This is a genomic window from uncultured Paracoccus sp., assembly GCF_945915435.1.
Lineage (GTDB): Bacteria > Pseudomonadota > Alphaproteobacteria > Rhodobacterales > Rhodobacteraceae > Paracoccus.
In genome coordinates this window covers 1-44,138 of sequence record NZ_CAMEFG010000030.1, presented here as the reverse complement: position 1 = coordinate 44,138, position 44,138 = coordinate 1, and the positions used below count along the sequence as shown (strand labels likewise).

The window sequence follows — 44,138 nt, the reverse complement described above, 5'->3', positions numbered from 1 at the left end:
TGGTCAGGTCGCTCTGCGGCGGCAGGCCCGCGACGGGACCGGCGTAGGGGCGGGGGGTGGTGTCAGGCATTCGCGGGCTCCGGGTTGAGGGCGGTTTGCAGGCGCAATTCGCCGATGCGGCTGACCTGGCGTTCGGCCTCGGTCCGCTCGGTCGGGGTGTCGTTGTCGATCCGGTCGCGCATCGCGGCCATGATGCCCGCCTTGTCGTGGTCGCGCACGGCGATGATGAAGGGGAAACCGTGCTTTTCGACATAGGCGGTGTTGAGGCGGTCGAACTCGGCCCGTTCCTCGTCGGTCAGCGCGTCGAGGCCCGCGCTGGCCTGTTCGGCGGTGCTGTCGGCCGTCAGGCGCCTGGCGGCGGCCAGCTTGCCCGCAAGGTCGGGGTGGGCCAGCAGCACGCCAAGCCGTTCCTGGTCGCTGGCGGCGCGGAAGACCTGCGCCATGCGCGCGGCCAGCCCGCCGGGGGTGTCGTGAATCGCTCCCATCTCGCCGTCCCAGACCCGTTCGGCGATCCAGGGGGAGTGCTCGTAGATGCTGCCGAATGCCTCGACAAAGGCGTCGCGCGTCATTTCCGAGGGGCGCAGGCGCGGCTGCCAGGGATGCACCCGCGCCCAATGCCGCGCGATATCCAGGCGGGTCGCGAACCAGACGCCTTCATGGCTGCGCGCATGTTCCAGGAATTTCTGCAACGCGATGGCGCGGCCCGGACGGCCCATCAGGCGGCAATGCAGCCCGATGGACATCATCTTGGGCGCGCCCGCCTGACCTTCGGCATAAAGCACGTCGAAGCTGTCGCGCAGATAGTCGAAGAACTCGACCCCCGTGCCGAAGCCCTGGCCGCTGGAAAAGCGCATGTCGTTGGCGTCCATCGTATAGGGCACCATCAGTTGGGGCTTGCCGTCGTGGACGTGCCAATAAGGCAGGTCGTCGGCGATGGTGTCGGCAAGATATTCAAACCCGCCTTCCTCGCAGCCAAGCGCGACCGTGTTCATCGAGGTGCGCCCCTGGTAGAAGCCGCGCGGACGTTCGCCGGTGACATGGGTGTGCAGCTCGATCGCCTTGCGGATGTGGTCCTCCTCGACCTCGCGCGGGATGTCCTTGTAATCGATCCATTTCAGCCCGTGGGTGGCGATTTCCCAGCCCGCGCGCTGCATGGCGGCGACCTGTTCGGGGGCGCGTTCCAGCGCGGTGGCGACGCCGTAGACGGTGACCGGCACGTCCTTCAGCATCCGGTGCAGCCGCCAGAAGCCCGCGCGCGCGCCGTAATCGTAGATCGATTCCATGTTCCAGTGGCGCTTGCCCGGCCAGGGCTGGCAGCCGATGATCTCGGACAGGAAGGCCTCGGACGCCGCATCGCCGTGTTCGATGCTGTTCTCGCCGCCTTCCTCGTAGTTCATCACGATCTGGACGGCGATCTTCGCGCCTCCGGGCCATTGGGGATCGGGGGTGTTTTCTCCGTATCCGATCATGTCGCGGCTGTAGCGCATGGCGGTTCCTTTTCTCTGGTCCAGGGGCGTCTTGATTCATGGACCACGTTGGCCGCAAGCGGGCAAGATATGAAAGCGAAATTCTGTCTATAGAAAAAATTGATAATTTCGATTGCGGGGCTTTGCGCGCGGGCAGGGCTGGAAGCGCCGCCGCCGCCGGGTTATCAAGACGCCAAAATGCCGGGCCAGGGTCCCGGCCACCGGAAACGAGGCAGGCGGCATGACGGGCAAGCTGAGGAAATCGCGGCGGGGCGAGGTCGATCCCTTCATCGTCATGGACGTCATGGAGGCCGCGCGCAAGGCCGAGGCCGCGGGCCGCCGCGTCATCCATATGGAGGTCGGCCAACCCTCGACCCCCGCGCCCGCCGGTGCGCGCGCCGCGCTGGCCGATGCCCTGGCCGAGCCGCTTGGCTATACTGTCGCGCTTGGCCTGCCCGAGTTGCGGCAGGGCATCGCCGGTCTTTACCGCCGCTGGTATGGGGTCGATTTGGACCCGGCGCGGGTGGTGGTGACATCGGGGTCCAGCGGCGCCTTCCTGCTGGCCTTCGCGGCGCTGTTCGACGCGGGCGACCGGGTTGCGCTGCCCGAGCCGGGCTATCCCAGCTACCGCCAGATCCTGCGCGCCATGTCGCTGACGCCGGTGGGCATTCCCACGCTGGCGCAGGACCGCTATCAACCGCGCCCCGACCAGGTGCCGGGGGATGTGGCGGGGCTGATCCTCGCCTCGCCCGGCAACCCTTCGGGGACGGTGCTGCAACGGGGCGAACTGGCCGCACTGACCGCGCGGGCGGCGGAACTGGGGATCGGCGTGATCTCGGATGAGATCTATCACGGGCTGAGCTATGAAGGGCGCTGCACCAGCGCGCTTGAAGTGACCGATGATGTTGTCGTCATCAACTCGTTCTCCAAGTATTTCAGCATGACGGGCTGGCGGATCGGCTGGATGGTGGTGCCCGAGAGCCATATCCGCACCATCGAGCGGCTGGCCCAGAACATGTTCATCTGCCCGCCCCATGCCAGCCAGATCGCCGCCCTTGCCGCGCTGGATTGCGAGGCCGAGGCGGATCGCAACCTTGCCGTCTATGCCGAGAACCGCCGCATGATGCTGGAACGGCTGCCGCGCATGGGCTTTGGCCGGATCGCGCCGCCGGAAGGGGCCTTCTACATCTATGCCGATGTGTCGGACCTGACCGCAGACAGCCTGAAGTTCTGCGCAGAAATCCTTGAAAAGGCAGGGGTTGCCGTCACGCCCGGGCTGGATTTCGACCCCCTGCGCGGGGCGCGGACGCTGCGTTTCAGCTATGCGCGCGGGGCGGCAGACATTGCCGAGGGGCTTGACCGGCTGGAGGCCTTCATGGCCGCGCGCGGGGCCGTGCCGCGGTGAGGGCGCTTGTGCTTGCGCTGATGCTGGCCCTGCTGCTGCCTCTGGACGGGGCCGCGCAGCAGGGGGGTGCGCGTTTCGATATCGAAGCCTCGTCCGTCAAGGCCGAGGGGCGCGAGCGCAGGAACCGGCCCCGCCCGCTGGAGCTGGTGCTGGCCGCCGATTCCGCCGTGCCCTACCGCGTCTATTTCGTCCGCGATCCGCTGCGGCTGGTGGTCGATTTCCGGGGCCTGGACTTTGCGCAGGACCAGCCCGAGGCGCTGGCGGGCGCGCAGCATTTCCAGGGGATCCGCTGGGGTGTCTTTCGACCCGGCTGGTCGCGGATGGTCGCCGAATTGCCCGCCCCCTACTTGCTGACCGAGGCGATACAGGACACCGCCGCCGACGGCTCGGCCCGCATCCGGCTGCGCATGAAGCCGGTCGCGGAAAAGGACTTCGTGGTGCGGCAGGATACGCTGACCGCGCTGTGGGACCTGCCCGAAAGCAGCGTTCCGCGCTATGAATCGCGCCCACCGCCCGGACAAGACCGCCCGCTGCGCGTGGTGATCGACCCCGGCCACGGCGGGATCGATCCCGGCGCACAGGTCGGCGCGATCACCGAGGCTGCGCTGATGCTGATCTTTTCGCGCGAACTGCGCGCCGCGCTGGAGGCGCGGGGGATCGAGGTCGTGGCCACCCGCGACAGCGACACCTTCGTGCCGCTGGAACGGCGCATCACCATCGCGCGGGCGGCGGATGCGGATATGTTCATCTCGCTTCACGCCGACGCGCTGCCGGTGGGGCAGGCCGCGGGGGCCGCGGTCTTCATCTGGGACCGCGCCGCCAACGACCGCGCCGCGGCCGAGCTTGCGACGCGCCATGACCGCGACGACCTGATCTCGCGCACGGACCTGACGGGAACCGAGGATGAGATCGTCCAGACCCTGATCGCCCTTGCGCTGGTCGATACGCAGCCGCGTTCGCGCAACCTGGCGGGGATGCTGTCGTCGGAAATGACGCGGGGCGGCATCGTCATGCATCGCCAGCCCATCCGGGGGGCGGCGTTTTCGGTGCTGAAATCGCCCGACATCCCCTCGGTCCTGATCGAGCTTGGCTTTCTGACCGACGAAGGCGACCGCGCCAACCTGCTGGACCCGGCGTGGCGGGCGCGCATGGCCGGCGCGATCACCCGCGCCGTCGAGGCATGGGCCACCGACGAGGCGCAGCGCGCCCCCTTGCTGCGCAAATAGCGCAAGGTTGTTTTGACAGCCGCCGCGCGCGGCCCTTATACAGGCCCAGAAAAACCGGAAGGCCCCCAGTTGCTGCGTTTCGTCCTGTCCTTTATCGGCGCTTTTTTTTCATGGTTCGCGCTGGCGGCGCTTTTCGGCATGGCGACCGTGGGCGGCGTGCTGTGGATCTATTCGCAAGACCTGCCCAGCCATGACCAGCTTGCCCAATACGCGCCCAAGACGATCAGCCGCATCTATTCGGGCGAGGGCAACCTGATCGACGAATTCGCCGAAGAGCGGCGCATCTTCGTGCCCATCGACGAAATTCCCGACCTGGTGAAACACGCCTTCATCAGCGCCGAGGACAAGCATTTCTACAGCCACCCCGGTTTCGATGTCCGCGCCATCGGGGCCGCGGTGCGCGATGCGGTGATCGGCGGGGCGCCGCTGCGCGGGGCCTCGACCATCTCGCAGCAGGTGATGAAGAACTTCCTGCTGTCGGCGGATCGCAGCGCCGAACGCAAGATCAAGGAACTGATCCTGTCCACCCGCGTCGAGGCGGCGCTGTCCAAGGACCAGATCCTGGAACTTTACCTGAACGAGATCTTCCTGGGTCAGAACAGCTTCGGCGTGGCCGCCGCCGCGCAGGTCTATTTCAACAAGGGCCTGACCGAACTTGCCCCGCACGAGGCCGCGACGCTGGCAGCGATGCCGCAGGCGCCGGGCCGCTACCATCCCGTTCGCGAAAAGGAGCGGGTCACGCAACGCCGCAACTGGATCCTGGGAGAGATGTTCCAGAACGGCCATATCGACCGCGAGACGATGGAGGCCGAACAGGCAAGGCCCCTGCGCTCGGTCCAGAACGGCGACTTTCCGTCCTTTGCCCAAAGCCTGCCCCCGCGCGACTATTTCACCGACGAAATCCGCCGTCAGCTTTCGCGCGAATTCGGGAACGAGGAATTCTTCGGTGGCGGCCTGTCCATCCGCGCCACGGTCGATGCCGATTTGCAGGTGATCGCGGCCAAAGCCTTGCAGACGGCGCTGGAACGCTACGACCGCAGCCAGGGCGTCTGGCGCGGCACCCGCCAGACCATCGCGCCCGATGAACTGGCCAGCGAAGGTCAATGGCGCGCCGCCCTGCGCGAGGCCACCGTGCCGCGCGACATTCCTGGCTGGCATGCCGCCGTCGTGCTGTCGCTTGGCGAAAACGACGCCCGCATCGGGATCGAGGGCGTGGATGAGGACGAGGACGGCCACTGGATCCCCGCCCGGGACGTGCAATGGGCGCGCAAGCGGCAGGCGAACGGGCGGCTTGGGCCGCAAGCGCGCGTCGCCTCGGACCTGCTCGAGGCCGGCGACGTGGTGCTGGTGCGCCGGATGACCAGCGACAGCGACGGCAGCTTTATCCGCTGGACCCTGCGGCAGGTGCCCGAGGTGCAGGGCGGCTTTACCGCGATGGATGTCAACACGGGCCGCGTCCTGGCGATGCAGGGGGGCTTTTCCTACCAGTCCTCGGTCTTCAACCGGGCGACGCAGGCGATGCGGCAGCCGGGATCCAGCTTCAAGCCCTTCGTCTATGCCGCCGCGCTGGACAACGGCTATTCCCCCGCCACCATCGTCGTGGACGAACCGATCATCGTGAACACGCCGCAAGGGCTGTGGACGCCCAAGAACGCCAGCGGCCGCTTCTACGGCCCGACGCCGCTGCGCACCGGGATCGAGCAGTCGCGCAACCTGATGACCATCCGCATCGCGCAGGATATCGGGATGGAGCGTGTGGGTGAATATGCCGAGAAATTCGGGGTTTACGATGACCTGGGCAACTTCCTTGCCAACAGCCTGGGCGCGCAGGAAACCACGTTGCTGAAGATGGTCGCCGCCTATGCGATGTTCGCCAATGGCGGCGAACGGGTCGAGCCGACGCTGGTCGATCGCGTCCAGGACCGCCGGGGCCGCACCGTCTACCGCCACGACCAGCGCGCTTGCGCGACCTGCGGCCAGGCCAACTGGCCCGCGGGCGCCGGTCCCGTCATCAACTCGGACCGCGAAAGGGTGATGGATGCGATCACCGCCTATCAGATCACCTCGATGATGGAGGGGGTGGTCCGGCGCGGCTCGGGCCGGGGAGTCGATCTGCCGGTGCCGGTGGCAGGCAAGACCGGCACGACGAACGATGCCAAGGACGTGTGGTTCATCGGCTATACCAGCAATATCGTCGCCGGCTGCTACCTGGGCCACGACCAGCCGCGCAGCCTTGGACCCGGCGCCTTCGGCGGCACCCTTTGCGTGCCGGTGTTCCAGGAGTTCATGCAGCAGGCCGTCCGCGAATACGGCGGCACGCCCTTCAAGGTCCCGCCGGGCGGCCATTTCGCCAATATCGACCGCTTCACCGGCCAGCGCCTTGGTCCCGACGCCAAGGGGCCGAACGTGATCGCCGAATTCTTCCGCGACGGCTGGGACCCGACGCGCGACTATATCGACGGCGGCTGGGACCGGCTGGACCCCGATACGCTGCCGCTTTATTCGCGCGGCGACGGGGGCGGGCAGGCGGTGACGACCTCGACCGGGCAGCAGCGGGTCATTCCGCGCCAGGCCGATTTCGGCACGCTGTCCTCGGGCGGGCTTTACTAGGGGCGCGGCAGGGTTCTTGCCCCCGCGCCGCGCAGCCGTTATCTCTGCACCCCTGATTACGAAGGACGACGATCATGCGCGCGGAAACCCAGGCGACCATCGAAAACATCCGCAAATCGCTGCGGCTGCTGGCGCAGCGCATGGATTGGGACACCGCGCCGCACCGCCTGGAAGAAATGAACGCCATGATCGAGGACGGCGACCTGTGGTCCGATCCGGCCCGCGCGCAAAAGCTGATGCGCGACCGCCAGATGCTGTCCGACGCGGTCGAGACCTATCGCCGGATCGAGACGGAACTGGGCGACAATATCGACCTGATCGAGATGGCCGAGGCCGAGGGCGACATCGAAGTGGTGGCCGAGGCCGAGACCACGCTGAAAACCCTTGCCGCCCTTGCCGCGCAAAAGGAACTGGAGGCCCTGCTGAACGGCGAGGCCGACGGCAACGACACCTTCCTTGAAATCCACGCGGGCGCGGGCGGCACGGAAAGCGCCGACTGGGCCAGCATGCTCGCGCGGATGTATACCCGCTGGGCCGAGAAGAAGGGCTATACGGTCGAGCTGCAATCCGAAACGCCGGGCGAAGAGGCGGGCATCCGTTCCGCCGCCTACAAGATCAGCGGTCCCAACGCCTATGGCTGGCTGAAATCGGAATCGGGCGTGCATCGTCTGGTGCGCATCAGCCCCTATGACAGCGCCGCGCGGCGCCACACGTCCTTCAGTTCGGTGTGGGTCTATCCGGTGGTGGACGACAGTATCGAGATCAGCATTCCCGACAATGAAATCCGCATCGACACCTATCGGTCGTCCGGGGCGGGGGGCCAGCACGTCAACACCACCGATTCGGCGGTCAGGATCACCCACCTGCCGACCGGGATCGTCGTCACCAGTTCGGAAAAGTCGCAGCACCAGAACCGCGCCAATGCGATGGCCGCGCTGAAATCGCGTCTGTATCAGATGGAGCTGGAGCGCCGCCACGCCGAAATCAACGCCCAGCATGAGGCCAAGGGCGAAGCCGGTTGGGGCAACCAGATCCGTTCCTACGTCCTGCAACCCTATCAGATGGTCAAGGACCTGCGCACGGCGCATGAGACCTCGGACACGCAGGGGGTTCTGGACGGCGACCTGGACGCCTTCATGGCCGCGACGCTTGCGATGGACGTATCCGGCAAGTCGCGGGCCGAGGCCAACGCCGAGGACTGATCCCGCCCGCCGCGGTTTCGCCCCTTGCGCGTCCGGTCCGAATCGCGCCTGATCGGGGGGCGGAATCCGGAACGGGACATGGTCAAGCGAATCAATCTGGCATTGCAGGGCGGGGGCGCGCATGGCGCCTTTTCATGGGGCGTGATCGACCGCTTGCTGCAAGAGGACGAAATCGAGATCGCCGCCATCAGCGGCACCTCGGCCGGGGCGCTGAACGGGGCGGCGCTGAAGGCGGGGCTGGCCTCGGCGCCGGGACCCGAGGGCAGGGCGGCGGCCAGGCGGAACCTCGACCATGTCTGGTCGCGGATCGGAAAGGTCAGCAACAGCCTGATGTCGCGCTGGCTGAGCAGCATGATCCCCGCGCCCCATTTCATGCAGCGCCTGACCCATGCCATGTCGCCACTGACCTGGTTCGAGACGATGGGCCGTTTCGTCAGCCCCTACGACTTCGGGGTGCTTTACAGGAACCCGCTGGCCTCGATCATCGCGGGGATGCCCCATGCGGCACTGAACGGCGCCGGGGGACCGCAGCTTTTCGTCTCGGCCACCAATGTGCGCACCGGGCGCATCCGCATCTTCGCCAATGGCGAGGTGACGCCCGAGACGATCATGGCCTCGGCCTGCCTGCCCACGGTCTTCAAGGCGGTCGAGATCACCGACCCGCGCACCGGCCGGACCGAAGCCTATTGGGATGGCGGCTACAGCGGCAACCCGGCGCTGTTTCCGCTTTACGACCCCGCCCTGCCGCGCGACATCGTGATCGTGAACATCAACCCGATGATCAAGGACGGCGTTCCGCGCCTGCCCGTCGAGATCGAGGACCGCATCAACGAAATCAGCTTCAACGCCGCCCTTTTGGGCGAGTTGCGCGCGATCCGTTTTGTCAAGCGCCTGTTCGACGAGGATCGCCTGTCGGGCCGCGCGATGAAGAACGTGCTGGTCCACATGATCCGCAACGACGACCTGATGGCCGGGCTGGCGGGATCCAGCAAGATTGTGCCGGGACCTGGGCTGGTCGCGGAACTGCATGCCGCCGGCCGCGAGGCCGCGCAGGAATTCATCGACCGCGACCTGGAAAACGTCGGCCACCGCGACAGTTGCGACGTGGCGGGAATGCTGGCCTGGGACGCGGAATGATCGGGGCAGGCGGCCCCTTCCCCCCGCAGGTCCGAACGGTTAAACCCTTGGCGACAGGAGTCCGCCATGCTGAAAACCCGTATCATCCCCTGCCTTGACGTCGCCGATGGCCGCGTGGTCAAGGGCGTCAACTTCGTCGATCTGATCGACGCGGGCGACCCGGTCGAGGCCGCGCGCGCCTATGACGCCGCGGGCGCGGACGAGCTGTGCTTCCTGGACATCCACGCCACCCATGAAAACCGCGGCACCATGTATGATCTGGTCACGCGCACGGCGGAACAATGCTTCATCCCCCTGACCGTGGGCGGGGGCGTGCGAACCTCGGCGGATGTGCGCGACCTGCTGCTGGCGGGGGCGGACAAGGTCAGCTTCAACTCGGCCGCCGTCGCCAACCCCGATGTGATCACTGAGGCCGCCGACCGCTTTGGCAGCCAATGCATCGTCTGCGCCATCGACGCCAAGACCGTCGCCCCCGGCAAGTGGGAGATCTTCACCCACGGCGGGCGCAGGCCGACCGGCATCGACGCGGTGGAATTCGCCCGCACCGTCGCCGCGAAAGGCGCGGGCGAGATCCTGCTCACCAGCATGGACCGCGACGGCACCAAGGCGGGCTTCAACATCCCCCTGACCCGCGCCGTTGCCGATGCGGTGGCGGTGCCGGTCATCGCCTCGGGCGGGGTCGGCACGCTGGACCATCTGGTCGAGGGCGTGACCCAGGGCCATGCCAGCGCGGTGCTGGCGGCCAGCATCTTCCATTTCGGCACCCATACCATCGCCGAGGCCAAGGCCCATATGGCCGCCGCCGGCATCCCCGTGAGGCTGACATGAACGCGCTGACCCGTCTGGACGCCACCATCGCCGCCCGCAAGGGCGCGGACCCCTCTGATAGCTGGACCGCCCAGCTTCTGGCGAAAGGCCCCGAGAAATGCGCCGAGAAATTCGGCGAGGAAGCCGTCGAGGCGATCATCGAGGCCGTGAAGGGCGACCGCGCCCGTCTGGCCGACGAAGCGGCTGACGTGCTGTATCACCTGCTGGTCATGCTGGCCGCGCGCGATCTGTCGCTGGCCGATGTGCTGGCGGAACTGGAACGGCGCGAAGGGCAGTCCGGCATCGCCGAAAAGGCGTCGCGCGGCTGACGGCCTTGCTCAGAATCGCCGCGCGTAGCGATGCCCCGGCCCGCTGCGCACGGATGTGGCCAGCATCAGCCATTCGTCTTCCAGCACGAATCCGATCTTCTTCAGCAGGCCGCCGACAGGCTCTGCATCGGCAAAGATCTCGGCATGGACCGCATCGACGGCGTATCGGTCGCACAGCTCTTGCAGAAAGGCGCCAAGCGCCTCGGAGGCGATACCCAGACCCTGCACGGTCGAATCGAGGAAACCGCCCAGCAACAGCGCCTTGCCGCCACCCGGCGCCGCGCCCGTCAAGGGGCGCAGGTCCAGCCCGACCGCCCCGACGATCCGGTCCTGCAAACGGATCTTGCACCAGAAGGGCGGCACGCCGGTGAACTGGGGCAGCGATCCGTGAAATTCCTCGACGCTCATCCCCGGACGGAAGTTAGGCAGATCGGGTGCGACCCCGCGCCGTGCCGCGATATCGTAGACGAAATTCCAGTCGGCCCGGCGAATCGGGCTGATCCGCAACCGCTCGGTCTGCACCTGGAAGGGCTGAGCCTTGGCGAAATCCGCGCGGGTCAGCCGCAGCAGGCCCATGTCCGGGCGGGTCAGCGAACTGGAAACGTCGCTGATCGTATCGGGCCGGAAGCCAAGCCGGTCCAGGATCGCCTTCATCGCATAGTTTTCGGGCAGGTAGCGCGCATGGGCCTGTTGCGCACCGGCGGCGAACAACCGCGACAGGGCCAGGATCGCGGCGCGCGTGGCGATCCCGCTGCCCTGGAATCGCGGATGCACCCAACAACCCAGTTCCGGCGTGGCCAGCACCATGCCCGCGAATTGCCCATCGACGCGCACGGCCCAGTTGTTGGTGACGGCATTGATGGCCCCGTCCTGCCCCTTCGCCGCCCCGTCATAGGGATAGGGAAAGCGATGCAGCCAGCCTGAAACCTGCGGGTCCATCATCGCGACCGAGATCGCCAGCGTATCTTCGGCGGTCGGGGGGCCAAGGGTCACATGCATGATCAGCCAACTTCCACGATCTTGACGTTGCCGCTATCCGCCGACAGCGCGATCTCGCCCCTTGCCAGGCGCAGCGCGTCCTTGCCGAAGACCTCGGCCCGCCAGCCCGACAGCGCGGGCAGATCGCGTGCGCCCGAGGCAATGGCATCCAGATCGGACGAGGACGCGATCAGCTTGGCCGCGACATTGGCCTGATCGGACTTCGCCTTCAGCAGCACCCGCAGCAGCTCCGACAGCGCGGGGTTGCCGACCCGGCCCGGCTCGTCCTGCGCGGGCTTGGGCAGGTCCGACGTCTCCATCCCCTGCTTCACGGCGGCAAGGATGCCGGTGGCGATATCGCCCTTGCGCGCTTCGCGCAGCAGCAGGCGCGACTTGCCCAGATCCGCCTCGCTCTGCGGACGGGTCGAGGCCAGTTCGATCAGCGCATCGTCCTTGAAGACGCGCGAACGCGGCACGTCGCGGGTCTGGGCATAGTTTTCGCGAAACCGCGCCAGTTCCCGCACCACCGCCAGGAAGCGGGGCGAGCCGGAGCGCGTCCGCACCCGCTGCCATGCGTCTTCGGGCCGCGTCACATAGGTCGAAGGCGTCAGCAGCACGTCCACCTCTTCCTCGACCCAAGGCGCCCGGCCGGTCTTTTCAAGCCGGCCCGACAGGTGTTCGTAGATCTGGCGCAACCAGGTCACATCCGCCAGCGCATATTGCGCCTGATCCGAAGACAGCGGCCTGCGCGACCAGTCGGTAAAGCGCGAGGACTTGTCCAGCGGCGCCCGCGCGATCCGCTTGACCAGCGTCTCGTAGCTGACCTGCTCGCCGAAACCGCAGACCATCGCGGCGATCTGCGTGTCGAACAGCGGCTGGGGCAGGACCCCGGCATCGTGATAAAAAATCTCCAGGTCCTGCCGCGCGGCGTGAAAGACCTTCACCGTCGGGCGGTGACGAAACAGGTCGTAAAGCGGTTCAAGCGACAGATCGCCCGCGATCGGGTCGATCAGCACCGCCTCGCCCGGCTGGTCCCGTCCGGGGGCGGGCAGCGCGGCCTGGATCAGGCACAGGCGCGAATAATAACTGCGCTCCCGCAGGAACTCCGTGTCCAGCGTAACATAGGGGCGCGTCTTGGCGATGTCGCAGAACTCTGCCAGTTCCGGCGTCGTCTTGATCGTTTTCACTTCTTTCGCGGGCATCCGCAACTGACCTTAACCTGGCGTCTCATCTTCGCTAGTGCCTACCCAGCCGAGCGCGCCTTTGCAAACCTGCTGTTCCAAAAGATTCGTTACAATTCGAACCATCTCCGCCAAAGCCTGCCGGGCGGCAGCAACCGAATTCTTGCCATATTTCGCGCCGGGCACAAACGGACAAATACCCCGCGACGTTACGGAAATCGGAAAATCCCCGTCGATCCCCGGCCCGCACCCGGTCACATGGGTGCAATATCGCCCTCATCGCGCAGGGCGTGGAATTCGGCCACGAACCGCTCCAGCCGCCCCGCTGCGATGGCGTCGCGCAGCCCGGCCATCAACTCCTGGAAATAATGCAGGTTGTGCCAGGTCAGCAGCATCCCGGAAATCATCTCGCCCGCGCGAAAGACGTGATGCAGATAGGCCCGGCTGTAGCCCCGGCAGGCGGGACAGGTGCAATCCTCGTCCAGGGGGCGCGGATCGTCGGCATGGCGCGCGTTCTTGATGTTGACCTGCCCGCGCCGGGTCCAGGCCTGCCCCGTCCGCCCCGAACGCGAGGGCAGGACGCAATCCATCATGTCCACCCCGCGCTGCACGGCGCCCACGATATCGTCGGGCTTGCCCACGCCCATCAGGTAACGCGGCCTGTCCGCAGGCAGGAAACCGGGCGCATAGTCCAGGACGCCGAACATCGCCTCCTGCCCCTCGCCGACGGCAAGGCCGCCGATGGCATAGCCCTCGAAACCGATGGCCTTCAGCGCCCCGGCGCTTTCCTCGCGCAATTCGCGGGTGACGCCGCCCTGCATGATGCCGAACAGCGCATGACCGGGCCGGTCGCCGAAGGCGTCCCGCGACCGCTGTGCCCAACGCATCGACATGCGCATCGAACGCGCGACCTCTTCCTCGCCCGCGGGCAGGGCGGGGCATTCGTCAAAGGCCATGACGATATCCGAACCCAGCAGCCGCTGGATCTCCATGCTGCGCTCGGGCGTCAGCACATGGCGCGAGCCGTCGATATGGCTGGAAAACGTCACCCCCTCTTCGGTCAGCTTGCGCAGGCCGGCCAGGCTCATCACCTGGAACCCGCCCGAATCGGTCAGGATGGGCCGTTCCCAGTTCATGAAACGGTGCAACCCCCCAAGCCGCGCGATCCGCTCGGCCCCCGGCCGCAGCATCAGGTGATAGGTATTGCCCAGCAAGATATCCGCCCCCGTGGCGCGCACGGATTCGGGCAGCATGGCCTTGACCGTGGCGGCGGTGCCCACGGGCATGAAGGCGGGGGTGCGGATCTCGCCGCGCGGGGTGGCGATGGTGCCGGTGCGGGCCGGGCCGTCGGTGGCCGCGACCGAAAAGGAAAACGCTTTGCTCATGACCGGGGCTGATACCCCCGGGCGCGAAAGGATGCAAAGCCCAAGGCGCAGGGCACGGGGCGCGGCCCCGGCATCTTCTTCATCATCCAAATACCCAAAACGCCCACCTCTCCACCTGGCCCGGCATCGACTGCCTCTCGCAGCGGCAAACCATCTTTTTCTTGTCCAGTTTTTGCTCTATCAGCGCAGCAGATTGCACATTTGTGATGCAAGGCCAACCTGATTGGAGACACATCTTGACCATTCTCGATGACAAACTCGAACCCATCTTCGACGAGGTCGTCCGCCGCAACGCCGGCGAGTCCGAGTTCCACCAGGCGGTCCGCGAAGTTCTCGAAAGCCTTGGCAGGGTGGTCGCAAAACGTCCCGACTATATCGAGGATGCGCTGATCGAACGCATCTGCGAACCCGAGCGCCAGATCATCTTCCGCGTCCCCTGGACCGACGACACGGGCCGCGTCCAGATCAACCGCGGCTTCCGCGTCCAGTTCAATTCGGCCATGGGCCCCTACAAGGGGGGCTTGCGCTTCCACCCTTCGGTGAATGTCGGCATCATCAAGTTCCTGGGTTTCGAGCAGACCTTCAAGAACGCGCTGACCGGCCTGCCCATCGGCGGCGGCAAGGGCGGATCGGACTTCGACCCCAAGGGCCGCTCGGACGGCGAGGTGATGCGTTTCTGCCAAAGCTTCATGACCGAGCTTTACCGCCACCTTGGCGAATATACCGACGTGCCCGCCGGTGACATGGGCGTCGGCGCGCGCGAGATCGGCTATCTCTTCGGACAGTACAAACGCCTGACCAACCGTTACGAGGCGGGCGTGCTGACCGGCAAGGGGCTGTTTTACGGCGGCTCGCTGGCGCGCAAGGAGGCGACCGGCTACGGCAACACCTATTTCACCCGCTCGATGCTGCAAACCACGGGCGACGATTTCGACGGCAAGACCGTGGTGGTTTCCGGTTCGGGCAATGTCGCGATCTACACTATTGAAAAGGTGCAGGAATTCGGCGGAAAAGTCATCGCCTGCTCGGACAGTTCGGGCTATATCGTGGACGAAAACGGCCTCGACCTTGCGCTGATCCAGGAAATCAAGGAGGTGCGCCGCGGCCGGGTCTCGCAATATGTGCGCATCAAGGGCGAAGGCAACGGCGTCTATTTCGTCAAGTCCGGCGACGGCTCGATCTGGGATGTGCCCTGCCAGGTCGCGATGCCGTCGGCCACGCAGAACGAACTGACCGGCAAGGATGCCAAGAAGCTGATCCAGAACGGCGTGCTGGCCGTCGGCGAAGGCGCCAACATGCCCTGCACCCCCGAGGCGATCCGCACCTTCCGCGAAGCCGGGATAAAGTTCGGCCCCGGCAAGGCGGCGAATGCGGGCGGCGTCGCGACCTCGGCGCTGGAGATGCAGCAAAACGCCTCGCGCGATCGCTGGAGCTTCGAGAAGACCGAAAGCAAGCTGGCCGACATCATGCGCGACATCCACGACAGTTGCTTCGAGACCGCCGATGAATTCGGCGCGCCGGGCGATTACATCATCGGCGCCAATATCTCGGGCTTCATCCGCGTGGCCGAACCGATGCGCGCCTTCGGCGTGATCTGACCGGCGGCCTGATCCGACAGGCAGGGGGCCGCGTCTGCGGCCCCTTTGCGTTACGGTGCGAAGCTTTCGACCCATTCGATCAGCCGGGGCAGCGACCGGGTTCGGAAGTCGTAATCCGCGACGATCCGCTGCCGCGCGTTTTCGCGAATCGCGGCGGCATCGGGGTCCTGTTGCGCCAGCCCGCGAATCAACGCGCGCTCTAGCCCCGGCTGATCGAAGAAATCGACCAGACGCCCGGTTTCGCCATCCGTGACGAGTTCGCGCACCGGTGCGGTGTCCGAGGCGACGATATAGCAGCCCGCCGCCATCGCCTCGGTCAGCGACCACGACAGCACAAAGGGATAGGTCAGGTAGCAATGGACCCGTGCCACCCGTAGCAGCGACAGGTAATCGGCATAGCTGACCCGGCCCAGGAAATGGATGCGCCCAAGGTCCAGTTTCCCGTCCAGTTCGGCCAGCATCCGGGCCTTCCAGCTTTCGGCGCCCTTCGGACGCTGCCCATAGCTGACCCCGTCGCCCCCGACCAGCACGACCTGCGCATCGGGGCGGGCGCGCATGACCTCGGGCAGGGCACGCATGAAGCGATGAAACCCCCGGTAAGGCTCCAGCGAGCGCGAGACGAAGCTCAGCACCTCATCGCCCGCGCGCAGCACGCGCCCGCCCGGCAGCGTCAGGCGGGCGTCGGGGTCGGGCCGCACCTTTTCGGTGTCGATCCCGTCGTGGATCACCGTGATCTTGCCACGCAATTCGGGCGGGAAGGTTCCGGCCTGGTAATGGGTCGGCGACAGCGCCGCGTCGGCCTGCACCAGCCCTTGCAGCAGATGGGCCGAGCGCGCGACGGTCGAGACGCGGGCCTCCAGCGAATCGCTGCCCGTCTCGGGGTCGAATCCGACGTCCTGACCTTGGGTATTATACATCAGTTCTGCATAGATCAGCAGCCGGGCATCGGGCCAGACCTCGCGCAGAAACAGCGTCTCGCCCCAGCCGGAATGGCCGAAGATCACGTCGGGGACATAGCCGTGCCGGTCGCGCAGCGCCCGGCAGCCACGCGCCGCCATCCAGCCGCGTTCGGCATATTCGCTATAGGTCTTGCCAAGGTTCCGGGCCAGATGTTCCTTGCCGGGCGCCTTGTAGCGCACGACCTCGACCCCCGCCGGGCGCTGGTTTTCCTCGTCCGTCAGGGCCAGGACCCGATGCCCGCGCGCCGCCAGCGCCGGGGCGAGGTGCAGGAACTGGCCCGGAAAGTTCTGGTGGACGAACAGGATCTTCATGGGCCGCTTTCGCCATGCTTCCCAAGCGCCGCCTGCAAGAGCTGGCGGGTATATTCGTGCTGCGGATCGGTAAAGACCGCCTCGCTGCTGCCCTGTTCGACGATATCGCCCGCGCGCATGACGATGATCTGGTGCGACATGGCCCGGACCACGCGCAGGTCGTGGCTGATGAACAGGAAGGCCAGCCCGTGCCTTTTCTGCAAGCCGCGCAGCAATTCGACGATCTGGACCTGAACCGTCATGTCCAGCGCGCTGGTGGGTTCGTCCAGCACGACCACCCTGGGCCGCAGGATCATGGCGCGGGCGATGGCGATGCGCTGGCGCTGGCCGCCGGAAAATTCATGCGGATAGCGGTGCATGGCGGCGGGGTCCAATCCGACCTCGGCCATGATTTCGCCCACCATCTCGCGCCGGTCGCGGCCCGGTTCAAGACCGTGGACGCCCAGGCCCTCGGCGATGATCTGCTCGACCGTCATGCGCGGCGACAGGCTGCCATAGGGGTCCTGAAAGACGATCTGCATGTCCCGCCGCAACCGCCGCAACCGGCCCGAGGACCATTTGGAAATATCCTGTCCCAGATAGAGGATCGGCCCCTCACTTTCGATCAGCCGCATGATCGCCAGCGCCAGCGTCGTCTTGCCCGACCCCGATTCGCCCACGATGCCAAGCGTTTCGCCCGTCCTGACCGACAGCGAGGCCGCGTTCACCGCCTTGACGTGGCCGACGGTGCGGCGCAGGAAGCCGCGCTTGATCGGGAACCAGACGCGCAGATCGCGGGTCTGGACGATGGTTTCGGCGCCCTGCGCGATGGGATCGGCAAAGCCGGTCGGTTCGGCCGCCAGCAGCTTGCGGGTGTATTCGTGCTGCGGATCGGCGAAAAGCCGGGCCGCCGGGCCTTGCTCGACGATCTCGCCGTCCTTCATCACGCAAACGCGGTCGGCGATGCGGCGCACAAGGCCAAGGTCGTGGCTGATGAACAGCATCGACAGCCCCTCGGCCCGCTTCAACTCGGCCAGCAGTTCCATGATCTGGGCCTGGATGGTGACGTCCAGCGCGGTGGTGGGTTCGTCGGCGATCAGCAGTTCGGGACCGTTGGCCAGCGCCATCGCGATCATGATGCGCTGGCGCTGGCCGCCGGAAAACTGATGCGGGAAATCGTCCAGCCGGGTTTCGGGATCGCGGATGCCGACGCGGGTCAGCAGTTCGATGATCCGCGCCCTTGCCGCGCGTCCGCGCAGGCCCTGATGCAGCCCAAGGCTTTCGGCCAGTTGCCGCTCCAGCGTGTGCAGCGGGTTGAGCGAGGTCATCGGTTCCTGGAAGATAAAGCTGATGTCATTGCCGCGAACGGCCCGCAACTGCGCCTCGGGCGCGTCGATCAGCTCGCGCCCCTCGTATCTGACGGACCCTTCCAGATGGGCCGAGGCGGGCAGCAGCCGCACGGTGCTGAGCGCGGTGACCGACTTGCCCGACCCCGATTCGCCGACCAGCGCCACGGTCTCGCCCCGCCCGACGGTGAAGCTGACGCCCTTGACCGCCAGCACCTGCCGGCCATCCTGCGTAAAGCCGACGCGCAGGTTTTCGACGCTCAGGACCGGGCTCATGCGAAGGTCTTTCTGGGGTCAAAAGCATCGCGCACGCCTTCGAAGATGAAGACCAGCAGCGACAGCATGATCGCGAAGGTGAAAAAGGCGGTGAAGCCCAGCCAGGGCGCTTGCAGGTTCTGCTTGGCCTGCAAGGCCAGCTCACCCAGCGAGGGCGCCGAATTGGGCAGCCCGTAGCCAAGATAGTCCAGCGCCGCCAGCCCCGAGATCGCACCCGTCACCACGAAGGGCAGCATCGTCAGGGTCGCCACCATCGCATTGGGCAGGATATGGCGGAACATGATGACCCGGTCGCTGACCCCAAGCGCGCGGGCGGCGCGGACATATTCGAAATTGCGCGCGCGCAGGAACTCGGCCCGGACGACGCCGACCAGCGCAGGCCAGCCGAACAGGATGGTAATGAAGACCAAGAGCCAGAAACTTCGCCCCAGTATCGCAAACAGGATGATGATGACGTAAAGCGACGGGGTCGAGGACCAGATTTCCAGCAAACGCTGGAAGAACAGGTCCGTGCGCCCGCCGAAATAGCCCTGCACCGCCCCCGCCGCGATCCCCAGGACAGAGGCGCAGGTGGTCACGATCAGCGTGAACAGGATCGACAGGCGGAAGCCGTAGATCACGCGGGCCAGCACGTCGCGCGCGGTATCGTCGGTGCCCAGCCAATGCCGCGCATCGGGCGCGCTTGGGGCGGTGCCGACGTTGTTGATGGTGCGGTAGTGATAGGGGATCGGCGGCCAGACCATCCAGCCCTGCTCGACCGCCTCGCCCGCGACGGTGCCGCTGGCGGCGGCCTCGGCCTCGACGCCCTCGGGGTCGTCCCAGCATTCTTCCCGCCCGCCGGTGCGGATCAGGCATTGAACGCCGGGGTCGGTATAGATCGCCTCGGTCCCGAAATCGCCGCCGAAGGTGCGTTCAGAATAGAAGTTGTAGACGGGGAAATACAGCTCTCCGCGATAGCTGACGACGATGGGCTTGTCGTTGGCGATCAGTTCGGCGAACAGCGACAGCACGAACAGCACCGAAAAGATCACCAGCGACCAGAAGGCCCGGCCATTGCGGCGGAAGTTGCGCAACCGGCGACGGTTGAGTTCGGATAGCGCCATCAGCCCGCCCTCTTTTCAAAGTCGATGCGCGGGTCGATCAGCACATACATCACATCCGACAGGATGCCCACCAGCAGCCCCATCAGCCCGAAGGCGTAAAGCGTGCCGAAGATCACCGGATAGTCGCGCTGCACCGCCGCCTCGAAGGCCAGCCGCCCAAGGCCGTCCAGCGAGAATATCAGCTCGATCAGGATGGACGAGCCGAAGAACACGCCCAGAAACAGCGCCGGAAAGCCCGCGATCACGATCAGCATGGCGTTGCGAAAGACATGGCCGTAAAGCACGCGCCTTTCCGTCAGGCCCTTGGCGCGGGCGGTCATGACATATTGCTTGTTGATCTCATCGAGGAAACTGTTCTTGGTCAAGAGCGTCAGCGTGGCAAAGCTGGAGATCGTCGTGGCCACCACAGGCAGCGTGATGTGCCACAGATAGTCCTTGACCTTGCCCCACAGGCTGAGGTCCGCGAAATTGTCGCTGGTCAGGCCCCGCAGCGGGAATATCTGCCAGTAGGATCCGCCCGCGAACAACACCATCAGCAGCACCGCGAACAGGAAGGACGGGATCGCATAGCCCACGATGATGATGCCGCTGGTCCATGTGTCGAAGGCCGTTCCCGCCCTGACCGCCTTGCGGATGCCAAGCGGGATCGAGATGACATAGGCCAGCAGCGTGGACCACAGGCCAAGCGTGATCGACACCGGCATCTTTTCCACCACCAGATCGACCACGGAGATCGAGCGGAAGAAGCTGACCCCGAAATCGAACCGCAGGTAGTTGCCCATCATGATGAGGAAGCGGCGCGGCGCGCTGATCTGTTGCTTTTCGCATTCCGGCGCGCGCAGGTCGGGGGTGCCCTGATAGCCCGGCTGGCAGGTGATCTCGGCAAAGCCCATCTGGACCTCGAGCCGGTCCAGCATCTCGGGCGGCAGGCCGCGCGCGCCGGCATAGGCTTCGTTCACCGCCCCCGCATCGCCGCCGCCGGAAATGTTGCGGAACACGTCGCCCTCGCCCTGCACGCGGGCGATGATCTGCTCGATCGGGCCGCCCGGCACGAATTGCGTCAGGGTGAAGTTGACCAGCATGATGCCGATCAGCGTCGGTATGATCAGCAGCAATCGCCGCGACAGATAGGCCAGCATGTTCTTGCGTTATCCTGCTATTTTCGCTGCCTGTCCGGGTCTAGCGGATCGCGCCCGCCGCCCTCAGCCGTTCCGCCTTATCCGCATCGTGCCACCAGAAATCAAGCACGCCCAGGTCATAGGGCGGGATCGTCTCGGGGTGGCCATACATGTCGTAATAGGCCAGCGTGTAATCGGCCTTGAACCATTGCGGGACCCAGAAATGCAGCGCGCGCAGGGCGCGGTCGGTGGCGCTGATGATCGTGCGCATCTCGTCCTCCGAAGTGGCGTTGATGCCCATACGGATCAGCGCGTCGATGGCCGGATTGGCCAGCCCCATCGGGTTGAACACGTCGTCCACCGCGTCCGAGCCGAAGACCTGCTCGGCCCCGCCGCCGATCATGAAGCTTTGCCCCAGATGCGCCGTCACGATGTCGAAATCCTTGGACCGGGTGCGGTTCGTCATCTCGGCGTCGTCCACCCGCGCATTGACGGCGTCGATGCCAAGCGCGCGCAGGTTCTGCACGAAGGGGTTGATGATGCGGTCGAAGCTCTGGTTGTCGTTGAGAAATTCGACCCGCAGCACCTCGCCCTGCGCATTGCGGCGCATCCCGTCATTGCCGGTTTCCCATCCGGCTTCATCCAAGAGCGCGGCGGCCCGGCGCAGGTTGCGGCGGTCAAGCTGGCTGGCCGAGGACACGGGCTGGACCACGGCATCCTCGGTCAGCACGCCATCCGGCAGGTCGGCGGCCAGCGGTTCCAGCAGCGCCAGTTCCTGGGGCGATGGGGGGCCTTCGGCGGCCAGTTCGCTGTTGTCCCAGAAGGAATTGACCCGCGTGTTCAGCCCGTAGAACAACGTCTCGTTCGACCATTCGAAGTTGAACATGACCGAGATCGCCTCGCGCACGCGGATATCCTGGAATTTCTCGCGCCGCAGGTTGAAGACCCATGCCTGGCCGTTGGCGATCCGCCCGTCGGGCAGGGTTTCCTGCACCACCGCCCCGCTGTTCAGCGCCGGAAAATCATAGCGCGTCGCCCAGTGGATCGAGGAAACCTCGTTGCGGAAGGTATAGACGCCCGCCTTGAACGCCTCGAATGCGCTGTCGTAATCGGCGAAGAATTCATAGCGGATGCGGTCGAAATTGTGCCGCCCGGCATTGATCGGCAGGTCCTTGCCCCAATAGTCGGGATTGCGGCGCATCACGATCCGGCGGCCCATGTCGGCGCTGTCGAAGACGTAAGGCCCCGATCCCAGGAAGGGGGTCGCGCTGGATTGTTCGATGTCGCGGTCGTTTTCCTGAAAATCGGCGCGGGAAAAGACGATATGCCCGCCGACCTGGTGGATGACGTCGCGGCGCGGATAGTCGGGGGTAAAGGTGAACTTGATGCGGTGGTCGTCCAGAACCTCGGCCCCCTCGACCATCTGGGCGATGCCGGTGCGATAGGATGACAGCCCGTGGTTGCGCAGAAGGTCGAAGGAAAACAGCACGTCATGCGCGGTCAGGGGCGAGCCGTCCGAGAATCTCGCCTCGGGGCGCAGGTTGAAGATCACCCAGTCGCGGCTTTCGGGATATTCGATCGTCTCGCACAGCAGGCAATAGGCCGCGCCCTGTTCGTCGGCCACGCTTTCCATCAGCGGCTCAAGCATCATCACCGACGCGGCGGTAGCGCGGCCGCGGTGGGTATAGGGGTTGTAGCTGTCGAATCCCCCCTGCGCGGACATCGAGATCTCGCCCCCCTTGGGCGCGTCGGGGTCAACGTAGCCTAGATGCGGAAAATCGGCGGGCAGTTCCGGTTCGCCGAACACGGAAATCCCGTGCGAGACAGTGATCGCCTCTTCCTGCGCAGCACCCGGCGCGACGTTGAATAACAGGGCGGCTGAGGCAAGAAGCAAGGCTTGGCGCATATGATCGGTCCCGTCGGTTCTTGTTTCGCGCTAGGCTATCAGCCATGCGCAGGGGTTCAACATGCAAATGCGTGAACGAAAGCGGGCGCGGAAGCCGATGCCCCCGCGCCCGTCGGCGAAAGGAAGGGCGCGCCGCTGCGGGCGCGCCAGCCGATCAGGGGTTCGCTTCCAGATAGGCGATCAGGTCCGCGCGTTCCTGAATGTTGCGGATACCGGCAAAGGCCATCTTGTTGCCGGGAACGAAGCCGCGCGGATCGGTCAGGAACTGTTGCAGGTGGTCGGGGTCCCAGGCACCTTCATGACCGGCCATCGCGTCCGAATAGTTGAACCCGTCCACCGCAGCCACGTCGCGGCCCACGACGCCGTTCAGGTGGGGACCGACGCCGTCGCTGCCGTCCACCTTGTGGCAGGCGCGGCACTTGGCAAAGGCGCGCTCACCCGCGGCGGGGTCGGCGCTGGCGAAGATCTCGGCGAAGTCGGGACCTTCCTCGACCTCTTCCGCTGCGCCTTCGGCTTCCTGGACCGGGATGGTGTAGGCCTGCGCAATTTCTTCGTCGCCGTGGTGATCAGGTCCGACCCGATACAGGGCGGACGCGCCCCATGATACCAGCATCAGAAAAAGCATCGACGAAATCAAAGCGCCCGCGGCCTTGGTGACGGTCATGGTATTGAACATTTTCTGCGGGTCCCCTGTGCGGTCTTTCCGTGGAATTGGGCGTATCTATCCGCTTTCGCTTGGATGGATCAAGGTATAGTTCTGCGCCTTGCGACACAAATCCAGCGGCAATACGCCGCCCCCAGGGAAAAAAGCCGGGACAAGAGGCCAGCGATGACCAGAAACGTGATTGCCTTCCAGGGTGAGCCGGGGGCCTACAGCCACCAGGCATGCCGCATTTCGCGCCCCTCGATGGAGGTGAAACCCTGCCGCACCTTCGAGGACGTCATCGAGACGGTGCGGTGCGGCGAGGCGGAACTGGCCATGCTGCCGGTCGAGAACTCGACCTATGGCCGGGTGGCCGACATCCACCACCTGCTGCCCGAAAGCGGGCTGCACATCATCGACGAAACCTTTGTCCGCGTCCATATCAGCCTGCTGGCGCTGCCCGGCGTCGCGCTGGATCAGGTCACACAGGCCATGAGCCATCCGGTCCTGCTGGGCCAGTGCCGCAACTTCCTGCGCAAGCACGGCATCGGCGGCGTGACCGGCGCGGATACCGCCGGTTCCGCGAAAGAGGTCGCCCACAGGGGCCAGCCGCACCTGGCGGCGCTGGCCTCGCCCATCGCGGGCGAGATCTACGGCCTTCGCGAACTGGCCGGCGGGATCGAGGATTACAGCAACAACACCACCCGATTCCTGGTCATGTCACGCACCCCGGACGCGAGCCGCCGCACGAATGCGGCGGGCGACGGGCTGATGATGACCAGCTTCGTCTTTCGCGTGCGCAACATCCCGGCGGCGCTTTACAAGGCGATGGGCGGATTCGCAACGAACGGCGTCAACATGACCAAGCTGGAAAGCTACATGGTCGGCGGCCAGTTCACCGCGACGCAGTTCTATGCCGATATCGAGGGCCACCCCGAGGACGCCAACGTCGCCCGCGCGCTTGAGGAGCTGCGCTATTTCACCTCGAGCCTGGATATCCTGGGTGTCTATCCCGCCGATTCGCTGCGTGTCCGGCAGGGCCGCCCCGCCAACGGCGATTCCGGTTAGGGCAGGCGCCCGCTTTCGCAAGGCGTCAGGCCACGGCGGCGCGGGTGATGTCGTCCACGAATTCCGCGATGCGCAGCGCGAACTTGCGATCAAGCTGCACCTTGCCCAGCTTGGCCGTCTGCAACAGCAGCCGCGCGCGCATGTTGCGCGGGCGCAGCTTGACCTCGAATTGCAGCCGCGCCTTGCACAGGGTCAGGGCGATGACGGTCAGTTGCAGTTCGACGTCGAACAGTTCCGAGCGCCCCTCGACCTCGATCACCTCGGGGCGGTCGAAGCGGGTCACGTCCAGCCGGACCTCGCGCCGCCTGGCCCGCCAGTCGAAGCCGATTTCCCACGCCATGCCCGCACCCGGTTCGCGCGCCGGATCGACCCGCCGCACCAGCGCGCCGCGCCGCGTCAGCAGCCGCTCGATCCGGTCGAAGTCGGCCAGCGCGTCGAAAAGCTGTTCGGATGAAAGCTCGGTATCCTGTCTGGTGGAGAATTTCATTACTGACCCTTATGCGCCGGGCGGCGTAAAAAACGAACTCGATAAACTGTCATGCGCGGGGTGGCGATGCATCCCGAAATACGTCCATCCCTACTACGTTCCGTCACGTCTTGCACAGACGACACCGACAGGCCGGAAAACAACCCTGAATTGTCAGATGCCTTGAAATCCGGCCCAGAGGCAAGGGCCGTCCGCGGGCCGGGCCGCGCATTTTCGCGGCGGCGGACCGGCGCATGGACCTGATCGGACATGACCCGGACCGATGGCTTCCGGCCCTTGCCACGCTGGCCGGAAGGCCGGGCGATCGCCGGGGAAACCGCCTGGTTTTCGATGCCGGGGACCGGCTGCAAGCCCTGCCTGCGGCCGTATCGCCAAGGCGCGACCGATCGACGCAGACCGCCCGCAGCCGGGGGGCGCGGCAATGGGCCGGGCCGGCCACGGCGCCTCGCCGCCCCGGCGGTCGAGGTTTCCGCGCCGACAGCGAATTCTTGCTCATGCCGCCTGCGTTGGGGGCGTTGTCTTGGCCCCGTGGATGCGGCGGGCGGGGCCGATTCTGCGCCATGCCGCCCTGCGCGGCGGACGGGGCCGCCGCATATCGGCGAACAGGGCAGGATGCGCCCATTCCCGCCTTGCATTCGCGTGCGACAGGCCCTATCTGTGCCGGTGAGAGGTTGGCGCGGGCAAGCGCCTCGCCAACCCGGTCAGGTCCGGAAGGAAGCAGCCGTAACGAGCCCCGCTTGGGTCGTTGTCCAGCCTCTCACCTAATGCCCCCCTCAGCCGATTCGATGGATAATCCCTTGAAATATAGGGAATTGTTGTCGCGTCACCCGGCTGGCCGCGCTTATCCCGCGCGCCGGACACGGGCCAGCGCGTTGCGGATGATCAGCACATGGAAGGGCATGACTGCCGCCAGATAGGCCCGCCCGCCCGGATTATGCGGGCACACCCATGTCGCGCAATGGATGCGGCCCCCGCGTTGCAGGACCGAGACGCGGAAATCCAGATGCCTGTCGTCGAAGCCGACCAGAACCTCGTCCGGGGTTTCACGGTCCAGCGGGAAGGGGCCGAAGGTCGGGACGCCGGCAGGGGCTTCGGTGCGCAGCCCGAAGGGGCGCATCAGCCCGTTGCGCAGGCGCAGAAGCGCCGCCGCCCAAGGCGGGAAAGCCGCGATGATCCGCGCGGCCTCATGTGCGGGCAGGGGACTTTCGCAGGCGTAGCAGTCGAGGAAATCGTCCGGGCGGCGGATGTCCGCCAGCAGGCTGCCCTCGGGCAGCGTTGCCCGGACGATGGCCGACATCAGGCGAGTTCCCGCAGCGCCTCGGCCAGGTCGATCGCGCCATCATAGAGCGCGCGGCCCGAGATCGCCCCCGAGATCGCGCCGGTCGCCCGCAGCGCGCGCAGATCGGCCAGCGAGGACACGCCGCCCGAGGCGATCACCGGGATGTTGACCGCGCGGGCCAGCGCCTCGGTCGCGGGGATGTTCGGCCCCTCCATTGCGCCGTCGCGGTCGATGTCGGTGTAGATGATCGCGGCCACGCCCGCATCCTCGAAGCGGCGGGCGAGGTCGGTGGCCATCACGTCGGTTTCCTCGGCCCAGCCACGGGTGGCGACGCGGCCCGCGCGGGCGTCGATGCCGACCGCGATCTTGCCGGGGAAGGCCAGCGCGGCCTCGGTCACCAGCGCGGGGTTTTCCACGGCGACGGTGCCAAGGATGACGCGAGCGAGGCCGCGCTCGATCCAGCCCTCGATGGTCGCCATGTCGCGGATGCCGCCGCCAAGCTGGGCCGGGACGGTGATCGCGTCGAGGATCGCCTCGACCGCCCCGCCGTTGACCGGACGGCCCGCGAAGGCGCCGTTCAGATCGACCAGATGCAGCCATTGCGCGCCCGCGTCCTGGAAGGCGCGGGCCTGCGCGGCGGGGTCGGTGCCGAAGACGGTCGCGGCCTCCATCTCTCCGCGCAAGAGCCGCACGCAATTGCCGTCCTTGAGGTCGATGGCGGGATAGAGGATCATCGGGGCGCTCCGTATTTCTGTCGGGCTTCCTTTGCCACATCGGGCTCGGATCAGAAAGCCCATCCGATGCCGCAGGGGCGGAACCTGCCGACCTGACGTCATGCTTGATCGGCGCGGCGCGCGTGGCATCCTTTTGCCATCGGCAAGGGAGGACCGGCGGATGAGAAGAATGGCAATCGGCGCCTTGATGGCGCTGGCCGCAAGCATGGTGCAGGCGCAGGAGATCGGGGGGATATTCCAGACGCAGGCCAATGACGACGGCAATATCGGCATGGTCGAGTTCTACGACTGCGGCGGCGCCTGGTGCGGGCGGCTGATCCGCTCGTTCGACGCACAGGGGAACGAGGTTCCCTCGCCCCATATCGGGCGCAACATCGTCGCTGGCATGGTGGCCGAGGGCGGGGGCAAGTTTTCCGGCGGCACGATCTGGGACCCCGGCGCGGACAAGACCTATCGCTCGAAGATGGAATTGCGGGGCGACCGGCTGAACGTCTCGGGCTGCGTGGCGGTGTTCTGCCGGACGCAAAGCTGGATCAGGCGGCGCTAGGGCCGCCAGCGCAGGAAGTTGGCGATCAGGCGAAGGCCCATGGCCTGCGATTTTTCCGGGTGGAACTGCGTGCCGAGGATATTGTCGCGCCCGACGATGGCCGCGGCCGGCCCGCCGTAATCGGCTGATGCGATCAGATGCGCGGGGTCGGCGGTGACGAATCGCCAGCCGTGGACGAAATAGGCGTGATCGCCGGTCGCGATGCCGTCCAGCACCGGGTGGGGCTGGTGGATGTGCAGGTCGTTCCAGCCCATATGCGGCACCTTCAGGCCGGGCGCGTCGATGGCGCGGATCTGGCCCGGTATCCAGCCAAGACCGGGGGTTTCGCGATATTCGAACCCGGTATCGGCCAGCATCTGCATCCCCACGCAGATGCCCATGAAGGGGCGGGCGCGGGTCAGGACGGCCTCGCGCAGGGCCTCGACCATGCCGGGCACCGCGTCCAGCGCGGCACGGCAGGCCGGGAAAGCGCCGTCGCCGGGCAGCACGATCCGGTCGGCGCGCAGGACGGTTTCGGGGTCCGAGGTGACCTGAACCTCCGCCCCGGCCTCGCGCCCCGCCAGCGCCAGCGCCTTTTCGGCGGAATGCAGGTTGCCGCTGTCGTAATCGACCAGCGCGACCCGCATCACAGCGCGCCCTTGGTCGAGGGCAGGATACCCGCCATGCGCGGATCGGGTTCCACCGCTTCGCGCAGGGCACGGGCGACCGCCTTGAAGGCGGCCTCGGCGATGTGGTGGCTGTTGAGGCCGTGCAGACGGTCCACATGCAGCGTGATGCCGCCGTGGGTGGACAGCGCCTGAAAGAACTCGCGCACCAGTTCGGTGTCGAATGTGCCGATCTTCTCGGTCGGGAAATCGACGCCCCAGACAAGGAAGGGACGGCCCGAAAGGTCCAGCGCGGCGCGCACCAGCGTGTCGTCCATCGCCAGGTGGAAGCTGCCATAGCGGCGGATGCCGCGCTTGTCGCCAAGCGCGCGGGTCAGGGCCTGGCCGATGGCGATGCCGGTGTCCTCGACCGTGTGGTGGTCGTCGATATGCAGGTCGCCCGTCGCGCGCAGGGTCAGGTCGATCAGTGAATGGCGCGCAAGCTGGTCCAGCATGTGATCGAAGAAGCCGACCCCGCTGCGGTTGTCGTATTGGCCGGTTCCGTCGAGGTCCAGCGTGACCTCGATTTCGGTCTCGGCCGTCTTGCGGCTGATCGTGGCGCGGCGCATGGCGGTCCCTTCCAGATGTGACGTCACCTTATAGGTCGCGCTTTGCCCGCTGAAAAGCCGCGCTTTCACGGCAAGGCTTCGCATGGATTCGCCGCAACCCGCGCTGTGTTCTTGTCTTGTGGCGCAGGGAATGACAAACACGGGCATACAGGGAAAAAAGGAAAGCAGGGCCGATGATGGGCGATCTGACAGTCAGCGAAAAGCGTTTGATCGCGGCACTGGACCGTATCGACCGCTCTATCGAGCGCGCGGTCTCGGGGTTGCGGGCCGCGCAGGAAGATGGGGGCGGGTCGCAGCAGCAAGGCGATGAACTGGCCGGTTTGCAGGTCCGGCTGGACGAGATGCACGAAAAGCTGGGCCGGATGGGCGCGCAGGCCGCGCGCCTTGCCGCCGCGAACGAGGGGCTGAGCCAGGCCAACCGCCTGCTGCTGTCCAAGGCCGACAGCGGCGGGATCGGCGCCGACGAGGAACGCGCCGCGCTGGAGGCCGAGATCGAGGCCCTGCGCGCCGCCCGCGACGCCGAGATCGGGCAGGTGGGCGACATCCTTCAGGCGCTGGACGGCTTGCTGGGCGCCTCGCCCGATGCCGCCGGGACGGATTCGGACGAAAACGATGGCGAGGAAAGGGGCTGATCATGGCCGAGGTTGATTTCACGATCGGGCACAAGAAATACACCCTGACCAGCCAGGAGGGGGAAGAGCGCCTGCTGCGCCGCGCCGCCGGCCTGCTGGACGCCGAGGCCCAGCATATCCTGTCGCAGGCCGGGCGCATGCCCGAGCCGCGCCTGCTGCTGCTGGCCGGGCTGATGCTGGCCGACAAGTATTCGGCGCTGGAGGATCGCGCCGCCTCGGCCGAGCGCGAACTGGCGCGGCTCAAGGCCAATCCGCCGCGGGTCGAGGTGCCGGTCGTGCCCAACACCGTCGCCGAGAGCATGGCCGAACTTGCCGCCCGCGCCGAGGCGCTGGCCCGCAAGGCCGACGAAAGCCTGCCCGCAGAATAGGGTCTTTTCACCGAATCGCACAACCCGACGCCGCGCCCATGCGCGGCGTTTGCGATTCGCGGGCAGTTGCGCGCGGAATTTTCCTTTTGCCCCGTCCTGGACAACAGGAAGGATTTTCCCCTTGGCATTGGAAAAGCAAAACAATCTAAACACGACCGTCTTTCTGGTATTTTTATTCTTGATATAAACGATCATCTGTGTCGTCATTTAATCATCAACCACGGTCAGGCCTCGGGCCTGCCAGAAAGGAAGATGGACATGACCGCCACCATTCGCCCTAGGGGCAGCGCAGCATCGGCGACCCAAACGACCGGCCCGGACCGGACAGGGCAGGGGCGCCGCCTTCTGGCTGCCGCCGCAGCACTTGGCCTTGCCGTCACGCCGCATGTTGCCGCCGCCCAATCGCTGCTGAACGTCAGCTACGACCCCACGCGAGAGCTGTATCGCGAGGTCAACGAGGCCTTCATCAACCACCGTGTGGCCGAGGGCCACGACCGCCCGCAGATCGAGACCTCGCATGGCGGTTCGGGTTCGCAGGCACGTTCGGTGATCGACGGGCTGCGCGCGCAGGTCGTCACGCTGGCGCTTGGCGCGGATATCGACGAAATCGCCTCGCGCGGGTTGTTGCCCGAGGACTGGCAGGCGCGCCTGCCGCATAATTCCTCGCCCTATACCTCGACCATCGTGTTCCTGGTGCGCGAGGGCAATCCCAAGAACCTGGGCGACTGGGGCGACCTGGTGCAGGACGGGGTCGAGGTCATCACGCCCAACCCCAAGACCTCGGGCGGGGCGCGCTGGAATTACCTGGCCGCATGGGCATGGGCCGAACGCAACGACCAGGATCCCAGGGAATTCCTGACGCAGCTTTTCGCGAATGTCCCGGTGCTGGACACCGGCGCGCGCGGCTCGACCACGACCTTCACGCAGCGGGGTCTGGGCGACGTGCTGCTGGCCTGGGAAAACGAGGCCTATCTGGCGCTCGAGGAACTGGGCGAGGACAGTTTCGACATCGTCATCCCCTCGGTCTCGATGCTGACCGAGCCGCCCGTGGCCGTCGTGGACCGCAATATCGAGGACGAGGCGCAGGGCGAACTGGCGCAGGCCTATCTGGAGTTCCTCTATAGCCCCGAGGGGCAGGCGCTGGCCTTCAAGCACTTCTATCGTGCATGGGACGACAGCGCCGCCGACCCCGAGGACGTTGCCCGCTTCCCCGAACTGGAACTGGTCAGCATCGAGGAATTCGGCGGATGGGGGCAGGCGCAGGACGAGCATTTCGGTGACGGCGGCACCTTCGACCAGATCTATCAGGTGAAATGATGCGGGCGCTTGTCGCGAAATCCCCCATGCCGGGCTTCGGGCTTGGCATGGGCATCACGATCACGATGCTTTCGCTGGTCGTGCTGCTGCCGATCGGGGCGCTGGTCCTGCACGGGCTGAATTTCGGGCTGGCCAATAACTGGCAGGTCGTGGGCACCGAGCGGGTGATGGCCTCGCTGTTTCTGTCCTTTCGCCTTGCCCTGCTGGCCGCCCTGTTCAACCTGGTCTTTGGCGTGATCCTTGCCTGGGTGCTGGCGCGCTACGAATTTCCGGGCCGCCGGGTGGTCGATGCCATCGTCGATCTGCCCTTTGCGCTGCCCACCGCCGTCGCCGGGATCGCGCTGACCGCGCTTTACGCGCCCAATGGGCTGTTCGGCGCCTTTGTTCGCGACTGGCTGGCGCCCCTGGGCAACTTTCTGCTTTCACCCCTTGGCGTCGAGTTTTCGGGCCGCATCGCCTATACGCAATGGGGCATCCTGATCGCGCTGGTCTTTGTCGGTCTGCCCTTCGTCGTGCGCACCGTCCAGCCCGTCATCGCCGAGATCGAGCGCGAGGTCGAGGAAGCCTCGGCCACGCTTGGCGCGAGCCGCGCCCATACCCTGCGCCGCGTCATCCTGCCCATGCTGATGCCTGCCGCGCTGACCGGCTTTGCGTTGTCGCTGGCGCGGGCGGTAGGGGAATACGGCTCGGTCATCTTCATCGCGGGCAATATCCCGATGCGGACCGAGATCGCGCCCCTGCTGATCGTCATCCGGCTGGAGGAGTTCAACTATGACGCGGCATCCGCCATCGGCATCGCCATGCTGCTGGTGTCCTTCGCCCTGCTTCTGGTCATCAACCTGATCCAGATCTGGAGCCGCCGGAGGGTCGGAGATGTCTGATATCGCCCTTGCCACCCCCCTGGAAAAGGAAGCACCCGTGACCCGCCGGCAGCCCGTCACCCAGGAAAGCCGCGCCACGCGCGTGACCCTGATCACCCTTTGCCTTGCCGTTCTGGTCCTGCTGGTGCTGGCGCCCCTTGGCATCATCTTTGTCGAGGCCACCCGCCGCGGCGCCGCGAGCGCGCTGCAATCGCTGACCCGGCCCGAGGCGGTCTCGGCCATCCGCCTGACGCTGACGGTCGCGGCGATCACCGTGCCGCTGAACGCGGGTTTCGGGATCGCCGCCGCATGGGCGATCACCAAGTTCGACTTTCGCGGCAAGGCCGTGCTGATCACGCTGATCGACCTGCCTTTCTCGATCTCTCCGGTCGTGGTGGGGCTGTCGCTGGTCCTGCTGTTCGGTGCGAATACCGCCCTTGGCGGCTGGCTGGTGTCGATGGGCTATCCCATCGTCTTCGCATTGCCCGCCATCGTGCTTGCCAGCGTCTTCGTGACCTTTCCCTTCGTCGCGCGCGAGTTGATCCCCGTGATGGTCGAGCAGGGCCGCGCCGAAGAAGAAGCTGCGCTGACCCTTGGCGCCTCGGGCTGGCGGTGCTTTCTGACCGTGACCCTGCCCAATATCAAATGGGCGCTGCTTTACGGGGTGTTGCTGTGCAACGCCCGCGCGATGGGCGAATTCGGCGCGGTCGCCGTCGTCTCGGGCAAGATCCGGGGCCAGACCGCGACCATGCCGATCGCGATCGAGATGCTTTACAACGAATACCTCTCGGTCGCGGCCTTTTCGCTGGCGGGGGTGCTGGCGCTGCTGGCGCTGGTGACGCTTGCCCTGAAATCCGCGCTGGAATGGCGCCATGCCGACCAGCTTGCCGCGACGCGGCGGCATTAGGTCCGGCGGGAAGGAGTAACCAAATGCTTATCGAAATCGACCGCATCGCCAAAAGCTTCGGCACGACCACGGCGCTGGACCCGGTCAGCGTGACGATCCCCTCGGGGGCGCTGGTGGCGTTGCTGGGGCCTTCGGGTTCGGGCAAGACGACCCTGCTGCGCATCCTGGGCGGGCTGGAATATCCGACGGGCGGCAGGGTTCTGTTCGACGGCCAGGACGCGGGCAAGCTGAGCGTCCAGGAACGGCGGGCGGGATTCGTCTTTCAGTCCTATGCCCTGTTTCGCCACATGACGGTGCATGAAAACATCGCCTACGGGCTGCGCGCACGCCCGCGACGCACCCGCCCCACGCGGGCCGAGATCGACCGCCGCGTGACCGGGCTGCTGGACCTGATCCAACTGCCGGAAATCGGCGCGCGCTATCCGGGGCAACTGTCGGGCGGCCAGCGCCAGCGCGTCGCGCTGGCCCGCGCGCTGGCGATCGAGCCGCGCATGCTGCTGCTGGACGAGCCGTTCGGGGCGCTGGATGCCCGCGTGCGCAAGGAATTGCGTCAGGGCCTGCGCGAGATCCACGACCGCACCGGCCTGACCACGGTTTTCGTCACCCACGACCAGGAAGAGGCGATGGAACTGGCCGATCTGGTCGTCGTCATGTCGATGGGCCGGATCGAGCAAGTCGGCAGGCCCCAGGACATCCGCCAGCGTCCCGCCAGCGAATTCGTGCGCGAATTCACCGCGGCCTGACCTGCGCCCGGTGGCACGGCCGCATGGGTATTTGGATGATGAAGAAAACCCCGGTTGCGCGAGCGGGCCGGGGTTTTCGCCGGTTTCAGGCGACGAGCGAGGCCGTGAGATAGCCGACCACGGCAAAGATCACGCCGATGATGACGGCGTTTTGCGCGAAGGGCTTATGCGGCCCGATGAGGGACTTGTCGGGGTCGGAACCGTTGCCTACGCGGAATTTCTCGCGCTTGGCCTCATGCTCTCTTCTGGCTTTCTCGGTATTGGTGACCATCCAGCCGATGGCGGGGCCTGCGATGCAGCCCACGATCAGCATCATGATGAACAATTCCATGCGGGTTTTCCTTATTCGGTCAAAGGGGCAGGTTTCAGGCAACATGCAGACCAAACAGGCTTGAAGGGTCAACCCCACGGGGGCGCATTTTGTCGCCGGGCGGCGCATTTTTGCGTCAGCCGGGCCGGGGCGGCGGTGTTTTCGGCAATTAACCGGGCCGTCGCCCTTGCGCGCGCATCAGCCACGGCTATAACCCCGAACGATTTATCTGCCGCATAGCCGAGCCGGGGACGCCATCATGCCGAAAAGAACCGATCTAACATCCATCATGATCATCGGCGCGGGGCCAATCGTGATCGGGCAAGCCTGCGAATTCGACTATTCCGGTGCGCAGGCCTGCAAGGCGCTGCGGGAGGAGGGGTATCGGGTGATCCTGGTCAACTCGAACCCCGCCACGATCATGACCGACCCGGAAATGGCCGACGCGACCTATATCGAGCCGATCACCCCCGAGGTGGTCGAGAAGATCATCGCCAAGGAACGCCCCGATGCGATCCTGCCCACGATGGGCGGGCAGACCGGGCTGAACACCGCGCTGGCGCTGGCCGATGCGGGCGTGCTGGAGCGTTACGGGGTCGAGCTGATCGGGGCGCAGCGCGCCGCCATCGAGATGGCCGAGGACCGCAAGCTGTTCCGCGAGGCGATGGAGCGGATCGGGCTGGAAAACCCGCGCGCCACCATCGTGGCCGCGCCCAAGCTGGCCAGCGGCAAATACGACATCAACGCGGGCGTCGCCACCGCGATGGAGGCGCTGGAGGAGATCGGCCTGCCCGCCATCATCCGCCCCGCCTTCACCCTCGGCGGGACCGGCGGCGGCGTCGCCTATAACCGCGACGATTACGAGGCGATCTGCCGTTCGGGGCTGGATGCCTCGCCGGTGGCGCAGATCCTGGTGGACGAGAGCCTGCTGGGCTGGAAGGAATACGAGATGGAGGTCGTGCGGGACCGCAACGACAATGCCATCATCGTCTGCTCCATCGAGAACATCGACCCGATGGGCGTCCATACCGGCGATTCGATCACCGTCGCCCCCGCGCTGACCCTGACGGATCGCGAATATCAGCAGATGCGCAGCGCATCCATCGCCGTGCTGCGCGAAATCGGGGTCGAAACCGGCGGGTCCAACGTGCAATGGGCGGTCAATCCCGCCGATGGCCGCATGGTCGTGATCGAGATGAACCCGCGCGTGTCGCGGTCGTCCGCGCTGGCGTCCAAGGCCACGGGCTTCCCCATCGCGAAGATCGCGGCGAAGCTGGCCGTGGGCTATACGCTGGACGAATTGGACAACGACATCACCCGCGTCACGCCGGCGTCGTTCGAACCCTCGATCGACTATGTGGTCACCAAGATACCGCGCTTTGCCTTCGAGAAGTTTCCCGGTTCCAAGCCCGAACTGACCACGGCGATGAAATCGGTGGGCGAGGTCATGGCGATTGGCCGGACCTTCCACGAATCGCTGCAAAAGGCGCTGGCCTCGATGGAGAACGGGCTGACCGGGCTGGACGATATCGAGATCCCCGGCGCGCCGGACAAGGCGGCCGTCGTCAAGGCGATCAGCGCCCAGACCCCCGACCGGCTGCGCCTGATCGCGCAGGCCATGCGCCACGGGCTGACGGATGCGGAAATCCAGCAGGCGACCGCCTTCGATCCGTGGTTCCTCGCCCGGATGCGCGAGATCGTCGAGGCCGAGAACGGCATCCGCGAGGCCGGGCTGCCCAAGGATGCCGAAGGTTTCCGCCATCTCAAGATGATGGGCTTTTCCGATGCGCGCCTGGCCGCGCTGGCGGGCCTGCCCGAGAATGAGGTTCGCACCGCCCGCCGCGCGCTGGACCTGCGCCCGGTCTTCAAGCGCATCGACACCTGCGCCGCCGAGTTCGAGGCCCAGACCCCCTATATGTATTCGACCTACGAGGCCCCCGCGATGGGCGATGTCGAAAACGAGGCCCGTCCCAGCGACCGCAAGAAAGTCGTGATCCTGGGCGGTGGGCCGAACCGGATCGGGCAGGGGATCGAGTTCGACTATTGCTGTTGCCACGCCTGCTTTTCGCTGTCGAAGGTCGGCTATGAGACGATCATGGTCAACTGCAACCCGGAAACGGTCAGCACCGATTACGACACCTCGGACCGCTTGTATTTCGAGCCGCTGACGCTGGAGCATGTGCTGGAGATCCTGCACACCGAACAGGAAAACGGCACGCTGCACGGCGTCATCGTGCAATTCGGCGGCCAGACGCCACTGAAGCTGGCCAACGCGCTTGAGGCCGAGGGCATCCCGATCCTGGGCACCACCCCCGACGCCATCGATCTGGCCGAGGACCGCGAACGCTTCCAGAAGCTGCTCAACGATCTGGAGCTGAAGCAGCCGATCAATGGCATCGCCCGCTCGGATGCGGAAGCCGTTGAAATCGCGGGCCGTATCGGCTTCCCGCTGGTGATCCGCCCCTCTTATGTGCTGGGTGGCCGCGCGATGGAGATCGTGCGCGACATGGACCACCTCAACCGCTATATCCGCGAGGCGGTGCAGGTTTCGGGCGACAGCCCGGTGCTGCTGGACAGCTACCTGTCGGGCGCCATCGAGGTCGATGTGGACGCGCTTTGCGACGGCCAGAACGTCCATGTCGCGGGCATCATGGAACATATCGAGGAAGCTGGCGTCCATTCGGGGGATTCGGCCTGCTCGTTGCCGCCGCATACGCTGGACGGTGCGACCATCGAGGAACTCAAGCGCCAGACCGCCGCGATGGCGCGGGCGCTGAACGTGGTCGGGCTGATGAACGTGCAATTCGCGATCAAGGGCGAGGATATCTTCGTGCTTGAGGTCAATCCGCGCGCGTCGCGCACCGTGCCCTTTGTCGCCAAGGCCACCGACAGCGCGATTGCCTCGATCGCCGCGCGGCTGATGGCAGGGGAACCCATGTCGAACTTCCCCGCCCGCGCTCCCTATCCCGAAGGCGTCGGCCCCGAGGACGATCTGCCCTTCGCCGATCCGATGACGCTGGCCGATCCCAACACGCCGTGGTTTTCCGTCAAGGAGGCCGTGCTGCCCTTCGCCCGCTTCCCCGGCGTCGACACCCTGCTTGGCCCCGAGATGCGTTCGACCGGCGAGGTCATGGGCTGGGACCGCAACTTCCCGCGCGCCTTCCTCAAGGCGCAGATGGGGGCGGGGTCGCATCTGCCCGAAAGCGGGCGCGTCTTCGTCTCGGTCAAGGATGCCGACAAGACGCCTGAGCTGGCCGATGCCGCCCGCGCGCTGACCGAGATGGGCTTCACCCTGATTTCGACCCGCGGCACGGCGGCCTTCCTTGCCGAGGCGGGCGTTCAGACCGAGCCGGTCAACAAGGTCTATGAGGGCCGCCCGAACATCGTGGACCGTCTGAAGGATGGCGAGATCACGATGGTCCTGAACACGACCGAGGGCGCGCAGGCCATCGCCGATTCGCGCGAAATCCGCGCGGTCGCGCTTTACGACAAGATCCCCTACTTCACGACCGCCGCGGGCAGCATCGCCGCCGTCGCCGCCATCCGGTCGCGCGACGAAGGCGAGGTCGGCGTCCGCTCGCTGCAAAGCTGAGGGCTGGCCCGGTCCCGTTTCGGGACCGGGTGTTCATGCAGGGAGGAATCCGATGATCATTTCGCACAAGCACAAGTTCGTTTTCGTGAAAACGACGAAAACCGCCGGAACGAGCGTCGAGATCGCGCTTTCCACGATCTGCGGCGATCAGGATATCCTGTCGCGCCTGCATCCCGTCGATGAACAGATCAGGCAGGACGAGGCCGGGCGGGGCGGGCAGAATTTCGATATCGTCATGCCCTCGGGGCGGGAAACCCGCGTGACCAGCCATGCCCGTTACCAACTGGCGCGCAGGTATCTGGGCGACCAGTCCTATAGGGGCTATTTCTCTTTCGCCTTCGAGCGCAACCCGTTCGACAGGGTGGTTTCGGCCTATCATTACATCAGGCAGGAACGTCAGAAACGGGGTGAGGACGTTTCCCGCTTTACCTTTGAAGGCATGGTGAAGGAAGAGCGCCATCTCAGGCAGTTGCATGATCGCGGTTGGGGTCTTTACACGCAGGACGGCAAGTTCATGGTCAACCAGGTCTACAGATACGAGGACCTGGAAGGCGCCATGCAGGACATTGCGAAAAGAATCGGTCTCGATTCCCGGCTGAGCCTGAAGGAAACCAAGAAGACCAGACGCGACCGCGATTATCGCAGCCATTATACGCCTGAGTTACGCGCAATCGTCGAACGCAACTTCGCCCTGGAGATCGGGGCGTTCGGCTACAGCTTCTGATCTTGCCCGGCATGGCATCGCGCCCGGCCCTGTTCATCGGGAAGGCGGATGGCCTAAGATCGGTGGGTTAACGGTTTTCAGGTCAAAGAGGCGGGACGGGACGTGGCAGCGGATGAAGGCAAGCCCGGCAAGGGCGCGAGTGATGCGGCGCGAATGGCCCGGCAGGCCGAAAACAAGGCCCGGCGCGAGGCGCGGCGTGCAGAGCGCCAGCAGGAACGCGCGGCGGAGAAATCCGCGCGGCAGATAAGGCGCCGCGAGGAAAAGGGCAGGGCGGCGCAACCCGAAACGCGGGCGGTCTCGCCCGCCACGACGCAGCCCGCCGCCTTCAATATCCTGATCCTCGGCCAACGCGGGCGGTTGGAGCGCGAGGCCGCCATCTTTGCCGCCAGCCTTCGCCGCAACGCGCCCGATTGGCAGGGACAGCTTATCGTCGCCGAACCGCAACCCGAAGGCGCCTGGCAAGGCGTCGCGACCCGCATCCAGCCCCCGGCGCGCGAGGTGCTGGAATCGCTCGGGGCGCAGATCCTGCCCTTCACCGCCCGCCATTTCGGCCGCGCCTATCCCTATGGCAACAAGATCGAGGCGCTGGCGCTGTTGCCTCCGGGCCAGCCCTTCATCTTTTTCGACAGCGACACGCTGGTGACCGGCGCGCTGGACCTGGCGGTCGATTTCGACCGGCCCACGGCCTCGATGCAGCGCGAGGGAAGCTGGCCCGAGCCGCCGCCCTACGGGCCGGGTTATGCACAGATCTGGCGCTCGCTCTACGACCGTTTCGGGCTGGATTTCGAAAGCTCGCTGGACCTGTCGCAACCGGATGAGCATTGGGAGAGGTATCTCTACTTCAACGCCGGCTGGTTCCTGGGACCCGATCCGGCGGTTTTCGGGCAGCGTTTCCTGGAATATGCGCTGGCGGTGCGGGACGATCCGGGCGATGCGCTGGCTTGCCAAAGCCTTGATCCCTGGCTGGATCAGGTGGTGCTGCCGCTGGTCGTCCATTCGCTTGGCGGGGGCAGGCCGGGGCCGGAACTGGCGGGGCTGGACGGCGATCTGACCTGCCATTACCGTAACCTGTCGCTGCTTTACGCACGCGGCAGCGACCAGGCCATCGAAATATTCGAGGAAATCGCGGCAATTCCCGAAATTTCAAGGATAATGCAAGGGGACAACGCCTATGATGCACTGTTTCGCCAGCGCGCCGGACGCGACAGGTTGCGCCCGATGTTTCAGGGCAAGCGGCTGCCGTCGCGCGAACAGGTGATCCGCCAGATGTTGCGCAGGGAAAACCTCTGGTTCCGCCGCTAGGCGAGGCTGCGGCGCCCCGTGGGGCGCCGCCTTGTTTCAGCCAAGCGCCGCGCTGCAACGCGCGCAGGTGCCGGGATGCGGGTGGCTGCCGACATCGGGCAGGATCTTCCAGCAGCGCTGGCATTTTTCGCCCATCGCGGGTTCGAACACCACGCCGATGCCTGCGGTTTCGGGCAGGCGGAATGCCTCGCCCGGCGCGGGATCCCCCGTCAGCGCAAGATCCGAGGTGATGCAGACATCCGCGAAATTCACGGATTTCAGCGCCGCCAGCGTCTCGGCATCCTCGACATGGACGACCGGGGCGGCCTCCAGACTGGAGCCGATGGTCTTGTCCGTGCGCCTGATTTCCAGCGCCGCCGTCACCACCCGGCGGGCACGGCGCACCATCTCCCACTTGGCCGCCAGAGGCTCGTTCAGCCAATCGGCAGGAGTCAGCGGAAAGTCCTGCAAATGGACCGAACCGTCATCGCCGGGGAAGCGCGACAGCCAGACGTCTTCCATCGTGAAGGGCAGGATCGGGGCCAGCCATGTCGTCAGCCGGTGGAACAGGATGTCCAGCACCGTCCGCGCGGCGCGGCGGCGCAGGCTGTCGGGTGCATCGCAATAAAGAACATCCTTGCGGATGTCGAAATAGAAGGACGACAGGTCCACCGTCGCGAACTGGAACAGCGTCTGGAACACCCCCTGGAAGTCGTAGAGGTCGTAGCCATTGCGCAACTGCCGGTCGATCTGCGCAAGGCGGTGCAGGACCCATTGCTCCAGTTCGGGCATTTCGGCGGGGGCCACCTTTTCGGCGTCCGAAAATCCGTCGAGGTTGCCCAGCATGAAGCGCATGGTGTTGCGCAACCGGCGATAGCTGTCGGCGGCACCTTTCAGGATTTCCTTCCCGATGCGCAGGTCGGCGGTGTAATCCGACTGCGCCACCCACAGCCGCAGGATATCGGCGCCGTATTCCTTGATCACATTGGCGGGCGCGACCGTGTTGCCAAGCGATTTGGACATCTTCATGCCCTTTTCGTCCAGCGTGAACCCATGCGTCAGCACGCCCTTGTAAGGCGCGCGGCCCTTGGTCGCGCAGGCTTGCAAGAGCGAGGACTGGAACCAGCCGCGATGCTGGTCGGTGCCTTCCAGATAGAGGTCGGCGATCCCGTCCGGGCTGCCGTCCTCGCGGTCGCGCAGCACGAAGGCGTGGGTCGAGCCGGAATCGAACCACACGTCCAGCACGTCCATGACCTGCTCGTAAGCGTCGGGATCGGCGATTCCTTCCAGGACCTGCGCCTTGAAACCTTCGCGATACCAGATGTCTGCGCCGTCTTTCTCGAAAGCTTCGATGATACGGTCGTTCACGCGCTGGTCGCGCAGCAGGAAGTCGGGCGCGTCGGGTTTCGCGCCCTTTTTCACGAAACAGGTCAGCGGCACGCCCCATGCGCGCTGGCGCGACAGCACCCAGTCGGGGCGGCCTTCGACCATCGAATGAATGCGGTTGCGGCCCGTCTGCGGCGTCCAGCGCACCAGCTTGTCGATGCTGTTCAGCGCGCGCTGGCGGATCGTCGCGCCATGTTCGTCCATGCCGTCGTTCAGGTCGGCGTCGATGGCGGCGAACCATTGCGGCGTATTGCGATAGATCAGCGGCGCCTTGGAACGCCAGCTATGGGGGTAGGAGTGTTTGATCCTGCCGCGGGCCAGCAGTTTGCCCGCGCCGACCAGCGCCTCGATCACCGCCTTGTTGGCATCGCCCTCCTTGCCGTTCGGCCTGAGGATGCGCTTGCCCCCGAACAGAGGCAGGTCCGACCGGAAACTGCCATCGTCCAGGACGTTGTAGGTGATGACCTGCGCAAGCATTCCGGCGTCGCGGTAAAGCTCGTATTCCTCCATCCCGTGGCTGGGCGCGCAGTGGACAAAGCCGGTGCCTTCCTCGTCGGTCACGAAAGGCGCGGCGCGGAAATCGCGCGGATCGTCCCATTCCCCCTGGCCGCCCTCGACACCGGCAAGGGGATGCGCAAGTTTCAGCCCGGCCAGCGTCTCGGCGTCGACATCGCGCAGGCGCGTGAACATGTCCGGGGTCAGTCGCGCCTTGGCCATGACGCCCTCGGCCAGCTTGTCGGCCAGCAGGAAGCGGTCGCCCGGCTGCGCCCAGCATTCATCGGGCGTGGCCGTGACCTCGTAAAGACCATAGCTGTAATCGGCCCCGTAAACGACGCCCCGGTTCGAGGGGATCGTCCAGGGCGTGGTCGTCCAGATGACCACATCCGCCTTACCCAGTCCGGCCTCGGCGCCGTTGAGGACGGGGAAGCGGACCCAGATCGTATCGCTTTCCTTGTCGTGATATTCGACCTCGGCCTCGGCCAGCGCGGTCTGTTCGACCGGCGACCACATCACGGGCTTGGACCCCTGATAGAGGCTGCCGTTCATCAGCAGTTTCATGAACTCGGCCGCGATGACGGCCTCGGCGTGGTAGTTCATCGTCAGATAGGGGTCGTCCCAGTTGCCGATGATGCCGAGGCGCTTGAATTCCTCGCGCTGCACGTCGATCCAGTGATCGGCGAAGCGGCGGCATTCCTGCCGGAACTCGACCGTATCGACGGCGTCCTTGTCCAGGCCCTTCTGGCGATACTGTTCCTCGATCTTCCATTCGATCGGCAGCCCGTGGCAGTCCCACCCCGGCACATAGCGCGCGTCGCGGCCCATCATCTGCTGGCTGCGGGTGATGAAGTCCTTCAGCACCTTGTTCAGCGCGTGACCGATGTGCAGGTTGCCGTTGGCATAGGGCGGGCCGTCGTGCAGGATGAAGGGCGTGCGACCCGGCTTGGCGCGCAGGCGGCCGTAGATGTCCAGTCTTTCCCACCGCGCCAGCCATTCGGGTTCGCGTGCGGGCAGGCTGGCGCGCATCGGGAAATCGGTCCGGGGCAGGAATACGGTATCGCGGTAATCGGGCGCGTTTGCGGTTGTTTCGCTCATAAGCGGAGAATCCTTTGGCTGACGGCTGAACGGAAGGCATCCCGACGGCAAGGAAACCCCTACGCCGCCGGGCGGCTAATTCGCAATCTGCGGCCCGTCACAAACATGGTTGCGCTTATAGGAAGCGGTCAGGGCGCCTGCAAGCGCGTATGCGCTTGACGCGAGCCGAAACTCGGGTTAGGCGGGCGCTGTCGCGGGTGTAGCTCAATGGTAGAGCAGAAGCTTCCCAAGCTTACGACGAGGGTTCGATTCCCTTCACCCGCTCCAATCACGCCCTTGCCTGGAAACCGCCCTCAGCGCAGTCCCATGTCCGACAGGGCGCGGGCGATTTCGGGGGGCAGCGAGGGTTCCTCGGCCCGGTCCGCGGGCAGATCGGGCGGGCTTTCGCTGCCGGGCAGGTAGCGCCAGCCCTGGAATGGGCGGCGAGGGGTGGCGGCGGTGCGCCAAAGCTGCGGGTCCAGCACAAGGGCGCAGCGGCGGATGCCGTCCTCGGATATGCGCTCATTCAGCGCCAGGATGCGCTGGCGCGCCAGGATCGTGCCCTTGAACACCCAGTAGATCGAGCCGCCGTCCAGCAACTCGGCCTCGCGCCGGGGCCACATGCGGGTGACGTGCTGCGGGTTCGCATCGCCCCAGCGTTGCCTTTGCCAAAGCTGCAACTGGGTCGGGTCGTCGCATCCGACGCATAGCTTGACGATGTTCAGATTGCCGCTCATGTCCTCATGATATAGCGCGCGGATCGGCGCCCGCAATGGGCCACCTTGCATGCGGATGGCCGCGGGGATAGGCCGGACGCCGGATCAGGGGAATCGCCGGATGGCGGATGTGGCTGCCGCGCCCTTCGCCGGGCACAGATCCGGGGCGTTTCCTGTTCCCGCGCCGATCCATTGGATGCAAGAGAAATGAGCCTTTCCGTCGCCCTCGAATCGCCCATGTCCGACGATCTCGACCTGCTGTTTCTGCGGCATGCCGCGGATATGCATGCCGATACGCCGCCCGAATCCATCCACATGCTGCCGCGCGAGGACCTGGCCGGGCCCGGCATCGCCTTCTTCACCATCCGCGACGGCGGCCAGCCGGTCGCGATGGGGGCCTTGAAACGCCTGTCCGGCCAGCCCCCCGTGGCCGAGATCAAGTCGATGCAAGTCCTGGCCGAGCATCGGGGCAGGGGCCTCTCGCGCCTGATGCTTGGGGTGCTGATCGGCCACGCGCGGGCTCAGGGCTGGTCCCGCCTTTACCTTGAAACCGGCGTGCAACCGAGCTTCGCCGCAGCCCGCGCGCTTTACGAAAGCGCAGGCTTTGCCCGCTGCGGACCCTTTCAGGGCTATGCCGAGGACCCCAACAGCCTGTTCCTGGCCCTGAACCTGGACACCCCGGCGGAAAGCACGGCTTGATTCACCCGCCAAGCTGGTCCAAGAAAGCGCCAATGCGGCCCCGTAGCTCAACTGGATAGAGCAGGCGACTTCTAATCGCCAGGTTGAGGGTTCAAGTCCTTCCGGGGTCGCCAATATCATTATTTCAATATAAAAATCAATCTCTTGCGCCGACGTTTACAGTATTATTCGGCACGTTTGCAGCGTTCTGGTCCTGTTCCGTTCGCGGGGTAGCGGATAGGCCCCGAAAACCTGCCCAACACCATCATCGCTAACAGAACGAAATGCAGCTTCCCAAAATAAACCGGATTTTCGCCCAAGCTGCCCAATCAAACGAAGCCGCAACAACCGCTCGACAAGGAGAAGGTGAAAGGATGCAAACACCACCCGACAGCTCCGTGACATACGCGATGTTCGATGCCGTCCTGCGCAGGGTCGAGGCCGGGGCCGTGCCGACGGTATCCGCTTTGCCGAACTCGACCGCTGGCACCATGAGCGTGCCACCGTGGGCCATCACCGGCATGCCCTCTTGCTGGACGCCCGTGCCGAGTGGCTGACCGGGGTTCACCTTCGCGCTGTGGCGCAATTCGCCGACAACATAGCGAAGCACCGCATCCGGTCGCGGGCGCTGGCCGAGGCGGGAAGAAAGGGGATCGATGGTATTGCCGCCGAGGCGCAAGCGCTGCACCGAGAGGCGGCAGATCTGCGCCAGTTCATCGCCCTGTCACCTGTCGCCCAGCTTCGGGCGATGGAACAGG

General features: G+C 65.8%; 39 protein-coding genes, 2 tRNA genes and 1 other RNA gene. 24 read left to right on the top strand and 18 right to left on the bottom strand.

Going from position 1 to position 44,138, the window contains the following annotated elements; genetic code table 11:
• Positions 1-62: 62 nt before the first annotated feature.
• Positions 63-1,487 (bottom strand): allantoinase PuuE, encoded by a 1,425-nt coding sequence (gene puuE, locus Q0O97_RS11240; protein ID WP_294928962.1) that lies wholly within the window; start codon positions 1,485-1,487, stop codon positions 63-65.
• 232 nt (positions 1,488-1,719) lie between these two features.
• Between puuE and Q0O97_RS11235 the strand changes: the two genes are divergently transcribed.
• From Q0O97_RS11235 to Q0O97_RS11205, 7 genes are all read left to right on the top strand, one after another.
• Positions 1,720-2,871, top strand: coding sequence for an aminotransferase class I/II-fold pyridoxal phosphate-dependent enzyme (locus tag Q0O97_RS11235; protein ID WP_294928968.1), 1,152 nt, complete (start codon positions 1,720-1,722; stop codon positions 2,869-2,871).
• A complete protein-coding gene (locus Q0O97_RS11230; RefSeq protein WP_294928959.1) occupies positions 2,868-4,097 on the top strand; it encodes an N-acetylmuramoyl-L-alanine amidase in 1,230 nt (409 codons plus the stop codon). Before Q0O97_RS11235 ends, Q0O97_RS11230 begins: the two co-directional genes overlap by 4 nt.
• 69 nt (positions 4,098-4,166) lie before the next feature.
• Positions 4,167-6,707 carry a PBP1A family penicillin-binding protein gene (locus tag Q0O97_RS11225; RefSeq protein ID WP_294928956.1) on the top strand — a complete coding sequence of 847 codons (2,541 nt, stop codon included), beginning with the start codon at positions 4,167-4,169 and terminating at the stop codon, positions 6,705-6,707.
• A 74-nt stretch (positions 6,708-6,781) separates the two neighbouring features.
• Positions 6,782-7,909, top strand: a complete 1,128-nt coding sequence (gene prfB, locus Q0O97_RS11220; protein WP_294928953.1) for a peptide chain release factor 2 — start codon at positions 6,782-6,784, stop codon at positions 7,907-7,909.
• 78 nt (positions 7,910-7,987) lie between these two features.
• On the top strand, positions 7,988-9,046 hold the full coding sequence (locus tag Q0O97_RS11215) for a patatin-like phospholipase family protein (protein ID WP_294928950.1): 1,059 nt from the start codon (positions 7,988-7,990) through the stop codon (positions 9,044-9,046).
• A gap of 66 nt (positions 9,047-9,112) precedes the next feature.
• Positions 9,113-9,874 carry an imidazole glycerol phosphate synthase subunit HisF gene (gene hisF / locus Q0O97_RS11210; protein WP_294928947.1) on the top strand — a complete coding sequence of 254 codons (762 nt, stop codon included), beginning with the start codon at positions 9,113-9,115 and terminating at the stop codon, positions 9,872-9,874.
• The gene (locus Q0O97_RS11205; RefSeq protein ID WP_294928944.1) at positions 9,871-10,182 is read left to right on the top strand and encodes a phosphoribosyl-ATP diphosphatase; all 312 of its coding nucleotides are present in this window, start codon (positions 9,871-9,873) and stop codon (positions 10,180-10,182) included. Before hisF ends, Q0O97_RS11205 begins: the two co-directional genes overlap by 4 nt.
• Before the next feature lie 9 nt (positions 10,183-10,191).
• Here the strand turns inward: Q0O97_RS11205 and Q0O97_RS11200 are convergent, their stop codons facing one another.
• The 3 genes from Q0O97_RS11200 to tgt form a co-directional block, all read right to left on the bottom strand.
• Positions 10,192-11,181 (bottom strand): GNAT family N-acetyltransferase, encoded by a 990-nt coding sequence (locus Q0O97_RS11200; RefSeq protein WP_294928941.1) that lies wholly within the window; start codon positions 11,179-11,181, stop codon positions 10,192-10,194.
• Between the two features lie 2 nt (positions 11,182-11,183).
• Positions 11,184-12,347: a ribonuclease D gene (gene rnd, locus Q0O97_RS11195; protein ID WP_294928966.1), complete on the bottom strand. Its 1,164-nt coding sequence runs from the start codon at positions 12,345-12,347 to the stop codon at positions 11,184-11,186.
• Positions 12,348-12,595: 248 nt separating this feature from the next.
• Positions 12,596-13,726 carry a tRNA guanosine(34) transglycosylase Tgt gene (tgt, locus tag Q0O97_RS11190; protein WP_294928939.1) on the bottom strand — a complete coding sequence of 377 codons (1,131 nt, stop codon included), beginning with the start codon at positions 13,724-13,726 and terminating at the stop codon, positions 12,596-12,598.
• A 236-nt stretch (positions 13,727-13,962) separates the two neighbouring features.
• On the opposite strand from tgt, the gene gdhA reads away from it, so the two are divergent.
• Positions 13,963-15,324, top strand: coding sequence for an NADP-specific glutamate dehydrogenase (gdhA, locus tag Q0O97_RS11185; RefSeq protein WP_294928936.1), 1,362 nt, complete (start codon positions 13,963-13,965; stop codon positions 15,322-15,324).
• Between the two features lie 50 nt (positions 15,325-15,374).
• On the opposite strand, the gene Q0O97_RS11180 is transcribed toward gdhA, so the two are convergent.
• The 6 genes from Q0O97_RS11180 to Q0O97_RS11155 form a co-directional block, all read right to left on the bottom strand.
• Positions 15,375-16,595 carry a glycosyltransferase gene (locus Q0O97_RS11180; RefSeq protein ID WP_294928933.1) on the bottom strand — a complete coding sequence of 407 codons (1,221 nt, stop codon included), beginning with the start codon at positions 16,593-16,595 and terminating at the stop codon, positions 15,375-15,377.
• Positions 16,592-18,196, bottom strand: coding sequence for an ABC transporter ATP-binding protein (locus tag Q0O97_RS11175; protein ID WP_294928930.1), 1,605 nt, complete (start codon positions 18,194-18,196; stop codon positions 16,592-16,594). Before Q0O97_RS11175 ends, Q0O97_RS11180 begins: the two co-directional genes overlap by 4 nt.
• Positions 18,193-19,299, bottom strand: coding sequence for an ABC transporter permease (locus Q0O97_RS11170; RefSeq protein WP_294928925.1), 1,107 nt, complete (start codon positions 19,297-19,299; stop codon positions 18,193-18,195). The genes Q0O97_RS11175 and Q0O97_RS11170 overlap by 4 nt, the downstream gene beginning before the upstream one ends.
• The gene (locus Q0O97_RS11165; protein WP_294928919.1) at positions 19,299-20,438 is read right to left on the bottom strand and encodes an ABC transporter permease subunit; all 1,140 of its coding nucleotides are present in this window, start codon (positions 20,436-20,438) and stop codon (positions 19,299-19,301) included. Before Q0O97_RS11165 ends, Q0O97_RS11170 begins: the two co-directional genes overlap by 1 nt.
• 40 nt (positions 20,439-20,478) lie before the next feature.
• The gene (locus tag Q0O97_RS11160; RefSeq protein ID WP_294928914.1) at positions 20,479-22,323 is read right to left on the bottom strand and encodes an extracellular solute-binding protein; all 1,845 of its coding nucleotides are present in this window, start codon (positions 22,321-22,323) and stop codon (positions 20,479-20,481) included.
• A gap of 154 nt (positions 22,324-22,477) precedes the next feature.
• Positions 22,478-22,999 carry a cytochrome c family protein gene (locus Q0O97_RS11155; protein ID WP_294928909.1) on the bottom strand — a complete coding sequence of 174 codons (522 nt, stop codon included), beginning with the start codon at positions 22,997-22,999 and terminating at the stop codon, positions 22,478-22,480.
• A 153-nt stretch (positions 23,000-23,152) separates the two neighbouring features.
• On the opposite strand from Q0O97_RS11155, the gene Q0O97_RS11150 reads away from it, so the two are divergent.
• Positions 23,153-24,034, top strand: a complete 882-nt coding sequence (locus tag Q0O97_RS11150; RefSeq protein WP_294928902.1) for a prephenate dehydratase — start codon at positions 23,153-23,155, stop codon at positions 24,032-24,034.
• 25 nt (positions 24,035-24,059) lie between these two features.
• Here the strand turns inward: Q0O97_RS11150 and Q0O97_RS11145 are convergent, their stop codons facing one another.
• A complete protein-coding gene (locus tag Q0O97_RS11145) occupies positions 24,060-24,521 on the bottom strand; it encodes a hypothetical protein (RefSeq protein ID WP_294928895.1) in 462 nt (153 codons plus the stop codon).
• A 664-nt stretch (positions 24,522-25,185) separates the two neighbouring features.
• Between Q0O97_RS11145 and ffs the strand changes: the two genes are divergently transcribed.
• An RNA gene (ffs, locus tag Q0O97_RS11140) (signal recognition particle sRNA small type) lies at positions 25,186-25,284 on the top strand.
• Positions 25,285-25,362: 78 nt separating this feature from the next.
• Here the strand turns inward: ffs and Q0O97_RS11135 are convergent.
• Entirely contained in the window at positions 25,363-25,818 is a 456-nt protein-coding gene (locus tag Q0O97_RS11135) for a DUF2867 domain-containing protein (protein WP_294928892.1), read from the bottom strand.
• Positions 25,818-26,534, bottom strand: a complete 717-nt coding sequence (gene hisA / locus Q0O97_RS11130; RefSeq protein ID WP_294928890.1) for a 1-(5-phosphoribosyl)-5-[(5-phosphoribosylamino)methylideneamino]imidazole-4-carboxamide isomerase — start codon at positions 26,532-26,534, stop codon at positions 25,818-25,820. Before hisA ends, Q0O97_RS11135 begins: the two co-directional genes overlap by 1 nt.
• 160 nt (positions 26,535-26,694) lie before the next feature.
• On the opposite strand from hisA, the gene Q0O97_RS11125 reads away from it, so the two are divergent.
• Positions 26,695-27,081, top strand: a complete 387-nt coding sequence (locus tag Q0O97_RS11125; RefSeq protein ID WP_294928887.1) for a DUF2147 domain-containing protein — start codon at positions 26,695-26,697, stop codon at positions 27,079-27,081.
• On the opposite strand, the gene hisH is transcribed toward Q0O97_RS11125, so the two are convergent.
• Together hisH and hisB are read right to left on the bottom strand one after the other, a co-directional pair.
• The gene (hisH, locus tag Q0O97_RS11120; RefSeq protein WP_294928884.1) at positions 27,078-27,707 is read right to left on the bottom strand and encodes an imidazole glycerol phosphate synthase subunit HisH; all 630 of its coding nucleotides are present in this window, start codon (positions 27,705-27,707) and stop codon (positions 27,078-27,080) included. The genes Q0O97_RS11125 and hisH overlap by 4 nt on opposite strands.
• The gene (hisB, locus tag Q0O97_RS11115; RefSeq protein ID WP_294928881.1) at positions 27,707-28,294 is read right to left on the bottom strand and encodes an imidazoleglycerol-phosphate dehydratase HisB; all 588 of its coding nucleotides are present in this window, start codon (positions 28,292-28,294) and stop codon (positions 27,707-27,709) included. The genes hisH and hisB overlap by 1 nt, the downstream gene beginning before the upstream one ends.
• A 176-nt stretch (positions 28,295-28,470) precedes the next feature.
• Between hisB and Q0O97_RS11110 the strand changes: the two genes are divergently transcribed.
• The 6 genes from Q0O97_RS11110 (at position 28,471) to cysA (ending at position 33,121) form a co-directional block, all read left to right on the top strand.
• Complete coding sequence (locus Q0O97_RS11110; protein WP_294928878.1) at positions 28,471-28,926, top strand: hypothetical protein; 456 nt, start codon at positions 28,471-28,473, stop codon at positions 28,924-28,926.
• A gap of 2 nt (positions 28,927-28,928) precedes the next feature.
• On the top strand, positions 28,929-29,294 hold the full coding sequence (locus Q0O97_RS11105) for a cell division protein ZapA (RefSeq protein ID WP_294928875.1): 366 nt from the start codon (positions 28,929-28,931) through the stop codon (positions 29,292-29,294).
• 258 nt (positions 29,295-29,552) lie between these two features.
• Positions 29,553-30,611: a sulfate ABC transporter substrate-binding protein gene (locus Q0O97_RS11100; protein ID WP_294928872.1), complete on the top strand. Its 1,059-nt coding sequence runs from the start codon at positions 29,553-29,555 to the stop codon at positions 30,609-30,611.
• Entirely contained in the window at positions 30,611-31,492 is an 882-nt protein-coding gene (gene cysT / locus Q0O97_RS11095) for a sulfate ABC transporter permease subunit CysT (protein ID WP_294928870.1), read from the top strand. The genes Q0O97_RS11100 and cysT overlap by 1 nt, the downstream gene beginning before the upstream one ends.
• A complete protein-coding gene (cysW, locus tag Q0O97_RS11090; protein ID WP_294928867.1) occupies positions 31,485-32,378 on the top strand; it encodes a sulfate ABC transporter permease subunit CysW in 894 nt (297 codons plus the stop codon). Before cysT ends, cysW begins: the two co-directional genes overlap by 8 nt.
• A 23-nt stretch (positions 32,379-32,401) precedes the next feature.
• A complete protein-coding gene (gene cysA, locus Q0O97_RS11085) occupies positions 32,402-33,121 on the top strand; it encodes a sulfate ABC transporter ATP-binding protein (protein WP_294928864.1) in 720 nt (239 codons plus the stop codon).
• A gap of 85 nt (positions 33,122-33,206) precedes the next feature.
• Here cysA and Q0O97_RS11080 read toward each other — a convergent pair whose 3' ends face one another.
• Complete coding sequence (locus Q0O97_RS11080) at positions 33,207-33,452, bottom strand: hypothetical protein (protein WP_294928862.1); 246 nt, start codon at positions 33,450-33,452, stop codon at positions 33,207-33,209.
• Positions 33,453-33,690: 238 nt separating this feature from the next.
• On the opposite strand from Q0O97_RS11080, the gene carB reads away from it, so the two are divergent.
• The 3 genes from carB to Q0O97_RS11065 all read left to right on the top strand — a co-directional run bounded on the left by carB (position 33,691) and on the right by Q0O97_RS11065 (position 39,049).
• Entirely contained in the window at positions 33,691-37,023 is a 3,333-nt protein-coding gene (gene carB, locus Q0O97_RS11075; protein WP_294928860.1) for a carbamoyl-phosphate synthase large subunit, read from the top strand.
• Between the two features lie 52 nt (positions 37,024-37,075).
• Positions 37,076-37,747 carry a sulfotransferase family 2 domain-containing protein gene (locus tag Q0O97_RS11070; protein WP_294928857.1) on the top strand — a complete coding sequence of 224 codons (672 nt, stop codon included), beginning with the start codon at positions 37,076-37,078 and terminating at the stop codon, positions 37,745-37,747.
• Between the two features lie 102 nt (positions 37,748-37,849).
• Positions 37,850-39,049 (top strand): hypothetical protein, encoded by a 1,200-nt coding sequence (locus Q0O97_RS11065; RefSeq protein ID WP_294928855.1) that lies wholly within the window; start codon positions 37,850-37,852, stop codon positions 39,047-39,049.
• Positions 39,050-39,085: 36 nt separating this feature from the next.
• On the opposite strand, the gene ileS is transcribed toward Q0O97_RS11065, so the two are convergent.
• Positions 39,086-42,007 (bottom strand): isoleucine--tRNA ligase, encoded by a 2,922-nt coding sequence (gene ileS / locus Q0O97_RS11060; RefSeq protein ID WP_294928853.1) that lies wholly within the window; start codon positions 42,005-42,007, stop codon positions 39,086-39,088.
• Between the two features lie 193 nt (positions 42,008-42,200).
• Between ileS and Q0O97_RS11055 the strand changes: the two genes are divergently transcribed.
• Positions 42,201-42,274, top strand: a tRNA-Gly gene (locus Q0O97_RS11055).
• 26 nt (positions 42,275-42,300) lie between these two features.
• Here Q0O97_RS11055 and Q0O97_RS11050 read toward each other — a convergent pair.
• Positions 42,301-42,723, bottom strand: coding sequence for a DUF1489 domain-containing protein (locus Q0O97_RS11050; RefSeq protein WP_294928851.1), 423 nt, complete (start codon positions 42,721-42,723; stop codon positions 42,301-42,303).
• 186 nt (positions 42,724-42,909) lie between these two features.
• Here Q0O97_RS11050 and Q0O97_RS11045 point away from each other — a divergent pair, with 186 nt between their 5' ends.
• From Q0O97_RS11045 to Q0O97_RS11035, 3 genes are all read left to right on the top strand, one after another.
• On the top strand, positions 42,910-43,401 hold the full coding sequence (locus Q0O97_RS11045; RefSeq protein WP_294928848.1) for a GNAT family N-acetyltransferase: 492 nt from the start codon (positions 42,910-42,912) through the stop codon (positions 43,399-43,401).
• 36 nt (positions 43,402-43,437) lie between these two features.
• Positions 43,438-43,514: transfer RNA gene (locus Q0O97_RS11040), tRNA-Arg, on the top strand.
• Between the two features lie 371 nt (positions 43,515-43,885).
• Positions 43,886-44,138 (top strand): hypothetical protein (locus Q0O97_RS11035; RefSeq protein WP_294928845.1); only part of this gene is annotated, 253 nt, incomplete at its 3' end.

Bases quoted from the DNA above. Each gene is read 5' to 3' on its own strand.
- Q0O97_RS11110 (WP_294928878.1), top strand. From the start codon at position 28,471: ATGGGCGATCTGACAGTCAGCGAAAAGCGTTTGATCGCGGCACTGGAC.
- Q0O97_RS11125 (WP_294928887.1), top strand. From the start codon at position 26,695: ATGAGAAGAATGGCAATCGGCGCCTTGATGGCGCTGGCCGCAAGCATG.
- cysW (WP_294928867.1), top strand. From the start codon at position 31,485: ATGTCTGATATCGCCCTTGCCACCCCCCTGGAAAAGGAAGCACCCGTG.
- Q0O97_RS11215 (WP_294928950.1), top strand. From the start codon at position 7,988: ATGGTCAAGCGAATCAATCTGGCATTGCAGGGCGGGGGCGCGCATGGC.
- Q0O97_RS11160 (WP_294928914.1), bottom strand. From the start codon at position 22,323: ATGCGCCAAGCCTTGCTTCTTGCCTCAGCCGCCCTGTTATTCAACGTC.
- prfB (WP_294928953.1), top strand. From the start codon at position 6,782: ATGCGCGCGGAAACCCAGGCGACCATCGAAAACATCCGCAAATCGCTG.
- Q0O97_RS11170 (WP_294928925.1), bottom strand. From the start codon at position 19,299: ATGGCGCTATCCGAACTCAACCGTCGCCGGTTGCGCAACTTCCGCCGC.
- cysA (WP_294928864.1), top strand. From the start codon at position 32,402: ATGCTTATCGAAATCGACCGCATCGCCAAAAGCTTCGGCACGACCACG.
- Q0O97_RS11135 (WP_294928892.1), bottom strand. From the start codon at position 25,818: ATGTCGGCCATCGTCCGGGCAACGCTGCCCGAGGGCAGCCTGCTGGCG.
- Q0O97_RS11180 (WP_294928933.1), bottom strand. From the start codon at position 16,595: ATGAAGATCCTGTTCGTCCACCAGAACTTTCCGGGCCAGTTCCTGCAC.
- Q0O97_RS11205 (WP_294928944.1), top strand. From the start codon at position 9,871: ATGAACGCGCTGACCCGTCTGGACGCCACCATCGCCGCCCGCAAGGGC.
- tgt (WP_294928939.1), bottom strand. From the start codon at position 13,726: ATGAGCAAAGCGTTTTCCTTTTCGGTCGCGGCCACCGACGGCCCGGCC.
- puuE (WP_294928962.1), bottom strand. From the start codon at position 1,487: ATGCGCTACAGCCGCGACATGATCGGATACGGAGAAAACACCCCCGAT.
- ileS (WP_294928853.1), bottom strand. From the start codon at position 42,007: ATGAGCGAAACAACCGCAAACGCGCCCGATTACCGCGATACCGTATTC.
- Q0O97_RS11080 (WP_294928862.1), bottom strand. From the start codon at position 33,452: ATGGAATTGTTCATCATGATGCTGATCGTGGGCTGCATCGCAGGCCCC.
- hisF (WP_294928947.1), top strand. From the start codon at position 9,113: ATGCTGAAAACCCGTATCATCCCCTGCCTTGACGTCGCCGATGGCCGC.
- cysT (WP_294928870.1), top strand. From the start codon at position 30,611: ATGCGGGCGCTTGTCGCGAAATCCCCCATGCCGGGCTTCGGGCTTGGC.
- Q0O97_RS11150 (WP_294928902.1), top strand. From the start codon at position 23,153: ATGACCAGAAACGTGATTGCCTTCCAGGGTGAGCCGGGGGCCTACAGC.
- Q0O97_RS11165 (WP_294928919.1), bottom strand. From the start codon at position 20,438: ATGCTGGCCTATCTGTCGCGGCGATTGCTGCTGATCATACCGACGCTG.
- Q0O97_RS11045 (WP_294928848.1), top strand. From the start codon at position 42,910: ATGAGCCTTTCCGTCGCCCTCGAATCGCCCATGTCCGACGATCTCGAC.
- hisH (WP_294928884.1), bottom strand. From the start codon at position 27,707: ATGCGGGTCGCGCTGGTCGATTACGACAGCGGCAACCTGCATTCCGCC.
- Q0O97_RS11105 (WP_294928875.1), top strand. From the start codon at position 28,929: ATGGCCGAGGTTGATTTCACGATCGGGCACAAGAAATACACCCTGACC.
- Q0O97_RS11175 (WP_294928930.1), bottom strand. From the start codon at position 18,196: ATGAGCCCGGTCCTGAGCGTCGAAAACCTGCGCGTCGGCTTTACGCAG.
- Q0O97_RS11200 (WP_294928941.1), bottom strand. From the start codon at position 11,181: ATGCATGTGACCCTTGGCCCCCCGACCGCCGAAGATACGCTGGCGATC.
- Q0O97_RS11155 (WP_294928909.1), bottom strand. From the start codon at position 22,999: ATGTTCAATACCATGACCGTCACCAAGGCCGCGGGCGCTTTGATTTCG.
- Q0O97_RS11100 (WP_294928872.1), top strand. From the start codon at position 29,553: ATGACCGCCACCATTCGCCCTAGGGGCAGCGCAGCATCGGCGACCCAA.
- Q0O97_RS11070 (WP_294928857.1), top strand. From the start codon at position 37,076: ATGATCATTTCGCACAAGCACAAGTTCGTTTTCGTGAAAACGACGAAA.
- Q0O97_RS11050 (WP_294928851.1), bottom strand. From the start codon at position 42,723: ATGAGCGGCAATCTGAACATCGTCAAGCTATGCGTCGGATGCGACGAC.
- Q0O97_RS11145 (WP_294928895.1), bottom strand. From the start codon at position 24,521: ATGAAATTCTCCACCAGACAGGATACCGAGCTTTCATCCGAACAGCTT.
- hisB (WP_294928881.1), bottom strand. From the start codon at position 28,294: ATGCGCCGCGCCACGATCAGCCGCAAGACGGCCGAGACCGAAATCGAG.
- carB (WP_294928860.1), top strand. From the start codon at position 33,691: ATGCCGAAAAGAACCGATCTAACATCCATCATGATCATCGGCGCGGGG.
- hisA (WP_294928890.1), bottom strand. From the start codon at position 26,534: ATGATCCTCTATCCCGCCATCGACCTCAAGGACGGCAATTGCGTGCGG.